Raw genomic sequence first — 55,577 nt, 5'->3', positions numbered from 1 at the left:
TCGACATCCTGCAGGCGCATATCTTCAACAATCTGATCTGGCCGGACTTCACGCGCATTCCTTCGCCGGATGCGCCGGGGGTGCGCTTCGAAGCGCTGGAGACTGGCGAGCGCGTGACGTTGAATGGGCGCACCGTGATGGCATTGCCTGCGCGGCATACGGTGCCGGCAGTGGGTTTTGCCGTGTGCGGGGAGACAGCGTGCCTCGCCTTCAGCGGGGATACGACGACCAATCCCGAGTTCTGGGCGGCGGTTTGCGCGTTGCCCGGATTGCGTCATGTGATCGTCGAGACCGCGTTTCCCGATGCGCAGATCGCGCTGGCGCATGCGGCGCATCACTATTGTCCGAGGCTCATCGCGGATGACGTGCGCGGCGTCGAACTGAAGGCGGAGTTGCTGATTTCGCATCTGAAACCGCCGCACGGCGCGCAGATTCTGGATGAACTGCGCGCCGCGTTGCCGGGGGTTTCGCTGCGTGCGTTGCGTTCGGGCGAGGTGTTGATCTTGTGATGTTCCGCCGATGGCTCATGACTTCAGCGTGAGCCCGCTGCCGCACGGCGTTCGATGGAGAGCACGTTGTCCTTCGGCGCTGTCACGTTCACGGCCGGCAGCAGCTTGCCTCGCACTATCGCTCGCACGGTTCCCGCGACCATCAAACCGATCACCACGTTCGCCAGGACGAAGGCCACCGGTGCGATCCACGCCATCGGTCCGGTGGCGCCGCGTTCGAGCATCCGGATCGCCATCGTCGGCAATGCTGCCGCGCCGAAGCTGAATGCCCAGTACGAAGGCGTGAAGGTGCTTTGACGAATCCACGGGATGAGACGCGCCAGCATCAGCGCCTGATAGAGGCCATAGCCGAGCATCATGTAGGCGAACGTATCCGGCACGCCATGCGTGATCGCGAGATACGACACACCTCCGACGACCGGCGGCGCGAGCTGAATGCCGAGGCTCGGGCGCAGCGCTTCGGGCAGCGGCTCATGCACGGCCGCGCGATGCAGCACGATCGATTCGATAGCGAGCCACGAGAACACCCCCGCGCCGAAGAACAACATGCCGAGTTGCGTGAAGCCGAGACCGGCCGCCGCCGTTGCCGCGACGAAGCTCGGCGCGACCGTCGGCAGATAGATTGCGGGTGTGGTCAGTTCGGGTTTGCGTCCGCCTTGCCAGAATCGCCCTTGCAGATAGACGCCGAGCGCGAGCGAACTCACTACGCCGATCACGAAGAGCGCGATGGCAAGCTCGCGCGAATACGTCTGCACGGCTTGCGCGGCGAGCATCATCGATACCGGGACGAGGGCCGAAAACGAAGACTGCACCGGATGACGCATCTCGGCGATGGCCGCGTCGCGTTCGACGAGCCACTTGCGCCCATAGGCGACGAGAACCGCGAGCCATACGACGAGCGCACTCGCCGTCAGCAGCACGGGAACCGCTTCTGGAATCGTCCATACGCGTGCCGCCGCGCGCCATGCGCCCGCAAGGGCGAGCGCACCGACGCCGATGCCGAAGAACGCCACCGGCATCGGTGCATATTTGTTCGTACCATTACCGTTATCCATTGCCCTTCTCCGTGAATTCCGTCGAAAGCGCGGCTGCGCTCTCGTTGTGTCGTTGGAGAAAGGTTAATGGCGACGGCCTTCCACGCGAATGTCGCAGCGTCTCGTTGCGCTGCTCGCGCGTCTCAAATCATTCGCCGCCGCGCAGCTTCACCGCGATGTCGTGCCAGTCCTGCACCGCGTGTTTCAACTCGCGGCACAGTCTCGGGTCGAGCGCATCGAGACGTGACCACAGGTTATCGAGCGACTTTTCGCGGGCCTCGAAGACGGCCGCCGCCGCGAGCTTGCTCGCACCGGACAGACGCGCTTCGGCATCGACACATTCCATGTACAGATGCGCGAGATGCGGATCGGCGAGTTCGACAGAACGCAGATGAACAGCGGTAAAGCGTGACTTCATGATGTATCCCCGGCTCTCTTCTAGTTATCGACGCGAGTGCTTGCGCCTCACGATTGCGGGAAGTATGAAGGTCCGTCGAATCTCCTGACAAGCCAATTCATCGCCGCTTCGTGCGGTATGAATCGGCAAACGTTTTCGAGTCGGCAGCGCGGTAATATTGCCGTCATGAACCGCTCGACAAGTTCCTCATCCACATCCGCGCAAGGTCCGCACGTCAAGCGTCGCGGCCTCATGCGCGCCGTGTTCGCGTTGCGGCATTCATGGGCCGGCATCGTCGCGACATGGCGCGGGGAAAGCGCGTTTCGCCAGGAAGTGTGCCTCGCGATCGTGCTGCTGCCGATCGCCGCGGTAGTCGTAGTGAGCGCCGCCGAGCGCGTGTTGCTCGCGGGATCGGTACTGCTCGTGCTGCTCGTCGAACTGCTCAACTCGAGCATCGAAGCGGCGATCGATCGCATCTCGCTCGAACGCCACGAACTTTCCGGACGGGCGAAGGATTGCGGCAGCGCGGCCGTCATGATCGCGCTCGTGATCGCCGCGATGACCTGGGGCGTGATCTGCGGCCCGCTCGCGTGGCACTGGATGCGCGGATGGATTTGATGCCGGGGCGGCTTCGCACGGTGCGCCCGCGCGCTGCACAAACGGGTCAGGCCGCCTCCGCCAGTTCCCGCTCGCGCAACGCGATGTCGTAGCGCATCAGCAAGACGCGCATGCCTTCGGACATGCCGTGGTAATGCACGAGAAAGCTCGACGGCATGCGAAAACCCCACGGCGTATTGATCTCGACGAAGCTATAGACGTCGTCGTTGGTCATGCCGGAATGTTCGAGGACCGCGCGGTTGAAGTGATATTGATCCCCGGGGGCCGTCACGACATTCTCTTTGTCTTCGATGTTCTCGATGCCTTCGACGATGCTCGCGAGCAATGTGCTGTTGGTGTGCGTGCGGCGAAAGCCCATCACGCCCGAATTGAAGAACCAGTTGCCGATATCGCGCGCCAGCACGATGTCGCGCCCGTCGCACAGGGGTTCGAGCGGCGTGCTGACATCGTTGACGAGGATATCGGCGTCGAGCCAGAAGACCCACTGGTGATGCGGCAGAGTGTCCAGCAGCAGATACGGCTTGACCCAGTTGCCACGAATGGGCAGACGCGCGCCGAGGTGCGCCGGAACATCACGATGCACGTAAAGGGTATAGCCGTGACGATCGCAATAGGCGCGCATGCGCTCTTCCGCGATGCAGCCATATTGCGCAACGTTCGGCGTATAGAGCGTGCAAATCGCGATGCGCCGGCCCGGATTGAAGACGTCGAGCGCCTGCGTCCGCGGCGGCGGCGCGCCGTGGAACGGCACGAGCGAGCGCGCCTTCGGGTCCTCGCGCGTTGCGTTCAGATGGCTGAGCAAAGCCTCGCGCAGCCTGGGATGCGCGGCCTTGCGCGACAGATCGTTGTGACCCTCGGCGATGCTGAGCGCAAACACCCGCCGGCTTTGCCATACGGGATAGTGTGCTCCCGATGCCGGAAGGACGGCGTGGAACTCGCCCGCTTCGTCTCGGGAGGTCTCGGTCCAGTGGACCCAGTCGAATTCACGCAGCAGTTCGGTTTCGACGGCGGGCAGCTCGGTCCCGAAGCGGCAATGATGCACGACGTTCAGCAACATCGAGCGAACGCGCGCCGTGTTGCGCCAGATTTGCACGTCGGACTGCGGATATTCGCTGTTCTCCAGCCGTGTGAGCCGCCAGTCGGACTCCCCGAGCGCGGCCTCCAGGTTAATCGGCTCGACGATCGCGGCGTTTTCGCTGAGCAACAGCACGATCTCGTCGTCTTGCGCGCGGCACGCTTCGCTGAGCAACGTCTCGTATCTGAAAAGCCACTGCGCGGACGGCGACTCATAGATGTCCGCCGCTTCGACGTAGACGTGGCGATAACCGTGCAGCGCTGCGTAATGCCGATGATTGTCCAGCGCCGCGGGGGAACGACGAAAAAAGAGGCTGATGATGAGCATGAGTCAGAATTTCGAGATGGAATGCATATCGCTGCGAGTCCAAATACTGGGACTCGCAACTATGACGCAAATCTCAAAATAAAAAACTCAGAAATTTCAGAATTAAGCGCCTACCTAATATATCTGACAAATGTCTGAATATGTCCTGCCAGTTCGATCGGGTACTGGAACATCAGCGCATGCCCCGCGTCCGCGACCACATCGAGCGTCGCGCGCGGAATCATCTGTTCGAGATGGTGCGCGTTGGCATCGGCGAGAACATCGTCGTTCGCGCCCGCGATGATCAACGTGCGCACCGGCGAGCGGCGCAACCGATCGGCGGCGGCGGAATCCGCGAACCACTGCGACATCGCCCGATTCTGCTGATCCGCAACCGCATCGGGCACCGGCCGGCCCTTGTAGCCGCGCGGCGCGAACATGTCGCCGACGAAACACTTCGACGCATCCGCGACGGCATCGGCGGGAAAGAGCACGGCCATGATTCTGGGAAACGCGTCCGCGCCGGAACTCGACAGCACCTGCTGCACTTCGGGCGTCAAGGGCACCGCTTCCGGACCCGGCGGCGCGGTCGCGATCAGCGTGAGCGATTCGACCTTCTCGCGCGCATCGAGCGCGAGCTGCTGCGCGATCATGCCGCCCATCGACCAGCCGACCACGTCCACGCGCGCGAGCTTCAGGCCCGCGATGACATCGGCGGCATCGGCGGCCATGTCGAGGATGCCGTAGCCGGGGCCGTAATGCCCCGCCATCGGCGTCGAGCGTCCGACGCCGCGATTGTCGAACACGATGACCTCATGATGCTTCGCGAGCGCGCCGAGAAAATACGCGTTCCATTCGCCGAGCGTCGCGCGATAGCCCGTGATGAGCAGAAGCGGCGTGCCGTGCCCGAAGCGCGCATAGCCGATCGGTCCGTTCCTGCCTTGCACGGTTTTCACCTGCACGGCGGCGTTCCGGTCGGGGCGCGCGCTCTGCAAGCCGCAAAGCTGGCTCGCGCCGAACGAGACATCGTCGGCGAACGCGGGCGATGCGATCGATAACACTGCGACGGCGAAGCACGACGACACGACGCGGGCGAGCGGCATGGGTTTCATCGGCACTCCAGGCGGAATAAAAAAACGCGACGCGCGTCACGACAGCGGGGAATAATAGGCGGCCGATCGTGCGCCTTCAACAAGAGCTTAAGAAAAAGGAGTTCAAGCAAATGAATCGACTTTTCCGCTCGTGCTTTCTTCCCGCCGCCGCACTGATGCTCGCCGCGTGCAGCACGCCCGTCGAATTCTCGGCGAGCGCGAACCCGCCCTCTTGGAACGATGCCGGTCCCGATGCCGATTTCAGCGGCATGGACAATTCGATGTCCGCATGCAAGGCCGCCGCGAAGAAAGCGGGCGCGGGCCGCTGCACGCAGGTGCGCGCCTACGAGGCGTGCATGAAGGACAAGGGCTACATCACCGTGCTCGGCCCGGAGAATCCGCCGAACTGCGGCCAGCCCGAATGGGAGCAGGACGTGCGCAAGTGGCTCAAATGAAGCCGCGTTATTTTCGATTCGCCATGCGCATCAGCACGACATAGAGCAGCGCGCCCGCGGCCGCGCCGATCAGCCAGCCGAGATTGTTCGGCGGCAGGAGCTTGAGCATTTGCGTCGACAGCTCCCAGCCGACCGAGATCGCGCCCGACACGAGGAGCGCCGCGAGCCCGACCTTGTTCCAGCCGCCATCGTAGTAGAAGCGTCCGCCGGGCTGCATCGTGTAGAGGTCGGCGGTCTTCACCTGCTGACGCTTCACGAGGTAGTAATCGGCCATCATCACGCCGTACATCGGCGCGAGCACGGCGCCGAACACGGACACGAAAATCGTGATTGCCTTCGGGCTGTCGACGAAGATCCACGGGCACACGATCACCGCGAGAATCGAGGCGATCAGGCCGCCCTTCTTGAAGTCCACGTGCTTCGGGAAAAGATTGGCGATGTCATACGCGGGCGACACGAAGTTCGCGACGATATTGATGCCCATCGTCGCGATGACGAACGTGATGCTGCCGATCGCCACCCACACCTTGTTCTCGATGCGCGAGACGATCTCGACCGGGTCCATGATCATCGTGCCGAACACCTTCTCGCTGCCCGCCGTGACGATCACCGTGATGATCGCAAACGCGACGAAGTTGAACGGCAAGCCGAGAAAATTGCCGATCTTCATTTGCCGCTCGCTCTTCGCGAAGCGCGAGAAGTCGCCGAAGTTCAGGAGCAGCGCGGCGAAGTAGCTCACGACGAGCAGGGTCGCGTTGATCATCGCGTGTAGTTGCTCGTCGCCCGACAGCACCTTGCCCGACAGCGTGAGATTCAAGCTGCCGAGACCCGCGCGATACAGGATCCAGCCCATCAGCACGAACATCACGACATACACCGCCGGCCCGCAGAAATCGATGAACTTGCGGATGATCTCCATGCCGCGCTGAAAGATGATGAGCTGCAGCAGCCACATGAAAAGAAAGCTCACCCAGCCGAGCATGTCGAGCCGCAGGAAGCTCGTATCGCGCCACGCCACGACCGACGGCACGAACAGAAGCAGCAGCGTCGCGACGGCCTTCGACGCGAAATACGTCTGCACCCCGTACCACACGATGCCGACCACGCCACGGATCAGCGCGGCGAGATTCGCGCCCATCACGCCCATCGACACGCGCGCCATCACGGGAAACGGAATGCCGTGCCTGAGACTCGGCTTGCCGACCCAGTTCATCAGCACGTACACGATGAGAATGCCGATGGTCAGCGCGAGCAGCACCTGCCAGCCGGAGATGCCGAGCAGAAAGAGGCTCGCCGCGAAGGTATAGCCGCCGACGCTGTGCACATCCGACATCCACATCGCGAAGATGCTGTAGCCGTTCCAGGTCCGCTTTGCGCGCGGCACGGGCGCGAGATCGTGGTTGTAGAGGCGTTCGTCGGCGTCGACGATTTCGGCGTCGGCACCGAGCGCGTCGGCGGCGGAGGTTGCGTGGGATGCGGCCATGGTTGTCCTCCTGTGCCTTCGACGGGCGCGTGTTATGAACCTAGGTTAATCCATCCAGAAGCGGAAGGTGAAAGTGCAACGCGCGCTGCGCCGCCGCACATTAAAGTCCGGCCGTGCGGCTGCCGTTATGTGAACCATGAGAAAACGACGCCTTAATTCCCGCGATATGAACGACGCCTTCGCCGCCGCAGCCGAGGCGCTCGCGCTTTTCTGCCGACTGCGCAACGTCGACGCGACCGAGTTGCCCGCGTGCGAAGTGGATATCCTGCTCGATCTCGCGTTCGAGGAAGCCGCGCAACAGGCCGCCGCGCGCAGCGAGGCGCGTCGCCCCGGCTGACCTTCCGCTTCGGACTTCCGCCAGGCGTGTGCGCGCACGGGAGCGATCCTTGCTCGTCGGAAAAGGATGGGCAGCATCGCGCCGCGGAGGTTTCATGTCGAAGATTCTCGGTCCTGTGCTGGGGCCTCAGGTGAGAAGCGTCGCGCGCCATCCGTTCGGCTTCGCGATGCGGACCATGCGGGCTTTCCGTGCGAACCAGGGCCTGCTGCTCGCGGGCGCGGTGGCGTATTACGCGCTGCTCTCGATCGTTCCGTTGCTGATCCTGATCGTGATCGTGCTGTCGAAATTCATTGGTCAGCAGGAACTGCTCGAAACCCTCGCGCATCTGCTCGAATGGCTCGTGCCCGGCCAGGCGCGCGCCGTGGTGCGCGAACTCGCCAACTTCCTCGCGCATCGCGCGGTGCTCGGCTGGCTGCTGCTCGTCACGATGATCTTCTTCAGCTCGCTCGCGTTCACCGTGCTGGAGAACGCGATGTCGGTGATCTTCGTGCATCGCGTCGCGATCCGGCGGCGGCACTTTCTGCTCTCGGCGCTCCTGCCTTACTGCTACATCCTGTTTCTCGGCGTCGGCATGCTGATCGTGACGCTCGTGTCGAACGGCCTTCAGGCGATGGGCAGCAACAGCGTCGATCTGCTAGGCGTCGAGGTGTCGCTCAAGGGCGTGTCGCGGCTCCTGCTCTATCTGCTCGGCGTCGCGGGCGAGATTTTCGTGCTCACGTCGATCTATCTCGTGATGCCGGTCGGCAGGCCGTCGCTGCGGCTCGCGCTGCTCGGCAGCGTGACGGCGGCCGTGCTGTGGGAAATCACGCGCCATGTGCTCGTGTGGTACTTCGCGACGCTCTCGCAGGTGAGCGTCGTGTATGGCTCGCTGACGACGTCGATCGTCGTGCTGTTCAGCCTGGAAGCGCTCGCCACGCTGCTGCTCTTCGGCGCGCAGGTGATCTCCGAATTCGAGCGCTTCGGCACCGAAGGCGATGCGCCGCCGCAGCCTTTCACCACGGGCTGACGCGACTGCGCTAGAGTGAGGCGCCCTCGTCCATCGCGCTGCCGATGTCCAAGTCCGATTTCGATGCTTCATCCGCGAGCGCGTCGCACGGCGCGCGCATCGCGATGCTCACCGTCGTCGCGATGCTCGCCTTCGCCGGCAACTCGCTGTTGTGCCGTCTCGCGCTCAAAGGCACGCAGATCGACGCGGCGAGCTTCACGCTCGTGCGCATCGCGTCGGCGGCGCTCGTGCTGTGGATCATGCTGCGCGCGCGCATCAGCCATGCTAGCGCCGATACGCGTCGCGCCGGGAACTGGGTATCGGCGCTCGCGCTGACCGTCTACGCCGCGCCGTTCTCCTATGCCTACGTGCGGCTCGCGGCAGGCACCGGCGCGCTGCTGCTGTTCGGCGCGGTGCAGGCGACGATGATCGGCTACGGCATCGCGATCGGCGAACGTCTCGCCGCGACGCAATGGCTCGGCCTGCTGCTCGCGCTCGCCGGACTCGTGTGGCTCGTGCTGCCGGGCCTCGCCGCGCCCGATCCGTTTTCGTCGGCGCTGATGATCGCGGCGGGCGTCGGCTGGGGCGTCTACTCGCTGCGCGGACGCGGCAGGTCCGACCCCGTCGCCGAAACGGCCGGCAACTTCATGCGCGCGCTGCCCTTCGCGCTCGCCGTGTCGGCGCTCGCGTGGCCGTTCGCGAGCTTCGACGCCCCGGGCCTCGCCTACGCCGCCGCATCGGGGGCGCTGACCTCGGCGCTCGGCTACGTCATCTGGTACGCGGCGTTGAAAGGGCTGAAGCCCGCGACGGCCGCCACGGTGCAACTGAGCGTGCCCGTGATCGCGGCGGCGGGTGGCGTGCTTTTGCTGGGCGAGCCGCTGACCGCGCGGCTCGCTGCGAGCGCGGTGGCGATACTCGGCGGTATCGCGCTCGTCGTGTCGGCGAAACGGCGCTGACGGAGTGTGGCGCGCGCTCCACATTCGAAATCTCGCCGCGCGCGTATGTGCGCGACCTCACATACGCGCGGGAACTTCCTCTGAAGAATGATGCATGCGCCGTTCATCAAATCGGGGCTGGAATGAAGAATGCTGCATTAGTGGCCGAACTTGCTTCGCCGTCGCGTCGTGCGATGCGGTGAAATCACCGCGCACCGGTCCGTCCGGCCCCGCCAGCGCCCATTTCGCCGAGCATCGAACGCGCTAATCCGCGTCTTCGTTCCCGCGCCTCATCGCCGTCCCTAATTGTGGCGGTATGTGGCGCGAGTTACATTGTTTGGCAAAAATTGGCCCGGCAGTGCAGGCTGAACCGGCATTCGGCTGTCACGTTCGACGTCGCCGCGGCGCGTTCATCGTCCAAATGACGGGACGCGCGGGGCAAGTGCCGGACCGAGCGCGCGCCCTGCGTCCGCGCCGGTCCGCTGTCTGACGAATACGTTCTGGAGAGCGCTGTCATGCCTCAGCACGCAAAGCTACCCGAGGAGAGCATCGCGGATCGTGCAAGTCCCGCGAATGATCCCACTGTCATTCAACCGCCCGAGCCTGCAATCGATTACGACGACGATCCCGGCCCCCTGCGCACGCCGCTGCGCTTCGGGCGACTCGCGCTGTGGATGGCATCGGCAACCGCGCTCGGCATCGGCGTGCTTGGCACCGTCGCGTACGGCATGTGGTTCAACCACGACCAGCGCGTGTACGCCGAAGCGATGGCGAGCGCGCGCCGGACGCTCGGCATCGACCAGCCCGCCATTGCCGCGCAAACGCAGTCAGCGGGGGCCGTCGAGACGCCTCTGACCGGCGCGCTTCCCTATGCGTCGAACGAAGCGCCCGCGCCCATCGACACGGCATCGCTCGCGGACAACGCGCCAGCCGCCGACGCCTCCGACGAAACCACCGTCGCCGATACCGGCGCGGACACGGCCCTCGCGACGGCCGCCGTGTCCGCGCAGGCACAACAAACCGACGCATCTTCCGCCGCGCCCGTACAGAGCGCCGCCGTGCAACGCCGCGGCACGCCATCGGCGACGCAGCGGGCCGCCGTCAATCGCGGCAACGCCGATCCGTACGCGCAGGCGCGCAAGCATCAGCAGCCGCGCGCGAAGCCCGAGGGCGGGCTGTTCGCGCGCATGGGCGCGTTTTTCCATCGAGTGAGCTATCGACACAATGTCCCGAACCGTCAGCGAGAGGAGTATTCACGCCCCTGAGGACACGCTGGCGGGCCGTGTACGGCATGCACTCGTGCGCATGCGCGTGCCCGGCCCCGCGCCGCTCGCGGGCGCCGCATTGCTGTGCCTGCTGATCGGCCTGCTGTTCCTCGCGATGCAGATTCGCGCGATCTTTTCCGCGCAACTGCAGCAGGAGTATGTCGGGCTCGTGCTCGAAGCGGTCGAGCGCGCCGATACCGCGCGTGCCGCCGCGCTGTCCCTGCAGAACGCCCCCGCCGGCGATGCCCAGCGTCAGGCCGCCTATCGCGAGTCGCGCATCGAACTGGCGGCACGGCTCGCGTCGCTGCACGCGCTGGTGTCCGCGAGCCCGATGTCGGCGCCTTCCGTGCCGCTGGCCGTGCTCTCGCCGGCCATCGCGCTCGGCGAGGCGAGCTCCGCGCTCGATTCGACTTACGCCTGGTGGCGCACCGAGCGCGATCGCGCGAGCGCGGACGTGCGCGAGCGCATTCTGAGCGTGTCGCACACGTTGATCGCGCTATCGGCGATCGTTTTCGGCGTGCTCATCACCGCGCTCGGCATGTATGCGAAGCGCAACCGGCAACTGCTCGGCCTGTCGAACGAGTTCGAGCAGGCGTCGCTGCACGATCCGATGACGGGTCTGCCCAATCGCCGCAAGCTCTTCGCGGCGCTGGAGGAAGCGGCGAATGCGCTGGCGAGCGGCGCGCGCGGCTCGGCGCGCATCGCGGTGCTGTATATCGATCTCGATGGTTTCAAGCGCGTCAACGATACGCACGGACACCGCATCGGCGATGAATTCCTGATCGCGGTATCGCGTCGATTTCGTCAGGCGGTGCGCGGCGGCGACCTGGTCGCGCGTATCGGCGGCGATGAGTTCGCGCTGCTCGTGAGCGAGTTTTCGAACGACGGCGAGCTGGCCGTCATCGCGCAACGAATCATCGCGTGCGTCGGCGAGACCGACGCGCAGATGGGGCTGTCGATCGTACGCGCGAGCATCGGGATCGCGAGCTTCCCGGACCGCGTCAACGATTACTGGCGGCTCGTCGCCGCCGCCGACGAAACGATGTACACCGTCAAGCGCAACGGCAAGAACGGCTACGCGTTCTCGCCGTCGCCGTCCGCGTGACGCCGGTTCCTATGCGGCCGCGCGCAGATCTTCTTCGCCGCCGAGCGCGTCGGTCAGCGCCGACAGCATGCGCGCGAGCTCGCCCGTCATCAGGATGAAGTCGGATTCGAAGCGCTCGTCGTCGTTCGCCGCGGTGGGATCGGCGGCTTCCTTGATGACATCGAGCGCGCTTACACGTTTCAACGTGAGCGATGGCGTCAGCACGAAGGAAACGCGGTCGTCCCATGTCATCGCGAGACGCATGCACTGTTTGCCCGCTTCGATATGGCGGCGCATGTCTTCGGTTTCGAGCGCGTGGCCGACATAGCGGACGGTCGCGTTGCCTTCGCCGGTCGAGCGCAGTTCGGTGTCGCGATCGAGCGTGAAGCCAGCGGGACCTTCGCCCGACAGCAGCCACTCGGTCATCGCGGAAACGGGCGAGCGCGCGGTGCGCACGCTGGCGAGCGGCAGATCGGTGACGGACTTCACCAGCAAGCCGATGATGTCGTCGCACACCGTCGCCGACGACGAATCGATCGCGAGCCAGCCGTTCACCGGATCGATCCAGACGCGCGTGTCGCGGCGAATGCTGAATGCACGCGGCAGGAGTTCGTCGGTGATCTGCTCTTTCAGCTCGCGCAACTGCTTCCTGCCCGGTTTGAAGCCCTGCTGCTCTTCGATCTCGGCCGCGCGTTCCTTCACGAACTGCGTGACGACCGACGCGGGCAAGAGCTTCTTCTCCGCGCGATAGACGATGAGCATCTGACGATTCGCCGTGTAGACGAGTTCATCGTCGCCGCGCGGCGAGACCCAGCCGCGCCGCTCGTTCTCGATGCTCGATGCCGCGCTGAACGCGAGCGGCGCGAGCCATTGCTGCATGTGCTGCGGCGTGACGGACCAGTGTGCGGGGAGACGGTGAAGCTGAAGGTTCTTGAACCACATGGCGCGAATTTCGATGTAGTCGGAAAGGGGCGCCATTCTATACGAGTGAGCGTCAATCGTTCGCGCGCCATTTTTGCGGCACGATCCGCCACTGCAGATTCACCCCCGCCGCCGCGAGCAAAATGAGCACCGCGCCGGCCACTTGCAGCCACGCGAGCCTTTGCCCGAACGCGAGCCAGTCGACGACGATCGCCACCACTGGATAGATGAACGACAGCGCGCCCGTGGTCGCGGTCGGCAGCTTCTGGATCGCGCCGTAGAGCAGCACGTACATGAGGCCCGTGTTGACGACGCCGAGCACGACGAGATCGGACCAGCCGCCGATCGACGCGGGCGTCTCTGCGAAGCGCGCGAACGGCGCGAGCATGACGATGCCGAACAGCACATGCAGCATCGCGATCAGATGCGGCGGCGTGCCCTTTAGCCGCTTCGTGACGATCGACGATATCGCGTACAGAAAGGCCGCGCCGAGCGCATACGCGATGCCTTCCAGATATTGCCCCGGCATCGCCAGCACGGCGGGCTCGACGCGCACCACCATCACGAGGCCGATGAAAGCAACGCCGAGCCACGCGATCGTCGATGCCGACACGCGTTCGCGCAGCACGATAACGCCCAGCGCGACGAGCATGAACGGCTGCGTGTTGTAGACGGTCGTCGCCATCGAGATCGACGCGCGCGAATACGCGGCGAACAGCAGAAGCCAGTTGCCGACGATCGCCACGCTGCCGAGCGCGGCAAGCCCGATCATGCGCCACGAGAAATAGCGCTTCTTCAGAAAGCCGAGCGCCGCGCATACCGCTATCAGCGTCGCCGCGCCGAACACGCAGCGGAAAAACACCACGTTCCAGGGCGTCTGTCCCGACGACACGACGAGCCAGCCGATCGTGCCCGACATCAGCATCGCGAGCGACATCTCGATCGCGCCGCGGCGCAGTTCATGCGCGTTCGATGCGCCGGCGAAGCGCGCGTTGATTCTTTCCGTGTTCATCTCGTTCCCGTCATGCAATTCCGATGGTTTCAAGTCTATCGATGCGCTCTGCCCAAAACCATGCCTAAAATTAGGCATCGACATCTTTCGACCTTTAAATCGAAGGCCATCATGGGAAAAAACCTGGGCAGCATGCCGCAGACGGGGATCGACGCCATCGATCGCGAACTCATCGCCGTGCTCGCGAGCGATGGGCGCATCGCGGTGAGCGAACTGGCGAAGCGCGTCGGGCTATCGGCGCCGAGCACCGCCGAGCGCATGCGCCGGCTCGAAACGCAAGGCGTGATTCGCGGCTTCACTGTCGATATCGATCCGCGCGCGCTCGGCTACACGCTGCAGGCGATCGTGCGTGTGCAGCCGCTGCCCGGGCAATTGCATCTCGTCGAGGAAGCGATCCGGCGCATTCCCGAGTTCGTCGAGTGCGACAAAGTGACGGGCGACGACTGCTTCGTGTGCCGCCTCTATCTGCGCTCGATCGAGCATCTCGACGACATCCTCGGGAAAGTGACCGAGCGCGCCGCGACGAGCACGGCCATCGTGAAAGCGACGCCGATCGAAAGACGCCTGCCGCCGCTCGGCTGAATATCGCCCGTTTTTACCTGCGCACGAACGGCGTTACACTTGAGGCGCTTGCCAACGCATCACAGGTTATGCGCGAGAGGAACGAACATGAGTGACTTAGACGCCAACCGCACCTTCCGCGGGCTTCCGCTGACATCCGAGCAGGATGCCGAAATCCGGCACTACATCAAGAAGAAAAAGCAGCGCGGCGAGCCGTGGGATACGCCCGAACTGGAGGCCATGCTGCAGGACATGCTGGAGCCGCCCGCCGACGAGGACAGCGTCATCGACGACGAAACCGACGAGGAAACCCGCTCGGTGGCGGAGCGCGCGTCCGCGTTCATCGATGAAGGCATGGACCCGATCGAGAACAGCGAGGAATGGCACGCCGCGATGGAAGCGGAGGCGATGAAAGGGCCGCGCCGCTGATGCGTTTTGCGCCGCGCAAAAAAATAGCGCCGGTCGATGCCGGCGCCCTAACCGTTTAATTCACGTCCCGCTGCAGGTCAATGCCTGTGCCGCCAGTCGCGCGGCGGATGCGTATCCAGCCAGCGCGCCTTCGGAACGGGAATATGCGGGTGCCGGTGATGCATCACGAGAACCACCGCGACGCATAGCACCAGAACGACTCCCGCCATCAGGCTGATCATCGGCTCGGCCATCGTTACCTCCTCTTTCGGTCCAGGGGCGATGCCTATAGTTTAGGCGCTGTTTTCCCCGGCGAATCACGCGTCGTGCGAAAGCAAAGCAGAAAAGCAGCTTTGCGCCGCGAGTGCATCGGAAGCGTGTCGCGTGCTTGTGTCCTATAGTGCTTTTGCAAGCGAATCGACGACCACACAATCGGGAGACGCAGCATGGCGACATGGAAACCGGATCCGAGCTTCTACCCTTCCCCGCGGCTCGCGGCGAAAGCGCCGCGCGAAACGCTGGCCTACGTCGCGACGTTCGATCCCGAGCGCCAGACGCCCGACAAGATCGCCGTCGTCGATGTCGATCCTGATTCGCCGGACTACACGAAAATCGTCGGCGAAATCGCGATGCCCGATACCGGCGACGAACTGCATCACTTCGGCTGGAACGCGTGCTCGTCGTGCCTGTGCCCGAACGCGCCGCATCCGCACATGGAGCGGCGCTATCTCGTCGTGCCGGGGCTGCGCTCGTCGCGCATTCATATCATCGACACGAAGCCCGATCCGAAGAAGCCCGTCATCGTGAAAACGATCGAGCCCGAAGAGCTCGCGGAAAAGACCGGCTATACGCGGCCGCACACGGTGCACTGCGGGCCGGGCGGCATCTATATCACCGCGCTCGGCAATGCCGAAGGCAAGGCGCCCGGCGGCGTGCTGATGCTCGATCAGCAGAGCTTCGATCCGCTCGGCCGCTGGGAAGTCGATCGCGGTCCGCAGCAACTCGCGTATGACGGATGGTGGCACCTCGGTTACGACACGATGGTCACGAGCGAATGGGGCACGCCCGATACCTTCGAGAACGGCCTCGTGCCCGACCTGCTGCTCGGCGCGAAGTACGGGCGCAAGCTGCATTTCTGGGACTTCACGAAGCGCAAGCACATTCAGGAGATCGACTTCGGCGACGAATATCAGCTCGTGTTCGAGCTGCGCCCGGCGCACGATCCGACCAAGGCATACGGCTTCGTCAACTGCGTGATCAGCCTGAAGGATCTGTCGTCGTCGATCTGGACCTGGTATCGCGACGGAGACAAATGGGCGGTGAAGAAGATCATCGACATTCCCGCCGAACCCGCCGATGCCGACGCGCTGCCGCCGCTGCTCAAGGGCTTCGGCGCGGTGCCGCCGCTCGTCTCGGACATCGATCTGTCGATGGACGACCGCTTTCTCTACGTGTCGTGCTGGGGCACGGGCGACATGCTGCAATACGACGTCTCCGATCCCTTCGCGCCGAAGCTGACGGGCAAGGTGCGCATCGGCGGCGTGGTCGCGCGGGCGACGCATCCGGGCGCCGCGAACGGCGCGTTGAACGGTGGACCGCAGATGGTCGAAGTGAGCCGCGACGGGCGCCGCGTCTACTTCACCAACTCGCTCTACGGCGCGGTGGATGCGCAGTTCTATCCCGAAGGCATCGACGGATGGATGGTGAAGCTCGACGCCGATCCCACCGGCGGCCTCACCGTCGACGAGAAGTTCTTCATCGACTGGCCGAAGGGACATCGGCCGCATCAGATCCGGCTGCAGGGCGGCGATTGCTCGTCGGATTCGTACTGCTATCCCTGAGACGCGACGAGACGCTTCGCATGGACGCCGCGTCGCCCGCGCTCATCGTCACGGCCGCGGGCCTCGGCGCGTTTCACGGCCTGAATCCCGCGATGGGATGGCTCTTCGCGGTCGCGCTCGGTCTCTATGCGCGAAGCCGCCGCGTCGCGCTGGTGTCGCTCGTGCCGATCGCGCTGGGTCACGCGGCATCGGTCGCGCTCGTGCTCGCGGGCGCGCTCACGCTCGGCATGGCGATCGGCCATGACATGCTCGCGCGTGCGTGCGGAGCGCTGCTGATCGGCTGGGGCGTGTGGAGCGCGTGGCGCGGACATCGCGGACGGCCGACCGTGGGTATGCGTACCGGGCTGGCGGGCTTAGCGTTGTGGTCCTTCGTGATGTCGAGCGCGCACGGCGCGGGACTGATGCTCGTGCCGGCGCTTTTGCCGTTGTGTACCGGTCAGGTCGCGAATACGGCGCTCGAAGCCACCGCGCTCGCGCTGACCGTCCATACGGGCGCGATGCTCGCCGTGATCGCCGCGATTTCGATGTTCGCGATGTCCGTGCAGGAACGCGGCGGACTCGGCTTTCTGCGAAGCGGCTGGATCAATGTCGATTGGGTCTGGAGTGCTGCGTTGATTGCGTGCGGTGTGTTTTTGCTCGTCTAGCTTCGAGGTTGCTTTCTGGCATGTCTCGCGCGCCGGGAAAAGCGCATTTTGCATGCGCAATGCTCAATGGCATTCTGCACGCAACGCGCAAAATTCAATCTCGCCGCGAAACCGCTTCGGCGCTCGGCAACTCGACCGTGGTCCATCCTCCGCCCAGCGCTTTCACGAGCGCGACGCTCGCCGCCATGCGCCGCCGTTCGATGCCCACCGCCGTGCGCTGATCCGACGCGGCTTGCTGCACGCGGGCAGCCATCGTCCTGACTCCCGTGAGACTGCTGAACTTCCCCGAGTTAAGAAATAACGCATTCCGCTTTGCAAGCGATAACTTCAGACTACGCCGCTCGTAGGTCTGCTTTCTTTATCGACGATCTTCGCCCCGCTCTGTGCGGGGCCTTTTTTTTAACCGGAACAAGGAAATAAAGAATGGTGATGCCCGTCCATCTATATCTCAAGGACGATCAAGGTCGTGCTTTGCGAGGCTCGAGCACAGTATTCGACCGGGAGGGAAGCATTGAAGTGTTGTCCCTCTCGCATTGCTTTAGCGTCCCGATCGATTCCCAGACCGGAAAGGTGGTTGGACAACGCACTCATACGCCGCTGACAGTGGAGAAGGAAATCGACCCCTCGACTCCGCTGCTTCATCAGATGCTGCGTGACTCGCGTACGTTGCAGTCGGCGGAGCTGGTTTTCTATCGAATAAACGAGGCTGGAAAGGAAGAGCCGTATTACACAGTGAGCCTTGACGGGGTGAAGATCGGCTCCATCATGACGCTCATGCCAAACATGAAGGACAAGAGCTGCGAACTCTTCAATCACATGGAGAGCGTTGAACTGTACTACGACACGATCTCATGGCATTACCACGATGGCAATATAAAGGTGTCCGACGCGCTGACCGCTGCGCGAGAAGAGGCATGACGAGGTGCCGGTCAATTGCATATTCACGCTGAACAATCGGAATACATCGACGCTCATCTGTTCGGGGTATGGGATCGTTGAGGCGTTTTCAGGTCAAAAACAAGGGCGCGACAATCCTGCTGAGGTCGCCTCAAAGGGAATCGGGCCAATTCCGCGCGGCACCTATTACATCGTCGATCGCCAGTCGGGTGGCATGCTCGGACACGTGTTGGACAGTGTCTCTCCGCTCGTTGGCTCTTCAGATCGACGAAAATGGTTCATGCTGTGGAATCCGAGGACGGGAGATATGACGAACATAAACGGCGTCAGGCGCGGTCAGTTTCGTTTGCATCCGGCAGGAAGTCGAGAGTACAGCGAAGGATGCATTACCCTTGTGAATTCGGCCGAGTTTGAATTACTACAGCGCTTTATTCGCGGCTCCGCGCCTTCCCTTGCGGTACCCGGTTCGACGCTGAAAGCCTATGGAACGGTCACAGTGAGATGAAACGAAATAAGCTCTCAGGGTTTGCTCGTGCCTTATCGGTGATGATCGTATCGTTGTTAATCGGCGTTGCAATGACCCGCTTCGTCGTCAGTCAATTCGGAATGATCCCCTCGTGGATGGCGGCATCGACTCGCAATATGCTCGAAGCGCTTCGGGTTTCCGAGCCAATTGGTGTCGAGGACATCATGGACGCAAGCCTTCTCGCGACGCTCGTTGTCTGCTGGATCATTGCTGCATCAGTCATGTTTACCGCAGCTCGTTTCACTCGCGAGACTATTCGGCATTTACCGCTATTTCTGGCTTTCGTGATTGGCACGTACGTGGGTGGATTGCTCGTATCGCATTGGATCAATGATGTGTTGCTTCCGCCGACTAGCATTGGCTGGAACCTCGATCCCGCTGCGGAGCCAGAGGCCTTCTTCGCACCGTATCTCTTATGCCTGCATTCGCTATGCTGGATCGGCGTGCTTGCCATTCTGCTTGGCGCACTCACGTTGATTCATCGACTTCGAACACGTTCTCACCGCAAACCCGCGTCGACAATTGGAAAATAGGCGTGTAGCGGTTCTGCATGCACGATGCGCAATGCCGAATGGCATTTTGCACGCATCGGGCAAAATTCAATCACGCCGCGAAACCGCTTCCGCGCTCGGCAACTCGACCGTGGTCCACCCCCCGCCCAGCGCTTTCACGAGCGCGACGCTCGCCGCCATGCGCCGCCGTTCAATACCCACCGCCGTGCGCTGATCCGACAGCACGATCGCCTGCGTCACCACAACGCTCAAATACGTGATCGCGCCGTTCTCATAGCGGTTGCTCACCTTGCCGAGCGCGCGCTGGGCGGCATCGACCGCATCGCGCTGTGCTTCGCTTTCGCGGCGCAGCACTTCCAGCGCGTTCAGGTTGTCTTCCACTTGCCTGAACGCAATCAGCACCGTCTGCCGATAATCGGCGACGTTCTCGTCGTAGGCGGCGCGCGCCGCATCTCGGGCCGCCGCCCGTCCGCCGAAGTCGAGCACCGTGAACGCGAGCTGGGGACCGAGCGACCAGAAGCGGCTCGGCGCTTCGAGCCACGACGAAAAGCGCGTCGCTTCTAGACCGCCCGTCGCGGCAAGCAAGAGGTTCGGAAAGAAAGCCGCCGTCGCCACGCCGACGCGCGCATTCGCCTCGGCAACGCGCCGTTCCGCCGCCGCGATATCCGGCCGCCGTTCGAGCAGCGCGGACGGCACGCTGAGCGGCAACACCGCGAGCGCCGCCGACGGATGCGGCGAATGCGCTTCGTTGAGCGGCGCGACATCGAGCGTAAACTTCGACGGATTCTCGCCGACGAGAATCGCGATCGCGTTGACGAGGCTCGTGCGTGTAGTCTCCAGATCGATGCGTTGCGCCTGCGTCGCGCGCAGCTGCTCCTCCGCCTGCGCCACGTCCGATTCCGCCGAGACACCGCCCGCGAACCGATCGCGCGTGAGTGCGAGCGCTCTCTCATAGGCTTGCAGCGTGGCGTCCAGCAGCCGCTCTTCTTCGACGGTGCCGCGCAAATCGAAGTAGTTGGTCGCGAGCTCGGCCTGCATCGACAAAATCGCGCTTTGCAGGTCCGCGGCGCTCGCCTGCGCTTCCGCCCGGCCACCTTCGACGGCACGCGAGATGCGTCCCCACAGATCCGGCTCCCAGGAGATTTGCGCGTCGATCAGATAGTCGGGCACGGTCACGCCCGCGCTCGATTTGTACAGCACGTTCGACGACACACGCGACTGGTTGAATGCGGCGTTCGCGGTGATCGTAGGGAAGTAAGCAGAACGCGCCTGCGCAGCCGCGGCGCGTGCCCCGCGATAACGAGCAGCAGCCGCGGCAACGGTCTGGTTCGCAGTCACGACGCGTTCTTCGAGCGCGTTCAATTGCGGATCGCCATAAACCTGCCACCATGGCGCGCGCGGCGTCGCGTCGGCGGGCTGCGCGGGCCTCCAGTCCTGCGATGCCGCAGCGGACGCGGCCTCGGGCAGATCGAGCGGCGTCTGCGACTTGTACGCTGCGGGCACCGGCACGTCGGGCCGGACATAATCCGGGCCCACAGCGCAGCCGGCCGATATGGCGATAGTTAGCCATCCTACGATTCTGACCGATGCGCGCATCATCACGATTCGTTTCCTTCCGCCTTCGCCGCCCCGCCGCGCGCGGCCCCGCTCGCACCCGCGCCCGTGTCCGAGCGGCCGATACGCACCGCCGCACCGTCGATGATCGAATCGGGCGGATTCACGATCACGCGCTCATCGCCATTCAGACCGGAAACGATGGACACGCGCGTGCCGTAGTCCGTGCCGAGCGTGATCGGCAGAAGCTTCACGCGATTGTTCGCATCGACGCTCGCGGCATGCACGCCATTGGGCCGAAACAGCAGTGCATTGCCCGGTAGCGTGAAAGAAGGATTCGCGCTCGTGAGACGAAAGCGCACCTGCGCATAGGCGCCCGCGAGCAACTCGCCGGTCGGGTTCTTCACATCGACTTCGACACGCATCGTGCGCGCGACGGGATCGACCGCGCCCGACGTGCGCACCGTGATGCCATCGAACTTGCGATTGCGTTCCTCGTTGAGCAGCAAATCCGCGGGCAAGCCGACCTTGATCATGCGCGCATACGCCTGCGGAACATCGACGAACACGCGCAACGTCGACGCATCCTGAATATGAAAGAGCTCGCGGCCCGCTGCGCCGCTGCCGGCATCGATCAACTGGCCGACATCGGTATTGCGCGCCGTGACGACGCCATCGAATGGCGCATAGATCTTCTGGAACGACACGAGTTGTTCGAGCCGCGACACGTTCGCCTGCGCCGCATTCAGCGCGGCTTCCTTCGCGAGCATGTCGCCGTTCTTCTCATCGGTTTCCTGACGCGACACCGAGTTGTTCTTCAGCATCTGCGCCCAGCGTTCCGAAGTCGTCTTCGCCAGCAGATAGTTCGCGCGCGCCGTTTGCGCATCGGCGCGGGCCTGACGAAGCTGATCGTTGATCTCGGGCGCATCGATCTCCGCGAGCAACTGGCCTTTCTTCACCTTCGTGCCGATATCGACGGTCCAGCGTTTCAGATAACCGTTGGTGCGCGCGAAGATCGGCGCATCGGAGAACGCGCGGATATCGCCCGCGAGCACGAGATCCTGCGAAGCCTTCATGCGAGCCGGCTTGATGACCTCGACCGTCTGCACGCCATGCTCGTTCGCATCGCGCTCGAGTTCCGCATGCGCCGCGCGCCGCGACCATATGCCTTGCGCGACGAGCACGACGACCACCACGAGCGCGATCACGAGCCATAAGCGCCCGCGTCGCTGATTGCCCGATCTTTGCGAGCCCTGCTCTTTCATCCTTGCTCCACCCACGTATCGATTGCTTATTGATTCGTTCTATTGCGCCGCTTCTCTGGCCGCCGCGTCCGGTCCCTTGCCGCGCGCTTCCATGCGCCGGTAGATCATCGAGAACACGACCGGCACGAAGAACAGTGTCGCGATAGTGCCGACCATCAGACCGCCGATCACCGCGCGCCCGAGCGGCGCATTCTGCTCGCCGCCTTCGCCGAGGCCGATTGCCATCGGCACCATGCCGATCATCATTGCAAGCGCCGTCATCAGCACGGGCCTGAAGCGCGAATAGCCCGCTTCGAGCGCGGAACGCACCGCATCGCCGTGCTCGGCGAGCGCCGATCGCGCGAAGCTCACCACGAGAATGCTATTCGCGGTCGCGATGCCTATACACATGATCGCGCCCGTCAGCGCGGGAATCGACAGCGTCGTGTGCGTGAGGAACAACATCCACACGATGCCCGCGAGCGCGCCCGGCAATGCGGTGATGATGATGAACGGATCGAGCCACGACTGGAAGTTCACGACGATCAGCAGATACACGAGCACGACCGCGAGAATGAGGCCGAACGCGAGACCGGAAAACGATCCGTTCATCGTCTCGACCTGACCGCGCATGTCGATCGACGAGCCCTTGGGCAGCTCGCCGCGCGCTTCGTCGATGATGCGCTGCACGTCGTCGGACACCGCGCCGAGGTCGCGCCGCTCGGTCGTCGCATAGAGATTGATGGTGGTCTGTGCGTTGTAGTGATAGACGACCGCATCGCGCGCGCTGCGCGACAGCGATGCGAGCGCGCCGAGAATATTCGTCTTGCCGCTCGCGGACGTGACCGGAATGTTCGCCACCGATTGCAGCGAGTCCATGTCGTATTGCGGCGCCGTCGTGATGACGTTGTAGCTCACGCCGTTCACGGGATTGAGCCAGAACGTGGGCGTCGTCTGCTGACTGCCCGAAAGCGTGATGAGCAAATTGTTCGCGACATCGCGCTGCGTGAAGCCCGCTTGCAGCGCCTTGGTGCGATCAACTTCGACATTGATCGACGGCAGATCGGACGGCTGCTGGATGCGCGCATCGACGAGTCCCGGCACGCGGCGAATCTTTTCCAGCAAGCGGTTCGCGAGCGCGCGATTGGCCTGCGCATCGCGTCCGGTGATGGCTATGTCGATGGGCGCGGGCACGCCGAAGTTGAGAATCTGGCTGACGATATCCGCGGGCAGAAACGAGAACGTCACGCCGGGGAACTCTTGCGGCAGGCGCTTTCGCAATTCATGGATATAGCCTTCGGTCGGCGCGTGATTTTCGTTCAGGCTGATGAGCACGTCGGCGTCGGCGGAACTGACCGTGCCCGTGTTGCTGTACGAGAGGTTGATGCCCGACACCGGCAAGCCCATGTTGTCGATGATCGAGCGAATCTCGCCGCGTGGAATCAGTTGCCTGATGCGTGCATCGACTCGATCGGTGAGCGCCGCCGTTTCCTCGATACGCGTGCCGGTCTTCGCGCGCAAATGCAGGGCGATCACGCCCGAATCGATCGACGGAAAGAAGTCGCGTCCGAGGAACGGTGCAAGCCCGAGCGAGAGCAGACAGCACAACAGGAAGAGCGCCGCGAAGCGTCCCGGATGCGTGAGGCGCGCTTCGAGAAAACGTCGATAGCGATTGCGCACGGATTCGAAATGGCGCTCGAACGCGAGATGGATGCGCACGAACGGATTGCGCGAGCCCTTCATCGATTCGACATCGCCGCCCATGTGCTCGTGATGGCGCAACAGGTATTTCGCGAGCGTCGGGATCAGCGTGCGCGAGAAGAAGTACGACGCGAGCATCGCGAACACGACGGCCTCGGCCATCGGCACGAAGAGGTAATGCGCTACGCCGGTCAGGAGGAACATCGGGATGAACACGATGCAGATCGAGAGCGTCGATACGAGCGTCGGCACGGCGATCTGCTGTGCGCCATCGAGAATCGCCTGCTCCAGTTCCTTGCCCTCTTCCAGGTTCTGGCTGATGTTTTCGATTGCAACTGTCGCGTCGTCGACGAGAATGCCGACCGCGAGCGCGAGACCGCCGAGCGTCATGATGTTGATGGTCTGCCCGATCACGGACAGCGCGACGATGGACGTCAACATGGACAGCGGTATCGAGATCGCGATGATGAGCGTCGCGCGCCAGCTTCCAAGGAAGAGCAGGACCATCAACGCAGTCAGCCCCGCCGCGATCACCGCTTCACGCAAAACGCCCGACACCGATGCGCGAACGAAGAGCGACTGATCCGCTACCGGTTCGATCCTGAGCGACTCGGGCACCATGCCGCGTAACGTCGGCAACAGGTTCTTCACGCGCGCGACGATATCGAGCGTCGATGCATTGCCGCTCTTATTGATCGTGAGTAAGGATGCGCGCGTGCCGTCCACGCGCACGATATTGGTCTGCGGCTGAAAACCATCGCGCACATGCGCGACGTCCTTGATATAGATCGTGCCGCCCGGACCCGTGCGGATCGGTATGTCGTTGAGCCCTTCGATCGAACCGGGACTCGCGTTCAGGCCGACCGAGTATTCCGTCGAGCCGATCTTCGTCGTGCCCGTGGGCAGAATGAGATTCTGCGCGCTGATCGCGTTGACGACATCGGTCGGCGCGAGGTTCTTCGCCTGCAGCTTGCGCGAGTCGATATCGACCATGATCTGCCGCTGCTTGCCGCCATAAGGCAGCGGCACCGATGCGCCCTGCACGGTCGCGAGTTGCGTCTTCAGGAAGCTGTTGCCGAAGTCGTAGAGCTGCTGCTCGGTGAGTTCCGCCGACGACAACGCGAGCCGCAGAATGGGCACCGTCGATGCATTGAAGCGCAGGATGTTAGGCGGCGTGATGCCCGGCGGCAGCGAGCGCAATTGCGTCTGCGAGAGCGCGGTGATCTCGGCGATCGCTTCATCGACATTCGCGTTCGGCTGAAAGTAGATGCGAATCACCGCGATGCCCGGCAGCGATTCCGACTCGATATGCTCGATGTCGTTCACCGCCACCGACAAGCCACGCTCGTAGTTCAGCGTGATGCGGCGCTCCATCTGATCGGGCGGCAAGCCCGTGTACGACCAGATGACGCTGACTACGGGAATATCGATGTTCGGAAAGATATCGGTCGGTGTGCGCAGGATGACGAGCGGACCGATGATCAGCAAAAGCAGCGACAGGACGATGAACGTGTACGGGCGCTTGAGCGCGAGTCTGACGATCCACATCTAAATTCTGCCTGCCCCGTTTGGTGTTCGTTATTCGAATACTCTTCGACTACTGCGCGAATGCACCCGCTACGATGACACAACAGAAGCTTACAAAACAATTCGCGCAAACGGTTGCGAGGGTTTATGCGGAAGGATTTCTGCAGAAGAATGCGAGGCCGCACCGGAATCGGAGCGCGAACTCCAATTGGTGGGAAGCGGATTGCGCCTCGCGGAACGCGAGGCGCTTAAAGAAACAGGGCTTTTAGACGGTCGCGGGACGCAGGTCGAGCACGCGTTTCGCCTTGCCCGTGGCGGTCGTCGGCAGCTCGCCGGAATCGAGCACGCGCACTTGCGTCGACACACCGACCATCGTCTTGACGCGGCTTTGAAGCTCGCGCGAGAGACCTGCACGCTCGCTATCGTTCAACGTCGCGCAGACTTCGGCGCGCGCTTCGACGGAAACGGACAGCGAATCCATGTGACCCTCGCGCGAAACGCACAGTTGATACTGCCCGCTCAGGCGCGGAATCGCGAGAATCAATTCCTCGATCTGGCTCGGGAACACGTTCACGCCGCGAATGATGAGCATGTCGTCCGAGCGGCCCGTGATCTTCGCGAGACGGCGCATCGAGCGCGCGCTCGGCGGCAGCAACGACGTGAGATCGCGCGTGCGGTAGCGGATCATCGGCATCGCTTCCTTCGTGAGCGACGTGAAAACGAGTTCGCCCGTGCTGCCTTCGGGAAGCACTTCTCCCGTGACCGGATCGATGATCTCGGGATAGAAATGATCTTCCCAGATGGTCGGGCCATCCTTCGTTTCGATGCATTCGCACGCGACGCCCGGACCCATGATTTCCGACAGCCCGTAGATATCGAGCGCCTGAATGCCCGCGCGCGTTTCGATCTCGCTGCGCAAGCCCTGGCTCCACGGCTCTGCGCCGAAGATGCCGATCTTGAGCGACGTGTTGGCCGGGTCCATGCCCTGGCGCGTCATCTCGTCGAGCAGATTCAACATATACGACGGCGTGACGAGAATGATCTTCGGCTCGAAGTCGCGAATCAGTTGCACTTGCTTCTCGGTCTGCCCGCCTGACATGGGCACGACCATGCAGCCCAGACGTTCCGCGCCGTAGTGAATGCCGAGGCCGCCCGTGAAGAGGCCATAGCCGAATGCATTGTGCAGCGTATCGCCCTTGCGCCCGCCCGCGGCGCGAATCGAGCGCGCGGTGACATTGGCCCATGTGTCGATGTCCTTCGCGGTGTAGCCGACCACTGTCGGCTTGCCCGTCGTGCCGCTCGATGCATGCACACGCACGACCTGATCGCGCGGCACCGCGAAGAGCCCGAACGGATAGTTGTCGCGCAAATCGGTTTTCGTCGTGGTCGGAAACCGCGCGAGATCGGACAGCTCGCGCAGGTCATCCGGATGCACGCCTGCCGCATCGAATGCGCGGCGATAGTGCGCCACGTTCTCATAGGCGTGTCGCAACGACCACTTCAGGCGTTCGAGTTGCAGCGCCTGAAGTTCGTCACGGCTCGCGCGCTCGATCGGTTCCAGTTCGCCTTGCTGTGCATTGGATTGGACCACGGTTGTCTCCTGCATGATTGAATGAATGATCGATGAATGACGCGAATGCGCTTTAGTGGAAGCGCTGGCCCGAATAGCGCAGAGCCGAAATGAGCGGCGATGCGCGATAGCGGTCTTCGCCGTAATGCGCTGCGAGATGAAGCAGCACATCGTGAATGCGTGCGATGCCGATGCGCTCGCCCCACGCGAGCGGCCCGAGCGGATAGTTCACGCCCTTCTCCATCGCGAGATCGAGATCGGCGCTCGTGCAGACGCCCTGATTCACCGCGTCTGCCGCTTCGTTGACGAGCATCGCGACGGTGCGCATTACGGCCATGCCGGCGATATCGTTCAACGGCACCACGGCATAGCCAGCCTTTGTCAGCGCGCCGGCTGCGGCGGCGTAAGCATCGTCGTCGCATTGACGCGCACGCGTGATCGCGACGCTCGGCGCACGCGCATAGTCGAGCGCGAGATCGATCAGCACGATGTTGTCGATGCCGAGCGCGTGCGCGCGTTCGGTGGCGGTGCGGCCATCGGAAAGAAAGAGATACGCGTCGTCGATTTGAGCGACGAGGCCGGGCATATCGTTGCGCTTCGCGCTCGCATCCGCGAGGCGGGCTTGCAGATGCTCATACAGCGGCGCGCTTTCACCGAGCACGATGTTCGAAGGCGTGCGCGTATGCGTCTCGATGCGCGCAACAGGCTTCGCGGCATCGGCGTCATAGTCATAGAAGCCACGGCCCGTCTTGCGGCCGAGAAAGCCCGCGTTCACCAGTTCCTGCTGAATCAGCGAAGGCGTAAAGCGCGGATCGTTGAAATACGCGTTGAACACCGATTGCGTCACGGCGAAGTTCACGTCGTGACCGATCAGATCCATCAGTTCGAACGGGCCCATTCTGAAGCCGCCCGAATCGCGCATGACTGCATCGATGGAAGCTGCGTCCGCGCCCTGCTCGTTGAGGACACGAAGAGCTTCGGCATAGAACGGCCGCGCCACGCGATTGACGATGAAGCCCGGCGTCGATTTTGCATGAACCGGCTGCTTGCCCCATGCGGCCGACGTGGCGTACACTGTCCGCGCGACATCATCGGATGTAGCGAGGCCGCGCACGACTTCGACGAGCGCCATCAGCGGCGCGGGATTGAAGAAGTGCATGCCGACCACGCGCGATGGATGCTTCAGGGGCGCAGCGATCGCCGTGATCGAAATGGACGATGTGTTGGTCGCGAGTATGCACTCGGGCGTCACGATGTTTTCGAGCTCGCCGAAGAGCGCGCGCTTGACGTCGAGCCTTTCGGCGACGGCTTCGATGACGAGCGATGCCGTGCGCAAGTCCGCGAGATTCGTAACGATACGCACGCGGTCGACGGCTTCATCGCCTGTTGCCTGATCGAGCTTCTTCTTGTCGATCAGGCGCTGCACGTTCGTCGCGATGCCGATGTGCGCCTTATCGAGCGCTTTCGCGTCGAGGTCGTAAAGCAGCACGGTGTGCCCCGCGAGCGCCGTGACTTGCGCGATGCCCGCGCCCATCGCCCCCGCGCCGATCACGCCCACGATCGCCGATGTCTGGATAGCCTGTGTCATGTATCGCGGCCCTCAAACCCGCTCGATCGCGATTGCGATGCCCTGGCCCACGCCGATGCACATCGTGCACAGCGCATAGCGGCCGTTGCGGCGCTCGAGCTCGTACATCGCGGTCGTGACGAGACGCGCGCCGGATGCGCCGAGCGGATGACCGAGCGCAATGGCGCCGCCGTTCGGGTTCACGCGCGGATCGTCTTCCGCGAGCCCGAGTTGACGCAGCACCGCGATGCCTTGCGATGCGAAGGCTTCATTGAGTTCGATGACGTCGAACTGTTCCAGCGTGAGACCCGTGCGAGCGAGAAGCTTCTTCGTCGCGGGCGCGGGACCGATGCCCATGATGCGCGGCTCGACGCCCGCCGTCGCCATGCCGATGATGCGCGCGCGCGGCGTGAGGCCATTGCGCTTTGCCGCCTCCTCGTTCGCGATGATGAGCGCGCATGCGCCATCGTTCACGCCCGATGCATTGCCCGCCGTCACGCTGCCGTCGGGACGCACGACGCCCTTCAGCTTCGCGAGCGTGTCGAGCGTGGTTTCGCGCGGATGCTCGTCGCGATCGACCGCAATCGTTTCGCCCTTCTTTTGCGGCACATTCACTGCAACGATCTCCTGCGCGAGCGTGCCATCGGCCTGTGCGCGCGCGGCGCGCTGCTGGCTGCGCAGTGCGAAGCGATCCTGCGCATCGCGCGTGATACCGAAATCGACGGCGACGTTCTCCGCGGTCTCGGGCATCGATTCGACGCCGTAACGCTCGCGCATCGCACGATTGATGAAACGCCAGCCGATGGTGGTATCGAAGATATCGGCCGAACGCGAGAAAGCACTCGACGCCTTGCCCATCACGAATGGCGCACGCGTCATGCTCTCGACGCCGCCAGCGAGATAGAGCGAGCCGTCGCCCGCCTTGATCGCGCGTGCAGCACTGCCGACTGCATCCATGCCTGAACCGCACAGGCGGTTGATCGTCGAGCCGGGCACGTCGATGGGCAAGCCCGCCAGCAGGCCGGACATGCGCGCGACGTTGCGGTTGTCCTCGCCTGCCTGATTGGCGCAACCGTAGATCACGTCGTCCACCTGCGTCCAGTTCACCGATGCGTTGCGCTTCATGAGCGCGGTGATGGGCACGGCGCCGAGATCGTCGGCGCGGACGTCTTTGAAAACACCGCCATAGCGGCCGATGGGCGTACGAATCGCATCGCAGATGAAGGCTTCAGTCATGACAAGTCTCGATGTGGAGGATGATCGATCGCCACGAAGCCGCGCAATGGTTACATTGCTAAGGGCTTCGGGCTTGAATTGATTGTTCTGGAAATGCTTCGGCTTCAGGCGCATCGTTGCGATGCGCGTCTTTCATAAGGATCAGGACGGCGTCTCTTTAGCGCTCGTCGAAACTCACCACCACGCGCTCGCTCACCGGATGACATTGGCAAGTCAGCACGAAGCCATCATCGATTTCGTGCTGTTCGAGCGTGTAGTTCTTCTCCATCTTCACTTCGCCTTCGAGCACTCTGGCGCGGCACGTGCAGCACACACCGCCCTTGCACGCATACGGCAACGCGAGGCCCGCTTTCAAGCCCACATCGAGCACGCTCACGCCTTCATACGGCAGCCGCAATTTGCGCTTCTTGCCGTCGATGATCAACTCCAGATCCGCCGCCGGCGTGCTCTCCGTGATCTCGATGGCCGGCACCCCCGCTTGCGGCAACGGCGTGCCGAAACGCTCCACGTGTATCTGCTTCGGTGCGACACCCGAGTCCTTCAACGCCGCTTCAGCTGCATCCATCATTGGGCCGGGGCCGCAGATGAACGCTTCGTCGATTTCCTCCGGCGAAAGCAGCGTCTCCAGAAACGCCTTGCACTTCGCTTCATCCAGCACGCCGTTAAACAACTCCACGTCCTGCAGATCGTCCGAGAGCACGTGATACAGCGAGAACCGATCCATATATCGATTCTTCAGATCCTCGAGCTCTTCGGCGAACATGATCGCGTCGACGCTGCGATTGCCGTACACGAGCGTAAAGCGGCTCGTCGGCTCCGTATCGAGCGTCGTCTTGATGATCGCCAGCACCGGCGTGATGCCCGAGCCGCCCGAGAACGCCACGTAGTGTTTTGCGTGATCCGCGTTCAGGTGCGTGAAGAAGCGCCCGTCGGGCGTCATCACGTCGATCTCGTGGCCGGGCTTCAAGGTATCGAATGCGAAGTTCGAGAAGCGCCCGCCGCGCACGCGCTTGATGCCGATGCGCAATTCGCCGTCGCGATCGTAGTCGGTCACGCCCACGCAGATCGAGTACGAACGGCGCGTCTCCTCGCCATCGATATGCGTCTTGAGCGTCACGAACTGACCCTGCGTGAAGCGAAACGCATCGCGCAGCGCGGGCGGCACCTCGAACGAAACGGTGAACGCGTCGGCGGTTTCGGGGCGGACCTCACGGATGCGCAGCGGATGGAATTGCGGAGTCGCCATGTTTTTCGGCTCGCTATCGTTGATTCGGTTGATTCGGTTGATTCGGTTGATTCGGCTCAGTACGGCTTGAAGTAGTCGAACGGCTCGCGGCAGTCGATGCAGCGATACAGCGCCTTGCACGCCGTCGAGCCGAATTGCGCCAGCTTCTCCGTGTGCGTTGAGCCGCAGCGCGGACAGGCGATCGTCGCTTTCTGGTAAGGCACGAAGCGGATCGGCTTTTCCGTGCTGCTGCATGCGCCCGTCGGCGGTGCGATGCCGTAGCGGCGCAGCTTCTCGCGCGCTTCATCGGTGATCCAGTCGGTCGTCCACGCGGGCGCCAGCACCGTCTCGATGCGATGCGCGCCGAGCTCGGCACGATCGATCGCCTGCGCGATGTCTTCCGCAATCTGCGACATCGCAGGACACCCCGAGTACGTCGGCGTGATCACCACTTCGAGCACGCCATCGTCGCCGTGACGCACATCGCGCAGAATGCCCAGCTCGCGGATCGAGACCACCGGAATCTCCGGATCGGGCACCGCTTCGAGCACGTCCCACGCGCGTTCGATGGTTGCGTTGGCGGTATTCATTTACCAGCTCGCGCCCGGATGTTGCCGCGCGAGACTCTGCATCTCCGCCAGCAGATAACCCATGTGCTCCGAGTGCTCGCCGAGCTTGCCCGTGGTGATGTGTTTCACCTCGGCGGGCGCTTCGAGCGTGGCTTCTTCCAGCGCCGATGCGACCTGCTCGCGCCATGCCGCTTCGAACTCGCTTGCGAGCGGCGCGATGCCCGCATCGGCGACAGCTTGTTCGACCGCATCGGTGGCGAAGAACTCGCGCGTGTAGGGCATCAGATAATCGAGCGCGGCCTGCGCACGACGATGCGACGCCTCCGTGCCGTCGCCGAAACGTACCAGCCAGTCGCGCGCATGATGCAGGTGATAGCTCGTCTCTTTGATCGACTTCGCCGCGATCGCCGCGAGTTGCGCATCGCTCGATGTCTGCAGCGCGCTCCACACTTCCATCATCAGCGCGCAGTACAGGAAGTTGCGCACGATCGTGACCGCGTAATCGCGCTCGGCGCGCGTCGTGCCCGCGAGTGGGCCGAAGTGCGGCAACTCCGCGATCGTGTAGTTGGCGAACTCGCGCTCGCTGCGAAAGTACGCGTAGTCGTCTTCGGTCTTCTTGCTGCCGTTAAGCGCGGCTTCCAGCGACGCCGCGTGCGTGTACAGCAGGCGCGCCTGACCGATCAGATCCAGACTGATGTTCGCCAGCGCGATGTCTTCTTCCAGCGCCGGGCCGTGGCTGCACCATTCGGCGTTGCGCTGCCCGAGGATCAGCGCGTTGTCCGCCAGACGCAGCACGTAGGCGAGATGGTCCTGACTCATAGCTCTGTCGCCCTTACATATGATTGATTTCGTCGGGCAGCACGAAGAACGTCGGATGCCGATAGATCTTGTCGGCCGCGGGCTCGAACAATTCGCCCTTGTCCGCCGGGTCCGATGCGGTGATCGCCGCCGAGGGCACCACCCAGATGCTCACGCCTTCCTGACGGCGCGTGTACACGTCGCGCGCCATGCGCAGCGCCGCACCCGCATCCGGTGCGTGCAGACTGCCGCAATGCTTGTGATCCAGTCCCTGCTTGCTGCGCACGAACACTTCCCAGATCGGCCATTCCTTGTTCATCTTCATCGTCTCCATGCTCATGCAGCTTGTTTGTGGGCGCGGACCTTTTGCTTCTCCGCGTAGGCGAGCGCCGCTTCGCGCACCCAGGTGCCCTCGTCGTGCGCCTTCACGCGTGTGGCGAGGCGCTCCTTGTTGCACGGGCCGTCGCCGTTGACCACGCGCCAGAATTCTTCCCAATCGATCTCGCCGTAGTCATGCGCGTTTCTTTGCGCGTTCCACTTCAGATCGGCGTCGGGCAGCGTCACGCCCAGAATCTTCGCCTGCTCGACGGTTGCATCGACGAACTTCTGACGCAGGTCGTCGTTCGAGATGCGCTTGATGCCCCATGCGAAGGACTGGCCGCTGTGAATCGAATCCTTGTCGCTCGGGCCGAACATCATCAGCACCGGCCACCACCAGCGGTTCACCGCCTGTTGCACGAGGTCCTTCTGCGCCTGCGTGCCCTTCATCATCGCGAGCAGCGCGTCGAAGCCCTGGCGTTGATGGAACGATTCTTCCTTGCAGATGCGGATCATCGCGCGGGCGTACGGCCCATAGGTGCAGCGGCACAGCGGAATCTGATTCATGATCGCCGCGCCATCGACCAGCCAGCCGATCACGCCGACATCGGCCCAGGTGGGCGTCGGGTAGTTGAAGATGCTCGAGTACTTCGCGCGGCCGGCGTGCAGCGCGGCGACGAGCTGATCGCGCGAGACGCCCAGCGTTTCGGCCGCGCTGTAGAGATACAGGCCGTGGCCGCCTTCGTCCTGCACCTTCGCGAGCAGAATCGCCTTGCGCTTGAGGCTCGGCGCGCGGCTGATCCAGTTGCCCTCGGGCTGCATGCCGATGATTTCCGAGTGCGCATGCTGCGAGATCTGCCGCACCAGCGTCTTGCGATAGGCCTCGGGCATCCAGTCCTGCGGCTCGATCTTGCCATCGGCCTGCATCACCGCGTCGAAGCGGGTTTGGTCGGGGGATGAGGCGGATCGGTCCGCGTCAGTGGCCTGCGTGGGGCTCGGGAGGTCGAGCGATTGGGTGTACATGCGGGGCTCCGCCGTCTTTTTTGAGATGCGATGGAGCGAGTATAACTATTAACCGACCGGACGGTTGATTAATTTTGCATGCAACTATTTCGACATAAATAGCATCGCGTTAACCCGAAAACTTAGTCTCACGAGAGGTCCGAACACACGCAAAAAAGCCCAGCCGTATAAACGGACTGGGCAAAACCACCGGTTAGCCGGCGGCGGAGGTTGCTTCACGTTCGCGCATGCCGCGCCGAGAAGCGCATTTCGAATTTCGTATGCAATCGACCAGAACGTGGCATCACAGATGCCGATGGCCGACCGTCTTGAACTGCTTTACTGCCCGAAGAACACACCCTGCGGATCGACGCGCTTGCTCGCCCGGCCCGATCGCGACGCCGCGCCCGTCGACGCTCCATAACCTTCCGCCTGCGCCTGAGCGATGCGCGCATCGGCGACGCGCGTTTCGGCTACCTGAAGTCGTGCCGGGTAAGACGCGTCTTCCGCGATGGGCGAATAACCGGCCTTCTGAAGCTGGACGAGTTCCCCGCGAACCTCGGCGCGACTCACAGGCGCGCTCGATTGTGCGAAGGCTGCAAGCGGTGCGGACAAAACGGCGGCTGCGATGACTGCATTGACCCATGATTTCATGATCGGCTCTCCCTGTTATTCGATGAAGCCCGGCGCGCTGGAAGTCTCGAGACATGCCGAGCGGACGACCGAAGTGTAGGTGCACAGCCGTCGATGATCATTCACTGGTATAAAGAAGCATCTTTACGAAATTCGTAAAGAAACAGCGGGCCAATGTGACGCTGATAATGCGGTGCAAGGTCGACACAGCAGAAGAAGGGACCACACGAACCTGTCATCGCCGACATTGCGCGGACACTTCCACGCAATGCAACAATGCCTCGACGCAATTATTCCTATATCGACAAAGATCATTCAACGGAAACGAGAATGATCTTCGGGAGGCTCGTCTTTACACTCCGTTCACAAGCTGCTTAGCACGAAACCAGCAGCACGATCAGATATCCGAATCGGAGGTAGTCAACATGAAGACGTTCATTTCCGCAGTCGCAGTCGCCGCTGCTCTTGCCGTTCCCGCACTCTCGTTTGCACAACAGGCGGATACGCCGGTCACGCGCGCTCAGGTGCGCGCCGAACTCGTTCAACTCGAAAAGGCCGGCTATAACCCGAACATCAGCGACCCGTCGTATCCGTCGAACATCCAGGCAGCGCAAGCCCGCGTGAGCGCTGAGCAACTCGCCCAGGCGCCGGTCCAATCGAGCGACTATGGCTCGGTCACCAACGGCTCGTCGCAGTCGGGCCGCACGACCGGCACGCAACCGCGTGCGCTCGGCGCCAACTTCGGCCAGTAAGCAGACAGCATCGCCGGCCGATTTCGGTTGGCTATTGCACAAGAGGGCGACATCCGTGCGATGTCGCCCTCTTGCGTTTTGCATGCGAAATGCTTTGTACGCGATGGCATTTTGCATTCGGCATGTTTGATACCGCGCGGCGGCAGCCGATCGTCGCATCGTGTCCGCGACGATTCACACCGACGCGTTCTGCCCTACTCCTGCCCCCCACGCACGGCCTGCGAGCCTTTCCAGTCACATCCGGATAGCTCAGCGGGTTCCACGCATTAAGCCATACGACTGCATCGTAGAAGCTCATGCGAACGTCGTGCCGACAACGAAGTGCGCATGGTGCTCGATGTCCGCATCGCGTCATAAGCGACCTGTTTTCCGCGCCCGCAATACCAGACGGGCCACCGCCCCTTCAGCGGTGATCGATTCTTCCGCCGGTTCTTGGGAAGTACGTTCATCGCTCTCACTTGCGGACCAAGTCCTGAAAAGGCCGTCCATCGCATTCATAAAAGCAAATTCGATCGCGGCCATTCAGCCCGTCGATAACCCACCTCGCAGCGTGGTTCGCGCCACGTATCGACGCCATCGATAAGGTCTATCGATGCGGCTTTATGGACACCGCGCACACGATGTCTATGATCCGCAGGACAGATGCGGCCCGATGCAGGCCGCCTCACCGCAAGCGACATGCCGCGAAGCCCCGACGTGCAAAACGTCCCTTCACACGGCCTCGCAAAACAGAGATACAAGGAGACAGTCTTGAGCTCACCCATCGCCTTGCGCGTCGATCAATTCATCGATACGCGCGCCCTCTCTTCCTTTCAGAAACGCATCCTGTTGTTGTGCTTCCTGATCGTAGCCATCGATGGATTCGATACCGCGTCCATCGGCTTTATCGGGCCGGCCTTGCGCGAGCAATGGCATCTCACTGCCGCATCGCTCGCTCCGCTCTTCGGCGCGGGACTCTTCGGTCTGATGGCGGGCGCGCTTATCTTCGGCCCGCTTGCGGATCGTTTCGGACGCAAGACGGTGCTCGTCGGATCGGTCGGCGTGTTCGGTGCCGCGAGCCTCGTATCGTGTTTTGCGCCGGATCTCGCGTGGCTCATCGCTTTGCGCTTCATCACGGGCCTCGGGCTCGGGGGTGCGATGCCCAATGCGATCACACTGACGTCCGAGTATTGTCCGAGCGAGCGGCGCTCCGGCCTCGTCACGCTGATGTTCTGCGGCTTCACGGTCGGCTCCGCACTCGGCGGTCTCGTCAGCGCGCAGTTGCTCGCGCAGGTGGGATGGCGCGGCATTCTCGCCATCGGCGGCGCCGCGCCGCTGCTGCTCTTGCCCGTTCTCATCGTCGCGTTGCCCGAATCGATGCGCTTTCTGCTCGTCGCGAAGCGTAGGACCGCCGCGCGCAACGACGAACGCATCGAGCATATCGCTCGAAGCATCGATCCTTCGCTGCCCGTCGGTACGCGCTTTCAAGCAGGCGAAGCGCCGATGAAGTCGTCGGTGCGCGCGCTCTTCGCGCCGGACGTGCTCGCGGGCACGCTGCTCTTGTGGGCCACGTTCTTCATGAGCCTGCTGATCGTCTATCTGCTGTCGAGCTGGATGCCCACGCTTCTGTCGAGCAATGGCCTATCGCTGAGGCAGGCGTCGTTCATGAGCGCGACGTTCCAGATCGGCGGCACGGCGGGCGCGATCCTGCTTGGCCGCCTCATGGATCGCCGCGAGCCGCATCGCGTGCTGTCGTCGGCATATCTGGTCGCGGCGGGTTTCATCGTGTTGTGTGCGTTCGCGGGCGGATCGGTGCCGATGATCGTGGTTGCGATCTTTGGCATCGGCGTTTGCGTGAGCGGCGGACAGGTCGGCGGCAATGCGCTCGCCGCAGGCTTCTATCCGACCGGCAGCCGCGCGACGGGTGTCGCGTGGGCGAACGCTGTGGGCCGCAGCGGATCGGTGACGGGATCGCTTCTCGGTGGCGTGATGCTCGGCCAGCAGTTCGACTTTCGCACCATCTTCCTGCTGCTCACGGTGCCGAGCGTGATCGCGGCGATCTCACTCGCCATGCTGGCGCGCGAGCGCCGCCGTCAAAGTTTCGATGCCGCTTCGGCCGCGATGACCGTGGCTGAATGATGCATCAAGCATATTGAATGCAAAGCGCCAGAAGGCAGTTTGCATTCATTGCCCTTCGCCGCGTTCATGCGATTCCAGAAATAACTCGGTCAGCACCGTGCGCAGCCAGCGATGCGCGGCATCGTGATGAAAGCGCTCGTGCCAGTGCTGCTTCACTTGATACGTCGGCACGTTGAAAGGCAGTTCGAACAGGCGGATGCCTGCTTCATCGGCGATCGGTTCCGCGAGTCTGAGGGGCACCGTCGCGAGGAGATCCGTGCGCGCGATGATGTTGGCGAGGCCCAGATAGTTTGGCAGTTCGAGCACGGCGTGACGCTCGACGCCGAGCTGCCGCAACGTGCGGTCGACGACCGAATGCCCCGTGCCCGAAGGCGTCACGACGATATGTCCTTCGGCGAGAAATGCATCGAGCGTGGGCGCATCGGCGGCATTCTGAATGCGCGGATGATGCGCCGCCACCATGCCGACAAAATGCTGCGTGAACAGCTTCTGCTGATAGAAGCCCGCTTCGAGTTGCGGCATGAAGCCGACCGCAAGTTCAGCCTCGCCCGATTCGAGCAACTGTGGCGTCGTGTCGTCGATATGCAGCACGCGAATGCGCACACCCGGCGCAATCGCACGCAGCCGCTTGAGCAACGTCGGCAGGAGCACAATCTGGCTGATGTCGGTCATCGCGATGCGAAACACCTGCTTCGCGGTCTCGGGATCGAAAGACTTGCGATGCTTCGAAAGCGCGTCGAACGAAGCGAGCAGCGTGACCGTGCGTTGATGCAGGTCGCTGGCGAACTGCGTCGGCTCCATCCCGGCCGACGAGCGCACGAAAAGCGGGTCCTGATAATGATCGCGCAGCTTCGCGAGATTGAAGGAGATCGTGGGCTGCGACAGCCCGAGATTCGCCGCGGCCTGCGAAACGCTGCGCGTCGCGTGGATTTCGGCGAACACCTGCAGCAACCTGATGTCGATGTCGGTCATCGGATCATTGTAGTCACGGCCCTTCATGCACGAAAGCGAGAGGAAGGACCATGACGGACCCGGCAGACTAGTTCGCCGGGATCGTGACCACCGGCGACTTGGCCGTGTCCGTGACCTCCGCGAGCGCCATCAGGTTCTGCACGACCGTGAACGCGTATTTCGAATCGAAGTCGCCGCGATCGATCCAGTAGTGCGACTCGTCGTAGAGCACGCTCACATACGCGTCCCGCGGCACCTTCTCGCCCACCTTCACGACGATGGTCGGCCGAGTCTCCCCACCGATCAGCCCGATGCCCGGCTTGGTCGCGCCGCTGCCCACTTGCGCGTCGGGAACCGCGATCTGCGCGCCGAGATCGGTGAGGATGCCAAGCACCGAGCGCGTGACCATCGGAATGCGGTTCTGCTCCGACGATTGACCATAGATGATTTCGTAAGTCTTCATTTTCGGCGAGAGGTGCAGGAGCTTTCTCACGAGCGTTAGATCGTCGACCACTTCCTTGTTCGACCCGCTGCGCGTCGCGCCGAGCGTGATGAACACGCCGCCCTTGTCGGCGCTGTTGCCTTTCGCGCTCTTGTCGGGCTTGCCGCTCTTGCCGGCCTTGTCGTCATCCGTGTTGCGCGTTTCGATGTTGAGCTCGCCCGCCAGTTGCAGCCTGCGCAATGCCTGTAGCAGCAGAAAGAATTCCGGCGATCCGGATGCGTTCGGCCCGCCCAGTGCGTTGCCATTCTGCAAGCCGCTGATCGACTGCGCGGTGATGCGCAGCAGCAAGTCGATCGGGATGCCGCTTTCCGCGAGCGGCATCACGAGCGTCGGCGAAAGCGGCCGGATGTAGGCGCTTGCGTAGGCATCGCCGGTGGTTGGCGTGAACGTGAAAGTCGGATGATTGGAGTACGAGACGCTGCCCGTCGCCTGCGCATAGTTAGGCTGCGCGCCGGAGCCGGCATTGAGCACGACGCCGCCCGTGGTATCGAACGTATACGCGGCGATGATGCTGCTCACGGTGAGAAACGACGGCGCGTCGGCGAAGCGCAAACCGACAATCGCTGCAAGAATTTCTCGCTTTTTTGCATCGCCGAGCGCCCGGGCGTAATCCACCTGATCGGCTTTGAGGCGGATCGGGCCGATGCCCGCGCAGCCTGCTGCGAGAATGGAGACGGAGAGTATGGCAATCGATAGGGCTTTCCTTGGCATGGCTCTGTATGAAGGTGATGAGGAGGATCGTCGGCGTGTAGCCGCGGAACATCCGGGCCACCGCCGCAAATTTCATACCTTTGAGCGCAAATGAACGGCCGAGACCGGCGCGAGCGATCGCATCCGGCGCGTTGCACGCCGGTTTATCGACTACGCCGCAACCCGACGGGCTTCGTCAGGCCGCAAGCACGATCAGCCTACGAGGCGCTCTGGTGCCGCGCTTTCGACTGAGCGTGCGTTTCCTGCGAGGGCCCCTGGGCGATGTGACGGTTCGCTTCCTTGTGCTGCGCGACGAGCTCATCGAGCCGGTCCTGCGCGAAGCGCGGACCGTCGTCGCGTGCGAAAGCAGGTGCGGCAAGCGTGGCTGCCGCAAGGACGATGACTGTGGCGAAAGGCGTTCTTTTCATGATTCACCCCGCGATTGAATGCGGCATGCCCCGATTGCCGCCGCCCGACTAGCATCGCACATCGGGGTAAAAGCTGCGCGGCGTGCGCTCGCGGCGCGTTCGGCCGTTTTTTGCAGGCCGTACGCAAAATGCAGCCGCGCGTGGCGGGCACGCGCGGAATGAAACAATCGACGTGATTCAGTTCGAATGCATCAGCGCACGGCTTTCTCGACATGCAATCAGTGAGCGATCCGGGATTAATTCAGTATTCCGAATGGACCATCAAGTTGGATGCCGACTGGCTCGTGTGCGCGCCACGCCGATCCGCCCGACGAAGATGACGAGGCTAGGCCGACATAGAACGTCTCGTCGCCAGCTAACTCTCGTCAAGCTCGAACTCGACGCTCGGATAATCCTGTAGCCGCCCGCTCACCTCCGCTTCGCGCTCGCTCGTGAAAAGACCGTCGAGATAATCGAACGAGAGCTTGGCGGCGAGCGCCTTCAACGCGAGTTCCGCGCTGCGCTTCGGCTCCGTGGCGATATCGCCCGAATCCATGCAGGCGCAGAACTGTCCATTCCTGGAATCCATCGCGCCGATGTCGATCACCTTGCCATCGACGTTCTGCGCAAGCACGCGCTGCTCCACCGCGAAGAGCCTGAACGGCCGTTCGAAGCTCGCGGGCGGCTCGGAATTGCCTTCCTTCATTTCACGATTGACCATGACGCGGTTCTCCGGTCCGTGTATCGATCGAAACGATGCAGCAAGGGCCGAGCCCGCCGTCTTTGCATTGCAGCATCGACACGCCTTTCTGCGTGCGCCGCGCCGTCCTACATTGAACCATCGGGCACGCAATCAAAGGAGCAGTCACCGTGAACGGAACCATGAGCGGCAAGATCGCGGTCATCACCGGCGCGAGCCGCGGACTCGGACGCAACGCCGCATTGCAACTCGCGCAGCAAGGCTGCGGCGTGATCGGCACTTACAACCGCAATGCGGATGCCGCGCGATCGCTCGTCGACGAAATCGCGAAAGCCGGCGGCAAGGCGGCCGTGCTGGAACTCGACGTCGCCCGCTGCGACACGTTCGCCGCCTTCGGCGACGCGCTCTGCAGAACGCTCGAAGACACCTTCGAGCGCGAGAACTTCGACTTTCTCGTGAATAACGCGGGCATCGGCATTCATGCGCTCTTCGCCGAAACAACGCCCGCGCAATTCGACGAACTCGTCAACATCCAGTTGAAGGGACCGTTCTTTCTGACGCAGACGCTTCTGCCCTACCTCCACGAGGAAGGCGCGATCCTTAACGTGTCGAGCGGGCTCACGCGGTTCGCGTTACCGGGCTTTGCGGCGTATGCCGCGATGAAAGGTGGGATCGAAGTGCTTACGCGCTATCTCGCGAAGGAACTCGGGCCGCACGGCATCACGGTAAACACCATTGCGCCGGGGGCAATCGAGACGGACTTCGGCGGCGGTGTCGTGCGTGACGATCACGACACCAATCAGTTCATCGCGGACAACACGGCGCTCGGGCGCGTCGGCTTGCCGGACGATATCGGCGGTGCGATCGTGGCGATGCTCTCGGATGGCAATCGCTGGATGACGGCGCAGCGCGTTGAAGTGTCCGGGGGAATGTTCATCTGACGCAACCATTGCGCCGCACGTAAAAAAACCCGGACGCACGAGGCGTCCGGGTTTTGCATACAACATGCGTAATGCCTAATGCATCACGCCGTGAAGCGTCGCTTAGAAGCGGTGGATGATGCCCACGCCTGCTGCGAACATGCTGCGCGATGCCGAAGGTGCGCTTTGGAAGCCATCACCGATGGTCGCGTTCGCTGCGGTCTGGCTATTCGTAGACGTGTTCGACGGAACAGCCAGCGTGTTGCCGTTCGCGCGCTGGAATGCTTCCAGTGCGTACAGGCCCGTGCGCTTCGAGAGCGAGTAGTACTGGGACAAGTTGAACTGGTGGTACGACGCTGCGTCGTTGATGCCGTTCGCCTTGCTCGCCCACGTGTAGCTGTAGCCCGCCGCGAAGTCCCATGCCGGCGTCGCCTTCCAGTGCAGCACCGTGCCGGCCGTGTTGAACACGGCTTGGTCGGTGAAGCGCGAGTTCACGCCAGGAATGTACTGAACGTTCGTGTACGTGACCGAGATATCCCACGCGCTGTTGAACTGGTAGCCGCCCGCAACCGCGAAGCGCTGCTGAGCCTGTGCGCGCTGGTAGCCAGCCGTCACCGCCGACACGCCCGGCTGGCCCGAGCCATCGGTCGCTGCCGTGCTGTTGATCGTCGTCGAGTTGCTGCTGTAGACGCCGCCGCCGTTGGCCGCGTTGTTGATGCGCGAGAACGCCACCGCACCACCGATCGGACCTTGCTGATACTGGATCGCAGCCGACCACGTCGAGCCTTGGTACACGCTGTCGGGCACGCCCGCGAACGAGTACGAACCGCTCACCGTCACGCCGTAGAACTTCGGCGACGTGTACACGACCGAGTTGTTCGCACGGTAGATCGTGTCCAAACCGTCCAGATCGCCCGGGTGCGCGCCGAAGTAGCCGGTCAGCCAGTTCGTCGGGCTATACGGAGAAAGCAGCGTGTAGTACGAGGTGTACTGGCGACCCAACGTGAAGGTACCGTAGCCCGGATTCGTCAGACCGACCCAAGCCTGGCGGCCGAACATCGCGTTGGTGAACTGCTGTTGCCCGCTGTTGATGTCGAAGCCCGATTCCAACTGGAAGATGGCCTTGTTGCCGCCGCCCAGGTCTTCCGCGCCCTTCAAGCCGAACCGGCTGCCCGCCCAGATGCCCGACGCCATCTTGACGTTCGAGCGGCCCGGGTTCGTCTTGGCCAGATTCGTCTGGCTGCTTTGGTAGACGATCGAATCGTCGACGATACCGTACAGCGTAACGCTGCTTTGCGCGAATGCCGGCGCGGCGGCTGCAAACGCCGTGGCTGCGACGACTGCGGCCTTGGTCAACGTGAAACCCTTCATTTTTTCTCCTCAAGCGGTGGGCAATGACTTGCGTGCGAGTGCTGGAACCGGTGCCGCGTTCGCGACTTCGTTATGTTTCAACTCGTAACTTTTATCGCTGGCAAGTGTATGGCTTACAGACCGAATGGGAAAGAAAGACGCACTGGGGTGTCGTTTTTTTTCACTGTCTGGTTAACCAGTATTTTCTGGCTTGCAGATATTAGGCAATCGGGCGCGAAACTGACAACAGACTGACAGAAACGTGGCGTGTCGACGGCTAATGCAACAGTTCGATGACGTGTCGGACGGTTAAAAACGATCGTCCGTTCGTGAGAAAGCGACGCGCGGCCCAGTGCGCGAGGCTCGCGAGATTGCTGCGCCGCAAGATTCGGTGATGTCTTTTGAAATGGGAGGAAGGATGGCCGAAGCAGATGGCCCGAGAACCGCTGGCTCGCGTGCGCGCGTTATTCAGGCGACTAGGAGCACCGGTGCGTCGAAACTTTTTTTGAAAGCTACCCGACGATGCCCCGACGTGAAAATGAACATCAGGCGAACGCGGTGCAAGCTTGGTCCGCCCGATCGACGGTCAGTGCTCGATCTTCGAGCGCAGTTCGCGCGCCGTTTCGAGCAACCCTTCATAGCCCGAGCGCGCGTGCGATGGCAGGTCCGGATCGCCAACGAGCGTGCCGAGCGTCTCGATGATGCTGTACAGAATGCCCTTCGCCGCGCCGGCCGCCATCTTGCCCGCGGCGTACGATTCGTCGACGTGCGAAATGGCCGCATCGAAATGCTCGACTTCGGGATGCGCGTCTCCGATACCCGATGCGTCGTCATCGCGCGGCTTGGTCGGGTCGCTGTTCATGATGATGGTCCTCCGTGTGTGGTCTCTGTCTTCTGTATAGCGCCACCGCGGGCGGCGTGCAATCGGCGCAACGCCGCACATCCCGGGATACGGGCTATTCCTGGATCGGCTGGATGAAGTGCACGCGACGCGCATCGCTCGTGCTTCTGCCCGCGCCATGCGGCACGCCGCACTCCGTCAGAAGCGCACGCAGTTCGATGATGACCGGAAACACCTCGTGATTGTGGTCCGCGCCCTGCCGGTCATGCGCCTCCTGTTCGCGCTCGACGATCCACCGATCCTCCTTGAAGATGCGCTCGGTAAACCACACGAGCAGCGGCCAGGCGGCATCGAGCAAACCGGGAATCTTCGGGCGTCGGATCGACAAGAGACCAAACGTGCGGTTCGTGCGCTGCTCGGCGTCGAGCGGCACATAGGCGATCCACAGGTCCATCACCATGGTGTCGTCTTTGGTGCGGATCTTGAGCGTCTGATACGGATAGTCGGTGCGGATCGTCATCACGTCCTTATCGCTATCGTCGGGCTTCGCGCCGCGCTTCTCCCCGAAAACGAGCGCCTCGCCGATCGGCTGCTTGCCCGCCTCGCGCGCGAAGATGTAGTCGACTTCGACCCAGTCGTCGCCGCGCCGTCTGCCGAGCGAACGCGCGCGCATGCTGCCCATCTGTCGCCGATGCAGGAACTGATGGTTCATGTCCATCAGGTTTTCGTGCATGAAGGAATAGTGGCACTTCACCTCGCGGCCGAAGCGGCGCGTCTTGTAGGCGCGATCCGAGGCGGAGCCGAGCTCGGGGAACTTCGCGGCTTCGGCGCGCGCCGGGTCGCCGGTGAACACGAAGACGAGTCCGCCCGCTTCGCGGCACGGATATCCGCGCACGCCGTTGGGCAGGCGCTCGCGGCCGAGATAGGGAATATCGGTGCAGCGGCCGGTGCAGTCGTAGGTCCAGCCGTGATAGCAGCAGCGGATCGATTCGCCATCGACGACGCCCGCCGACAATGGCACTTGCCGATGCGCGCAGCGGTCCTCGAGCGCGAACACCTTGCCCGACGCGGTGCGCACGAGCACGATCGGATCGCCGGCGAAGCGCACGGCGAGCGTATGGCCGGCCTTCACCTCGCGCGACCACGCGAGCGGATACCAATGATCGGGATGAATGTCGACCCGGCGCAGATCGCGCGGCGGCCTCGTCGGGGTATCGACGGAACCGGCTTCCTGCTCGCCCTGCGGTAACGCTGCGTGCATGTACGACGCCTCCGTTGAAAGGAGATCGGATTGAGCGCCGCATCCACACGCGGCGCAATGAACGACCATTCGCAGTCTACACGGCGTCGATCATTTCGGCGCGTGCCGAATAGCCGGGACAATGCCCACGCGCGCACGTCACGTCGCCTGCCCGAGATGCGCGTGCAGATGATCGATGAGCGCGCGCACCTTCGGCGGCAGAAAGCGATTGGGCGGATAAAGCAGCCACACCGGCCCCTGATAGGCGCGCGCCTGCGTTTCCCAATCCGCGAGCACGGCCTCCACGCTGCCCGACGCGAGCGCATCGCGGGCGGCGAACTCCGGCAGAGTCGCGATGCCGAGCCCGCCTTCGGCCGCTTCCAGCCGCGCGCCCGCGTGATTGGCGATATAGCGTCCGCGCACCGCGACGGTCACCGTTTCGCCGCTTCGGGTGAAGCGCCAGCGATTGTCGTCGGCGGTTTCGCCGAGATGGATGCAATCGTGATGCGCCAGCTCGCGCGGATGCAGCGGCACGCCGCGTTCCCGCAGATACTCCGACGCTGCACACAGCAGCCAGCGCACGCGCCCGAGCGGCCGCGCGGCGAGTCCTTGCGGGGGATGATTCGTCGCGCGGATGACGAGATCGACCTCGCTGTCGAGCGGATCGATGTCGTGATCGGTGAAGACGAGTTGCAGATCGACGTCCGGATACGCCGCGAGAAATGCCGGCACGAGCGGATGAATTACGGATTTTGCATACGCTGTGGGCGCTGACAACACGACGCGCCCCTGCGGCTTGCCCGACGACTGCCCCGCCGCATCGACCGCGCCCGATGCGGCCGCCGCCATGTCGCGGCAATGGCGGTACACCTGATAACCGGACTCGGTCACGCGAATCTTGCGGGTCGAACGCTCGAGCAGGCGCGTGGCGAGCGCCTCTTCGAGACGCTTGATCTGGCGGCTCACCGTCGATGGCGTGCTGCCCAGTTGCCGCGCCGCGACCGAAAAATTGCCCGCATCGACGACGCGCGCGAATACGGCCATATCGGGCATCAGGTCGAACAGATCGGCTGGGTTCATTTGTGCATTCGCGACCATAAAGCTGTGCGTCAGAACCGGATTATCGCTTCGTCCGCATCATTCGACAATGACGGCTATTCCTGACGGAGACGCCGCATGACCATCGAATCCCCCGCCCGACGCCTGCTTCCTCTTTCCGACCTGCTGCTCTTCGTCGTTGCGATGGTGTGGGGCAGCAGTTACGGCATCGTCAAAACCGCGCTCGCGTTCTCCCCGGTGCTCGCGCTGCTCGCGTTGCGCTTCGGCATCACGTTCTGCCTGCTCGCGGTGAACCTGCGCCATCTGCGGCACGCGAGCGCGGCGACGTTGCGCGGCGTGCTTGTTCTCGGCCTGCTGCTGCTCTCGATCTTTCTCGCCGAAACATTTGGTGTTTTGCATACGCGCGCCGCGAACGCCGCGTTTCTCATCAGCTTGTGTGTCGTGCTGACGCCGCTCGTCGAATGGGCGCTGCTCAAGCGGCGTCCCGGCGCGGCCGAGTGGCTAGCGGTCGGCGTGTCGTTCGCGGGCGCCTGGCTGCTCGCGGGCGATGGCGCGTTGTCCTTCGATTTCAATTTCGGCGATGGCCTCATCCTCGTGGCCGCCGTGATGCGCGCGCTGTCGGTCTGCGTGACCAAGCGCGTGATGCGCGCGGCGCCTCTGCCCGCGCTCACTGTGACGGCGGTGCAGGCGGGCGTCGTCGCGTCGGGAAGCGCGGCGATCGCCTTGATGTTCGCGCCGTCGCAATGGCAGCCCTTGCCCGCGCTCGCCGGCCACGGCATGTTCTGGGGCTCGGTGCTGTATCTCGTGTTTGCATGCACGCTCTTTGCATTCTTCGCGCAAAACTACGCGATCGGACGAAGCAGTCCGACGCGCGTGTCCCTGTTGATGGGCAGCGAGCCCGCATTCGGCGCGCTCTTCGCGAGCGCATGGCTCGGCGAGCATGTGTCGATGGCGGGCTGGATCGGCGGAGCGATGATCGTCGCGGCATCGCTGATGGCGACCGTGCGCTGGCGCGGCGTGTTCGTGGCGCGTCCGGGCGAAGCGTGAACGCACGGTGAACGCGGACCGCTTTACGCCTGCTTCTCGAACACCACACTGAAGTTATTGGCCGGCATCGCGACCGTCTCCACGAGCGTCAAGCCGGCCTTCTCTCCCAGCGCCGCGACCGCTTCCATGTCGCGCACGCCCCACCGCGGATCTCGTGCGCGCAATTGCTGATCGAAGGCTTCGTTGCTCGGCGCGGTATGCGCGCCGTTGCGCCGATACGGCCCGTACAGATATAGCACGCCTCCAGGAGCCAGGCGCGCGCCCGCGCCGCGAAAGAGCGATTCGGCGGCCTCCCACGGCGCGATGTGGATCATGTTGATGCACACGATGGCCGCCACGTTTCCGATGCCCCAGTCGTCGTTCAGAACGTCGAGCGCGAGCGGCGTGTTCAGGTTCGCGAGTCCCGCGTGCGCGCGCCAGGCGGCGATGGAATCGCGCGCATCGGCATCGGGATCGCTCGGTTGCCAGATGATGTCCGGCAGCGCCGCCGCGCAATGCACGGCGTGCTGTCCAGTGCCGCTCGCGATCTCCAGCACGACGCCGCTGCGTGGCAGCACGCGCGCGAGGACCGATAGAATCGCATCGCGATTGCGTTCGGCGGCGGGCGCGCGGCGGCGCACGGCGTTGTCCCAATGTGCGGTGTCGTCGGACCCGGAAGGTGCCTGATTCATATTCGATGGCACATGCGTGCGCGTAGAGTGAAAGTCGCATCGAGCCTAACGGGACGTGCCAAGAAGCGTCAAGCAGCACGCTCCGCAAGCGAGAAACATCACTGCCATGGCGCGATTCCTGCTGACTCGGCCCGCGGAAAAGCGCGGGCTGCAAGCAAACCTGTGTATGCTCCCGGTTGATCCCGCGTCCGCTTTCGCATTTTGCATGCATGCGTGTTGCATGCCGAATGCCAAATTGAATGCATTCGATGCGCATGCAAAATTCAAGCGCGACACGACATGCGCGCCGAAATGCATCCCGACAGACTCAGGCCCGCGCACGCGGCGCGATCGAAATGGAGTGAATCATGCAGCACGATCAGAACCGGAACGCGGCAAAGCAATCGAACGACGGCCCCGACGACGACATGATCGCGTTCGCGAGCGAAGTGTTCGATGTCGCCCGCCGTGGCGATGCGGCGATGCTCGATGCGCTCCTGAACAAGGGCTTGCCGCCGAATCTGCGCAACGACAAGGGCGACAGCCTCGTGATGCTCGCGAGCTACCATGGCCACGCGAACGCGGTGCGGGTGCTGCTCGAACACCAGGCCGACGCGAACCTGCGCAACGACAATGGCCAGACGCCGATCGCGGGCGCCGCGTTCAAGGGCTTCCAGGACGTGATCGAAACGCTGCTCGAACACGGCGCGGATGTCGAAGGCGCATCGCCCGACGGACGCACGGCATTGATGATCGCGGCGATGTTCAACCGCGTGGAGATCGTCGACTTGCTGATCGCGCGCGGCGCCGATCCGGATGCGCGTGACGCGAGCGGCTTCTCTGCGCGGGACGCCGCCGAGAAGATGGGCGCGCCCGATACGGCGGCACGGCTTGCGAGGTCATCGGATGAGCGGACACGGCCGCCCGAAGCGTGAGGGCAACCGACCGGCACAATGTTCCTTGCATGCAGAATGCAGTCCGCTGAACGAACGACGCCTCGCGCACGTCGAATCGACCTGACAACCACCGATCCAATAACGAACCAGACAAGCAGGTGACCCGGAACCATGGAGCTTTTGCGATGACAGGCGGTATCCCGCATCGGGGTGATGCGTCGCCGATCGACCTTCACGCGCCTGCGCGAGCGTGTCGGGCGGACAGCGCCTTCAATGCCGCCGCAGGTTTTATGCCGCGCGTGGCTGCGTTCATCGTCGCGATTGTGCGCACATTGCGCGCGCTGCGTCTTGCCGCGAGCCTTTCGATCGCCGCCGCGCTCGCGCTCTCGGGATGCGGGCTGATGCCCAAGCAGGTGCCCGCGCCGATCGTCGAGCACTCATATATTCCGGCGCCCGATGAAGCCGGCTCCGGCGAGCCCGAAGAGCCCTTGCCCGCTGTGCAGGCGCCGGAACCGGCGTCCTCCGTCAAGCCCGCGCCCGCGCCGAAGCCGAAGCGCCGCGTCGTGAAGCCCAAGCCGCCCGAACCGGCCGTGGCGCCGCCGCCGGAACCGCCCGAGCCGCCGCCGCCGCCGCAGATCATCTCGACGCGCATCATGCAGCACGATCAGTTGCACGGCCTGCTCGATGCCGAGGTGCAGCGCCCGGACGGCAAGGTCGTCGGCCGCGCGGTGGACATGTATATCGACGGATCTGCGAAGCCGAAGCTCATGATGGTGAATCTCGCGGGCTTCCTCGGTGTCGGCGATCGCAAGGTCAATTTTCCGTGGACGGCCTTCCGCTTCACGCCGAATTCGAAGACCGCGCCGATCACCTTCGTGCCGCCCCCGCCGCCGGCGAAGGGCAAACCAGCCGATCCGGTGCCGAAGCCGCAGCCCGTCGCGGAGGCACCGGCGAATTTCATGCAGCTCGTCGATTCGACGGTGTCGCAGAAGAACGGCTCGCGCATCGGACGCGTGGTGGACGTGCTCGTCGACGCTCAGGCGCAGCCCCAGGCGCTCGTGCTCGATCTTTCCAGCTCGCTCGCGGGCGACAAGCGGCATGTCGCGGCCAACTGGGGCGACCTGCATGTGCTCTCACGCAACAAGCAATGGCAACTGGAGATGGATTTCAACGACGCGCAAATGAAGGCCGCGCCGACCTACTCGCCCGAGCAGCCGATCAAGATCGTGTCGCCCATCGTGCCTGCGCCGGCTTCGTCGGCGAGCGCGGCGTCGGCGCCGGCTTCGTCGGGCGCGGCCGGGGCTGGGGCGACAGGCGCGCCCGGCGCGGCATCGGCGCAGGTACAGGCTTCGGGCGCGCGCCCGGCCAGATAACGGATAACGAGATCGAGAACCGATTCACAACATGGTAATTGCACGCAGTCTGCGCGCGCTCGACTGGCTGAACTTTTTCGTCGCCAACGTGCAGACCGGCTTCGGCCCTTTCATTGCTTCGTACCTCGCGGCCAACAAGTGGACGCAGGGCGAGATCGGCCTGATGCTTTCCGTCGGCACGATCAGCGCGATGGCGAGCCAGTTGCCGGCAGGCGCGCTCGTCGATGCGATGCGCAACAAGAAGTTCGCCGCGCTCTCCGCGATCATCGCGATCATCGTGAGCGCGCTCTTGCTCGCCGCGAGCCCGACGTTCGTCCCCGTCTTCGCCGCCGAAGTGCTGCACGGCTTCGCGAGCTGCATGCTCGTCCCGGCGATGGCGGCGATCTCGCTCGCTCTCGTTTCACGCGCCGATCTCGGCGACCGGCTCGGTCGCAACGCGCGCTGGGCGTCGATCGGTAGCGCGCTTACCGCTGCGTTGATGGGCGCGTTCGGCGAGTACCTGTCGCTGCGCTCGGTGTTTTTCCTGACCGCTGCACTCGCGGTGCCGGCGATTTTCGCGCTGCGCATGATTCACTACGATGCGCCGCCCGTCGTGCCGCGCGCACCGCCCGGCAAGCCCAAGCTCACGCCCGAGGGCGAAGAACGCGAATCCTTGCGCGACTTGCTGAAGGACAGGCGGCTTTTGATTTTCGCGGCGTGCGTGGTGCTGTTTCATCTGTCGAACGCGGCGATGCTCAATCTCGCCGCTGGCGAAGTGACCGCGCACATGGGCGACAATGTTCAACTCGTGATTGCGGCGTGCATCATCGTGCCGCAGTTCATCGTCGCGGCTTTGTCGCCGTGGGTCGGACGACAGGCGCAGAAGTGGGGCCGCAGGCCGGTGCTGATTCTCGGGTTCTGCGCGCTGCCGGTGCGCGCGATTCTGTTTGCGGGGGTTAGCAGCCCGTATCTGCTCGTGCCGGTGCAGATGCTCGATGGCATCAGCGCGGCGGTGTTCGGCGTGATGCTGCCGCTCATCGCGGCGGATGTCGCGGGGGGGCGCGGGCATTACAACCTGACGATCGGTTTTTTTGGACTTGCGGCGGGAGTTGGGGCGACGCTTTCGACGGCTGCGGCCGGGTTTGCTGCTGATCGCTTTGGCACTGCGATGAGCTTCTTTGGACTCGCCGGTGCGGGGGCGCTCGCGGTTTTGATGGTCTGGCTTGCGATGCCGGAGACGCGGACCGCGCATGGGGTGGTTGAGGGGGAGGTTAAGCCTTCGGTTTAGGGGTTGTTTTTTCGACTCGCTGGATCCCGTATTCGCGGTGGTCTATTAGCACTGCCCCTCCCCGGGGCGGGGGTCACTTTCTTTGCTGCTGCAAAGAAAGTAACCAAAGAAAGCAGCTTCTCATCGCCCGCGGTCACACGCACGTTGACCATGCTTGCCAGCCGCGAGTGGCACTCGCCTACGTGTCGTCCTCAAAGGCCTAACCGGGCTTGGCTCGCGCACGGTCTGTCGCCTCGCACCGCTTCACTGACTGGTTCAGCACCAAATAGCTCCGGCCTGCTTCGCGGCCGATGGGCCCACCGGGTTTGCGGGCGCACGCGTACTGCTACGCTTCCATCTCACTGCATTCGTGGCTCGTTGGTTTCCCTAGCATACCCAACGGCAGCGCGCAGCGCTGTGCCGAAACTATCTGGTGCTGAACCCGCGCCCTAACACCACTAGCTTGTCAGACCGTGCGCGAGCCAAGCCCGATTGGGCCTTCGAGGGCGACACTTAGGCGAGTGCCACCGCCGGCTGGCAAGCATGGCCAAACTGCGTGTGACCGCGGGCCTGAACGAGCTGCTTTCTTTGGTTACTTTCTTTGCAGCAGCAAAGAAAGTGACTGCCGCCCCGCACAGGGGCAGTGCTAATAAACCGACACGAATACGGGACCCAGCGAAAGCAAAAACAAAAAAACTCACCCCAACGGCCTCAACCCCTCAAGCAAAGTAGGAATCAACTCACTCACCGTCGGATGAATATGCATAGCCCGCTGCAAAGTCATAAACGGCGCATCCGCATTCATGATATCGATGAACGTATGAATAACCTCATCTCCTTCGATGCCATAAATCGCCGCACCTAAGAACCTTTGCGTCCTGGCATCGACGAGCGCCTTCATAAAACCATCAGTTTCACCGCGCTCTCGTGCGCGCCCCACCCGCGACATCGGCATGGTCGCAATGAGCGCCTCGCGGCCGTCCTTGCGCACCTCTTCCTCGCTCATCCCCACACGCGCGAACGGCGGATCGACGAACACCGCGTAAGCCATGATGCGCGTATCGACGCTTCGCGACTCCCCATCGAGCAGATTCGAAGTGATGATCTCGTAGTCGTTCCACGACGTATGCGTGAACGCGCCGCGCCCGTTGACATCGCCGAGCGCATACACGCCTTCCACTTGCGTGCGCAACTGCCCGTCCACGTCGATCATGCCGTGCCTGTTCACCGCGATACCCGCATGCTCCAGACCGAGATCGTCGGTGTTCGGCGTGCGTCCCGTCGCGAAGAGCAGATGCGACGCGTCGATAGTTTCATCGCCGCAGACGATGCGCATGCCATCCGACGACGGCTCCACGCGCCCGATCTGCGCCCCGAACCGGAACACGACACCTTCGCGCACGAGCACGTCCTGCATCGCGCGCGCAACGTCTTCGTCTTCACGCGTCAGAATGCGCTCGCCGCGCACGAGCAAGGTTACGCGGCTGCCGAAGCGCCGGAACATCTGCCCGAATTCGAGCGCGATATAGCTCGCCCCGACGATCACGAGATGCTCGGGCACTTCGGTCAGTTCGAGAATCGTCGAGTTGGTCAGGTACGGCACTCGTTCGAGCCCATCGACCTTCGGCACCACGGCGCGTGTGCCCGTGTTGATGAAAACGAGATCGGCGTCGATGTCCTGCGTCGAGCCGTCGCTCGCCTCGATGGAAAGCGCGTGCGGCGCCGTGAAGCGTGCATGTCCCCTGAATACCGTGACGTTCTTCGTCCCGCGCAGCCACTTCTCGATGCCCGTGCGCGAGCCTTCGATCACCTCGTCCTTGCGCGCCTTCACACGCGCCATGTCGATGGTGATATCGCCGCCGATCATCACGCCATACTGCGCCGCCGTTCGCGCGACATGCGCGGCGCGCGCGCTCGCCACGTACGTCTTGGTCGGCGTACAGCCGACGTTCACGCAAGTGCCACCGAACAGATGCCGCTCGATCACGGCCGTGCGCTTGCCGCTTTGCGCGAGCCGCACGGCAAGCGGGGAACCACCCTGCCCCGTGCCGATGACCACTGCATCGAAATGCTGTGCCATGCTGGGTTCTCCGTGCGAATGAAGCAGATGACGAATCGCGACGCCGCCATCGAAATGCATCTTACGCGCAAGTCGATGAACAGTCAGACAGCCTGTACGAGGCGTGCCCCGCGCAAACGGGCATGGCGCGTGCTGTCGCTGTTACGAACGTGACGCGCGTCACGGCGCGCGGTCCGCTCAACCATCAGCACACGAAGTCCGAAGGCATTCATGATCGAGACGATCTGGTTTCTCGTCGTCGGCGGCGTGCTCATTTTCATGGGCCTTGCCAGCTCGACGTTCAAGCGACTGCCGATCAGCACCGCGATGTTCTATCTCGCGATCGGTTTCGCGATGGGCCCCGGCGTAGCCAATCTGCTGACGCTCGACCTCGCGGCCGATGCAACCGTTCTCAGGCGCATCACCGAAGTCGCGATGCTCGTGTCGCTATTCGCGATCGGCCTGCGGCTGCGCGTGCCGCCCATCGACCGCCTCTGGATTCTGCCGATCCGGCTCGGCTTCGTCGCGATGGTGCTCACGGTCGCGGTCCTCACGCTCTTTGCCGCGTACGCGCTCGGGCTCAACTGGGGACCGGCGCTGTTGCTCGCCGCGATGCTCGCGCCGACCGACCCCGTGCTCGCCCACGACGTGCAAGTGGAAGCACCCGGCGACATCGACTTGCTGCGCTTCTCGCTGACGGGCGAAGGCGGGCTCAACGACGGCATCGCGCTGCCCTTCGCGCTGCTCGGCATCGCGGTGTGCAATGTCGATGCGACCCCGAACGAGGCGTCGCTCGGGAGCTTCGCGTTGCAGGCGATGTGGGGCATCGCAGGCGCGCTCGTGAGCGGCTGGCTGCTCGGCGCCTTGTCGGTGCGGCTCGTCGCCTATCTGCGCACGCGCCACGGCGAAGCGCTCGGACCGGAAGGTTTCTATGCGCTCGGGCTGATCGCGCTGTCGTACGGCGTCGCCGAGCTGCTGCATACTTATGCGTTTCTCGCGGTCTTTGCGGCCGGCCTCTCGATGCGCCGTGTCGAGCAGAAAGAAAGCGGCGGCAAGTCCGCGCGCCAAGCGGTCGGCAACATCGACGCAGAGGATGTCGGGGCCGCCGCCGCCGATCCGGCGCGCGCGCACGCGTTCATGGCCGAGCGCGTGCACGGCTTCACGATCGAGCTGGAACGCATCGCCGAAGTGGCGGTCATGCTGATGGTCGGCGCCGTGCTCGCGACGATGTGGCGCGACCTGCTCACCTGGAAAGCGGCCGCGCTCATCGTCGCGCTATTCTTCGTGTTGCGGCCCGCGGCAGTCGAGGCATCGCTGATCGGCTCGCATGCGACCGGCGCACAACGGCGGCTCATGAGCTGGTTCGGCATACGCGGCGTCGGCTCGTTTTATTATTTGCTCTATGCGCTCGAGCATGCGCCGCGTGACGTGGCCGCGCCGCTCGTGCCGCTCGTCATCGCGACCATCGTCGCTTCGGTGATCGTGCATGGCATCACCGCCACGCCGCTCATGAACCGCTATCAGCGCGCGCGCCCGGATGAATGAGTTTGCAACTTCTCTCGAGGACCGATCAGGCGTGAAGCATCTGATTTTTTTCTGCGGTCATGCCGGCACAGGCAAGACGACGCTTGCCAGGCAGCTTTTCGCGCCGCTCATGCAGGCGACCGGCGAGCCTTTCTGCCTGCTCGACAAGGACACGCTCTACGGCGCCTACAGCGCGGCGGCGATCGGTGCGCTGACCGGCGACCCGCACGATCGGGACAGCCCGCTTTTCATCGAGCATTTTCGCGATCCCGAGTATCGCTGTCTCATCGATACCGCCGCTGAAAATCTCGCGCTCGGCGTGAGTGTCGCGATCGTCGCGCCGCTCACGCGCGAGGTGCGCAGCGCACGCCTTTTCGATCGCGCATGGCTCGGCATCGATGACGATGTCGCCATTCGCGTCGTCTGGGTGCATGTGGATGAGAGCGTGGCGCGCGAGCGCATCGTCGCGCGGGGCGATCCGAACGATGCGTACAAGCTCGCGCATTGGGAAGAATATCGTCAGCGGCTCTTCGTGCCGGACGCGGCGCTCGCGCAGGCGCTCGTCATGTTCGACAACACCGCTCCGTCCGATCAGGCGCGCGACGCATTGCTCGCACGCCTGATCGCAACTTAGTTAGCTCAGGCAGCGGCCAGTTGCCGCGCCGTCACCACTGCGTTCGCGCCTTCGTACAGCTTGCCGAAGCGGTTGTTCAGGAACGCGTCGAGCGGCACCTGCTCCTGACGCACGAAGCCGCTTTGCGGCAGCACGCCTTCGCGGAAGAGATCGAGTTCCGCGCAGATCGCGCCGGCGGTCGTGATCTGGATCGCGCTCATCGGCGAGCCGCACACGTCCTTCGCGAAGATCTTGCGCGTGAAGACGTCCTGCACGAGCTGCCCGCGACGCATGCCCGTCACCGTGACGAAGATCAGCACGACATCCTGCGCCGTCGATGGCACCGCGCGCTTCAACATCGTCTTGAGACCGTCGCGGTCGGATGACATGCGCAGATCGTCGAGCAGAAACTTCATCAGGTCGCGATGCCCCGGATAGCGCACCGACTTGTAGTCGAGCGACTCGACCTTGCCCGCGAGCGTTTCGCACAGCGTGCCGAGTCCGCCCGACGTATTGAACGCCTCGTACTCGATGCCATCGAGCGAAAAATGTTCGACGCCTTCGAGCGGCTGCACCCATTGCGTGCGACCTTCGCGGATCGCCTCGCATGGCTGGCAATATTCATTAATAAGACCGTCGATGCTCCAGGTGAGGTTGTACTTCAGCGCGTTGGTCGGAAACTCGGGCAGCGCGCCGACGCGCATTTTCACCTCGCGCACGTCGTCGAGACGCTTCGCCAGATCGTGCGCGACGATGCCGATGAACCCCGGTGCGAGACCGCATTGCGGCATGAACGCGA

General features: G+C 63.4%; 57 protein-coding genes (2 of these 57 running past the window's edge). 24 read left to right on the top strand and 33 right to left on the bottom strand.

Translation table 11 applies throughout. The features are described from left to right. Positions 1–509, top strand: the 3' portion of a protein-coding gene (locus IAG25_RS09980) for a 3',5'-cyclic-nucleotide phosphodiesterase (protein WP_187604720.1). It extends 277 nt beyond the left edge of the window; the window shows 509 of its 786 coding nt (coding positions 278–786); its start codon lies off the left edge, out of view; its stop codon occupies positions 507–509. A 23-nt stretch (positions 510–532) separates the two neighbouring features. Here the strand turns inward: IAG25_RS09980 and tehA are convergent, their stop codons facing one another. Further along, positions 533–1,564, bottom strand: coding sequence for a dicarboxylate transporter/tellurite-resistance protein TehA (gene tehA, locus IAG25_RS09975; protein WP_187604719.1), 1,032 nt, complete (start codon positions 1,562–1,564; stop codon positions 533–535). A gap of 127 nt (positions 1,565–1,691) precedes the next feature. After that, positions 1,692–1,961: a hypothetical protein gene (locus IAG25_RS09970; RefSeq protein WP_187604718.1), complete on the bottom strand. Its 270-nt coding sequence runs from the start codon at positions 1,959–1,961 to the stop codon at positions 1,692–1,694. Between the two features lie 165 nt (positions 1,962–2,126). Here IAG25_RS09970 and IAG25_RS09965 point away from each other — a divergent pair, with 165 nt between their 5' ends. Then, complete coding sequence (locus IAG25_RS09965; protein ID WP_187604717.1) at positions 2,127–2,558, top strand: diacylglycerol kinase; 432 nt, start codon at positions 2,127–2,129, stop codon at positions 2,556–2,558. Positions 2,559–2,604: 46 nt separating this feature from the next. Here the strand turns inward: IAG25_RS09965 and IAG25_RS09960 are convergent, their stop codons facing one another. Both IAG25_RS09960 and IAG25_RS09955 read right to left on the bottom strand, forming a co-directional pair. Continuing rightward, positions 2,605–3,960: a galactosyl transferase GMA12/MNN10 domain protein gene (locus IAG25_RS09960; protein WP_187604716.1), complete on the bottom strand. Its 1,356-nt coding sequence runs from the start codon at positions 3,958–3,960 to the stop codon at positions 2,605–2,607. A gap of 110 nt (positions 3,961–4,070) precedes the next feature. Further along, entirely contained in the window at positions 4,071–5,051 is a 981-nt protein-coding gene (locus IAG25_RS09955) for an alpha/beta fold hydrolase (protein ID WP_222946453.1), read from the bottom strand. A 110-nt stretch (positions 5,052–5,161) separates the two neighbouring features. Here IAG25_RS09955 and IAG25_RS09950 point away from each other — a divergent pair, with 110 nt between their 5' ends. Then, complete coding sequence (locus tag IAG25_RS09950; RefSeq protein WP_187604714.1) at positions 5,162–5,485, top strand: hypothetical protein; 324 nt, start codon at positions 5,162–5,164, stop codon at positions 5,483–5,485. Positions 5,486–5,492: 7 nt separating this feature from the next. On the opposite strand, the gene IAG25_RS09945 is transcribed toward IAG25_RS09950, so the two are convergent. Further along, positions 5,493–6,968 carry an NCS1 family nucleobase:cation symporter-1 gene (locus IAG25_RS09945; protein ID WP_035498594.1) on the bottom strand — a complete coding sequence of 492 codons (1,476 nt, stop codon included), beginning with the start codon at positions 6,966–6,968 and terminating at the stop codon, positions 5,493–5,495. 166 nt (positions 6,969–7,134) lie between these two features. Here IAG25_RS09945 and IAG25_RS09940 point away from each other — a divergent pair, with 166 nt between their 5' ends. The 5 genes from IAG25_RS09940 (at position 7,135) to IAG25_RS09920 (ending at position 11,595) form a co-directional block, all read left to right on the top strand. Next, positions 7,135–7,305 carry a hypothetical protein gene (locus tag IAG25_RS09940; RefSeq protein ID WP_187604713.1) on the top strand — a complete coding sequence of 57 codons (171 nt, stop codon included), beginning with the start codon at positions 7,135–7,137 and terminating at the stop codon, positions 7,303–7,305. A gap of 94 nt (positions 7,306–7,399) precedes the next feature. Beyond that, a complete protein-coding gene (locus tag IAG25_RS09935; RefSeq protein ID WP_187604712.1) occupies positions 7,400–8,311 on the top strand; it encodes a YihY/virulence factor BrkB family protein in 912 nt (303 codons plus the stop codon). A 44-nt stretch (positions 8,312–8,355) separates the two neighbouring features. After that, on the top strand, positions 8,356–9,246 hold the full coding sequence (locus IAG25_RS09930; RefSeq protein WP_187604711.1) for a DMT family transporter: 891 nt from the start codon (positions 8,356–8,358) through the stop codon (positions 9,244–9,246). Positions 9,247–9,740: 494 nt separating this feature from the next. Beyond that, positions 9,741–10,490 (top strand): hypothetical protein, encoded by a 750-nt coding sequence (locus tag IAG25_RS09925; protein ID WP_187604710.1) that lies wholly within the window; start codon positions 9,741–9,743, stop codon positions 10,488–10,490. A 40-nt stretch (positions 10,491–10,530) separates the two neighbouring features. After that, entirely contained in the window at positions 10,531–11,595 is a 1,065-nt protein-coding gene (locus tag IAG25_RS09920) for a GGDEF domain-containing protein (protein WP_035498912.1), read from the top strand. A gap of 9 nt (positions 11,596–11,604) precedes the next feature. Here IAG25_RS09920 and IAG25_RS09915 read toward each other — a convergent pair whose 3' ends face one another. After that, positions 11,605–12,516 (bottom strand): recombination-associated protein RdgC, encoded by a 912-nt coding sequence (locus IAG25_RS09915; RefSeq protein ID WP_035498911.1) that lies wholly within the window; start codon positions 12,514–12,516, stop codon positions 11,605–11,607. Positions 12,517–12,568: 52 nt separating this feature from the next. Next, a complete protein-coding gene (locus tag IAG25_RS09910) occupies positions 12,569–13,507 on the bottom strand; it encodes a DMT family transporter (RefSeq protein ID WP_187604709.1) in 939 nt (312 codons plus the stop codon). A gap of 111 nt (positions 13,508–13,618) precedes the next feature. Between IAG25_RS09910 and IAG25_RS09905 the strand changes: the two genes are divergently transcribed. Both IAG25_RS09905 and IAG25_RS09900 read left to right on the top strand, forming a co-directional pair. After that, on the top strand, positions 13,619–14,089 hold the full coding sequence (locus IAG25_RS09905) for an Lrp/AsnC family transcriptional regulator (protein WP_035498592.1): 471 nt from the start codon (positions 13,619–13,621) through the stop codon (positions 14,087–14,089). 87 nt (positions 14,090–14,176) lie between these two features. Then, positions 14,177–14,497: a hypothetical protein gene (locus IAG25_RS09900; RefSeq protein WP_187604708.1), complete on the top strand. Its 321-nt coding sequence runs from the start codon at positions 14,177–14,179 to the stop codon at positions 14,495–14,497. 77 nt (positions 14,498–14,574) lie between these two features. Here the strand turns inward: IAG25_RS09900 and IAG25_RS09895 are convergent, their stop codons facing one another. Next, complete coding sequence (locus IAG25_RS09895; RefSeq protein WP_187604707.1) at positions 14,575–14,730, bottom strand: hypothetical protein; 156 nt, start codon at positions 14,728–14,730, stop codon at positions 14,575–14,577. A 192-nt stretch (positions 14,731–14,922) separates the two neighbouring features. On the opposite strand from IAG25_RS09895, the gene IAG25_RS09890 reads away from it, so the two are divergent. Both IAG25_RS09890 and IAG25_RS09885 read left to right on the top strand, forming a co-directional pair. Continuing rightward, the gene (locus tag IAG25_RS09890; RefSeq protein ID WP_187604706.1) at positions 14,923–16,317 is read left to right on the top strand and encodes a selenium-binding family protein; all 1,395 of its coding nucleotides are present in this window, start codon (positions 14,923–14,925) and stop codon (positions 16,315–16,317) included. 20 nt (positions 16,318–16,337) lie between these two features. Next, positions 16,338–16,961, top strand: a complete 624-nt coding sequence (locus tag IAG25_RS09885) for a hypothetical protein (RefSeq protein WP_187604705.1) — start codon at positions 16,338–16,340, stop codon at positions 16,959–16,961. A gap of 94 nt (positions 16,962–17,055) precedes the next feature. On the opposite strand, the gene IAG25_RS09880 is transcribed toward IAG25_RS09885, so the two are convergent. Next, positions 17,056–17,214: a hypothetical protein gene (locus IAG25_RS09880; protein ID WP_187604704.1), complete on the bottom strand. Its 159-nt coding sequence runs from the start codon at positions 17,212–17,214 to the stop codon at positions 17,056–17,058. A 170-nt stretch (positions 17,215–17,384) separates the two neighbouring features. On the opposite strand from IAG25_RS09880, the gene tssD reads away from it, so the two are divergent. The 3 genes from tssD to IAG25_RS09865 are packed head-to-tail and all read left to right on the top strand — an operon-like array spanning position 17,385 to position 18,917. Then, a complete protein-coding gene (gene tssD / locus IAG25_RS09875; RefSeq protein ID WP_187604703.1) occupies positions 17,385–17,879 on the top strand; it encodes a type VI secretion system tube protein TssD in 495 nt (164 codons plus the stop codon). A 4-nt stretch (positions 17,880–17,883) separates the two neighbouring features. After that, on the top strand, positions 17,884–18,363 hold the full coding sequence (locus IAG25_RS09870; protein ID WP_187604702.1) for a DUF2778 domain-containing protein: 480 nt from the start codon (positions 17,884–17,886) through the stop codon (positions 18,361–18,363). Then, complete coding sequence (locus tag IAG25_RS09865; RefSeq protein WP_187604701.1) at positions 18,360–18,917, top strand: hypothetical protein; 558 nt, start codon at positions 18,360–18,362, stop codon at positions 18,915–18,917. Before IAG25_RS09870 ends, IAG25_RS09865 begins: the two co-directional genes overlap by 4 nt. 66 nt (positions 18,918–18,983) lie before the next feature. Here IAG25_RS09865 and IAG25_RS09860 read toward each other — a convergent pair whose 3' ends face one another. The 12 genes from IAG25_RS09860 to IAG25_RS09805 form a co-directional block, all read right to left on the bottom strand. Then, entirely contained in the window at positions 18,984–20,495 is a 1,512-nt protein-coding gene (locus IAG25_RS09860) for an efflux transporter outer membrane subunit (RefSeq protein ID WP_187605056.1), read from the bottom strand. Continuing rightward, positions 20,495–21,715, bottom strand: coding sequence for an efflux RND transporter periplasmic adaptor subunit (locus IAG25_RS09855; RefSeq protein WP_187604700.1), 1,221 nt, complete (start codon positions 21,713–21,715; stop codon positions 20,495–20,497). The genes IAG25_RS09860 and IAG25_RS09855 overlap by 1 nt, the downstream gene beginning before the upstream one ends. Positions 21,716–21,754: 39 nt before the next feature. Continuing rightward, positions 21,755–24,943: an efflux RND transporter permease subunit gene (locus tag IAG25_RS09850; RefSeq protein ID WP_187604699.1), complete on the bottom strand. Its 3,189-nt coding sequence runs from the start codon at positions 24,941–24,943 to the stop codon at positions 21,755–21,757. 244 nt (positions 24,944–25,187) lie between these two features. Continuing rightward, the gene (paaK, locus tag IAG25_RS09845; RefSeq protein WP_187604698.1) at positions 25,188–26,528 is read right to left on the bottom strand and encodes a phenylacetate--CoA ligase PaaK; all 1,341 of its coding nucleotides are present in this window, start codon (positions 26,526–26,528) and stop codon (positions 25,188–25,190) included. A gap of 37 nt (positions 26,529–26,565) precedes the next feature. Further along, positions 26,566–28,080, bottom strand: coding sequence for a 3-hydroxyacyl-CoA dehydrogenase (locus IAG25_RS09840; protein ID WP_187604697.1), 1,515 nt, complete (start codon positions 28,078–28,080; stop codon positions 26,566–26,568). Positions 28,081–28,092: 12 nt separating this feature from the next. Further along, positions 28,093–29,295, bottom strand: coding sequence for a 3-oxoadipyl-CoA thiolase (gene pcaF / locus IAG25_RS09835; protein ID WP_187604696.1), 1,203 nt, complete (start codon positions 29,293–29,295; stop codon positions 28,093–28,095). A gap of 157 nt (positions 29,296–29,452) precedes the next feature. Then, complete coding sequence (paaE, locus tag IAG25_RS09830) at positions 29,453–30,541, bottom strand: 1,2-phenylacetyl-CoA epoxidase subunit PaaE (protein WP_187604695.1); 1,089 nt, start codon at positions 30,539–30,541, stop codon at positions 29,453–29,455. A gap of 56 nt (positions 30,542–30,597) precedes the next feature. Continuing rightward, complete coding sequence (gene paaD / locus IAG25_RS09825) at positions 30,598–31,110, bottom strand: 1,2-phenylacetyl-CoA epoxidase subunit PaaD (RefSeq protein WP_187604694.1); 513 nt, start codon at positions 31,108–31,110, stop codon at positions 30,598–30,600. Next, a complete protein-coding gene (paaC, locus tag IAG25_RS09820; protein ID WP_187604693.1) occupies positions 31,111–31,908 on the bottom strand; it encodes a 1,2-phenylacetyl-CoA epoxidase subunit PaaC in 798 nt (265 codons plus the stop codon). 13 nt (positions 31,909–31,921) lie between these two features. Further along, positions 31,922–32,206, bottom strand: coding sequence for a 1,2-phenylacetyl-CoA epoxidase subunit PaaB (gene paaB, locus IAG25_RS09815; protein WP_014191517.1), 285 nt, complete (start codon positions 32,204–32,206; stop codon positions 31,922–31,924). Positions 32,207–32,223: 17 nt separating this feature from the next. Then, positions 32,224–33,228: a 1,2-phenylacetyl-CoA epoxidase subunit PaaA gene (gene paaA / locus IAG25_RS09810; RefSeq protein ID WP_187604692.1), complete on the bottom strand. Its 1,005-nt coding sequence runs from the start codon at positions 33,226–33,228 to the stop codon at positions 32,224–32,226. Between the two features lie 318 nt (positions 33,229–33,546). Further along, positions 33,547–33,861, bottom strand: coding sequence for a DUF4148 domain-containing protein (locus IAG25_RS09805; protein WP_187604691.1), 315 nt, complete (start codon positions 33,859–33,861; stop codon positions 33,547–33,549). 404 nt (positions 33,862–34,265) lie between these two features. Here IAG25_RS09805 and IAG25_RS09800 point away from each other — a divergent pair, with 404 nt between their 5' ends. Then, positions 34,266–34,592, top strand: coding sequence for a DUF4148 domain-containing protein (locus IAG25_RS09800; protein WP_187604690.1), 327 nt, complete (start codon positions 34,266–34,268; stop codon positions 34,590–34,592). Positions 34,593–34,943: 351 nt separating this feature from the next. Here the strand turns inward: IAG25_RS09800 and IAG25_RS09795 are convergent, their stop codons facing one another. Further along, the gene (locus IAG25_RS09795; RefSeq protein ID WP_187604689.1) at positions 34,944–35,114 is read right to left on the bottom strand and encodes a hypothetical protein; all 171 of its coding nucleotides are present in this window, start codon (positions 35,112–35,114) and stop codon (positions 34,944–34,946) included. A gap of 228 nt (positions 35,115–35,342) precedes the next feature. Here IAG25_RS09795 and IAG25_RS09790 point away from each other — a divergent pair, with 228 nt between their 5' ends. Continuing rightward, on the top strand, positions 35,343–36,710 hold the full coding sequence (locus IAG25_RS09790; RefSeq protein ID WP_255503620.1) for an MFS transporter: 1,368 nt from the start codon (positions 35,343–35,345) through the stop codon (positions 36,708–36,710). A 45-nt stretch (positions 36,711–36,755) separates the two neighbouring features. Here IAG25_RS09790 and IAG25_RS09785 read toward each other — a convergent pair whose 3' ends face one another. The 4 genes from IAG25_RS09785 to IAG25_RS09770 form a co-directional block, all read right to left on the bottom strand. After that, positions 36,756–37,682: a LysR family transcriptional regulator gene (locus IAG25_RS09785; RefSeq protein ID WP_187604687.1), complete on the bottom strand. Its 927-nt coding sequence runs from the start codon at positions 37,680–37,682 to the stop codon at positions 36,756–36,758. Positions 37,683–37,749: 67 nt separating this feature from the next. Continuing rightward, on the bottom strand, positions 37,750–38,874 hold the full coding sequence (locus IAG25_RS09780) for a hypothetical protein (RefSeq protein WP_187604686.1): 1,125 nt from the start codon (positions 38,872–38,874) through the stop codon (positions 37,750–37,752). A gap of 197 nt (positions 38,875–39,071) precedes the next feature. Beyond that, complete coding sequence (locus tag IAG25_RS09775; RefSeq protein WP_187604685.1) at positions 39,072–39,281, bottom strand: hypothetical protein; 210 nt, start codon at positions 39,279–39,281, stop codon at positions 39,072–39,074. Positions 39,282–39,636: 355 nt separating this feature from the next. Then, positions 39,637–39,981 carry a hypothetical protein gene (locus tag IAG25_RS09770; RefSeq protein WP_187604684.1) on the bottom strand — a complete coding sequence of 115 codons (345 nt, stop codon included), beginning with the start codon at positions 39,979–39,981 and terminating at the stop codon, positions 39,637–39,639. 161 nt (positions 39,982–40,142) lie between these two features. On the opposite strand from IAG25_RS09770, the gene IAG25_RS09765 reads away from it, so the two are divergent. Continuing rightward, the gene (locus IAG25_RS09765; RefSeq protein WP_187605055.1) at positions 40,143–40,901 is read left to right on the top strand and encodes an SDR family NAD(P)-dependent oxidoreductase; all 759 of its coding nucleotides are present in this window, start codon (positions 40,143–40,145) and stop codon (positions 40,899–40,901) included. Positions 40,902–41,003: 102 nt separating this feature from the next. On the opposite strand, the gene IAG25_RS09760 is transcribed toward IAG25_RS09765, so the two are convergent. The 4 genes from IAG25_RS09760 to IAG25_RS09745 all read right to left on the bottom strand — a co-directional run bounded on the left by IAG25_RS09760 (position 41,004) and on the right by IAG25_RS09745 (position 45,391). Continuing rightward, complete coding sequence (locus IAG25_RS09760) at positions 41,004–42,251, bottom strand: porin (protein WP_187604683.1); 1,248 nt, start codon at positions 42,249–42,251, stop codon at positions 41,004–41,006. Between the two features lie 565 nt (positions 42,252–42,816). Beyond that, the gene (locus IAG25_RS09755) at positions 42,817–43,092 is read right to left on the bottom strand and encodes a hypothetical protein (RefSeq protein ID WP_035507855.1); all 276 of its coding nucleotides are present in this window, start codon (positions 43,090–43,092) and stop codon (positions 42,817–42,819) included. Between the two features lie 94 nt (positions 43,093–43,186). Next, positions 43,187–44,332 carry an aromatic ring-hydroxylating oxygenase subunit alpha gene (locus tag IAG25_RS09750; RefSeq protein WP_187604682.1) on the bottom strand — a complete coding sequence of 382 codons (1,146 nt, stop codon included), beginning with the start codon at positions 44,330–44,332 and terminating at the stop codon, positions 43,187–43,189. 138 nt (positions 44,333–44,470) lie between these two features. Continuing rightward, on the bottom strand, positions 44,471–45,391 hold the full coding sequence (locus IAG25_RS09745; protein WP_187604681.1) for a LysR family transcriptional regulator: 921 nt from the start codon (positions 45,389–45,391) through the stop codon (positions 44,471–44,473). Between the two features lie 96 nt (positions 45,392–45,487). Here IAG25_RS09745 and IAG25_RS09740 point away from each other — a divergent pair, with 96 nt between their 5' ends. Next, positions 45,488–46,417: a DMT family transporter gene (locus IAG25_RS09740; RefSeq protein WP_187604680.1), complete on the top strand. Its 930-nt coding sequence runs from the start codon at positions 45,488–45,490 to the stop codon at positions 46,415–46,417. Between the two features lie 23 nt (positions 46,418–46,440). On the opposite strand, the gene IAG25_RS09735 is transcribed toward IAG25_RS09740, so the two are convergent. Then, complete coding sequence (locus tag IAG25_RS09735; RefSeq protein WP_187604679.1) at positions 46,441–47,088, bottom strand: DUF938 domain-containing protein; 648 nt, start codon at positions 47,086–47,088, stop codon at positions 46,441–46,443. 347 nt (positions 47,089–47,435) lie between these two features. On the opposite strand from IAG25_RS09735, the gene IAG25_RS09730 reads away from it, so the two are divergent. The 3 genes from IAG25_RS09730 (at position 47,436) to IAG25_RS09720 (ending at position 50,603) form a co-directional block, all read left to right on the top strand. Beyond that, the gene (locus IAG25_RS09730) at positions 47,436–48,002 is read left to right on the top strand and encodes an ankyrin repeat domain-containing protein (RefSeq protein WP_187604678.1); all 567 of its coding nucleotides are present in this window, start codon (positions 47,436–47,438) and stop codon (positions 48,000–48,002) included. A gap of 146 nt (positions 48,003–48,148) precedes the next feature. Then, positions 48,149–49,336: a hypothetical protein gene (locus IAG25_RS09725; RefSeq protein ID WP_187604677.1), complete on the top strand. Its 1,188-nt coding sequence runs from the start codon at positions 48,149–48,151 to the stop codon at positions 49,334–49,336. A gap of 31 nt (positions 49,337–49,367) precedes the next feature. Then, entirely contained in the window at positions 49,368–50,603 is a 1,236-nt protein-coding gene (locus IAG25_RS09720; protein WP_187604676.1) for an MFS transporter, read from the top strand. 676 nt (positions 50,604–51,279) lie between these two features. Here IAG25_RS09720 and IAG25_RS09715 read toward each other — a convergent pair. Then, positions 51,280–52,662: an FAD-containing oxidoreductase gene (locus tag IAG25_RS09715; protein WP_187604675.1), complete on the bottom strand. Its 1,383-nt coding sequence runs from the start codon at positions 52,660–52,662 to the stop codon at positions 51,280–51,282. Between the two features lie 210 nt (positions 52,663–52,872). Between IAG25_RS09715 and IAG25_RS09710 the strand changes: the two genes are divergently transcribed. Together IAG25_RS09710 and IAG25_RS09705 are read left to right on the top strand one after the other, a co-directional pair. After that, on the top strand, positions 52,873–54,186 hold the full coding sequence (locus tag IAG25_RS09710) for a cation:proton antiporter (RefSeq protein WP_187604674.1): 1,314 nt from the start codon (positions 52,873–52,875) through the stop codon (positions 54,184–54,186). 31 nt (positions 54,187–54,217) lie between these two features. Continuing rightward, entirely contained in the window at positions 54,218–54,799 is a 582-nt protein-coding gene (locus IAG25_RS09705; protein WP_187604673.1) for an AAA family ATPase, read from the top strand. Positions 54,800–54,804: 5 nt separating this feature from the next. On the opposite strand, the gene IAG25_RS09700 is transcribed toward IAG25_RS09705, so the two are convergent. Then, a protein-coding gene (locus IAG25_RS09700; RefSeq protein WP_187604672.1) for a saccharopine dehydrogenase family protein crosses the window boundary here: on the bottom strand, positions 54,805–55,577 show its 3' portion. The gene runs 337 nt beyond the window's last position; the window shows 773 of its 1,110 coding nt (coding positions 338–1,110); the start codon falls outside the window, past its right edge; it ends in the stop codon at positions 54,805–54,807.

This window comes from Caballeronia sp. EK (assembly GCF_014384845.1).
In the GTDB taxonomy this organism is placed as follows: Bacteria; Pseudomonadota; Gammaproteobacteria; order Burkholderiales; family Burkholderiaceae; genus Caballeronia; species Caballeronia jiangsuensis.
This window is presented reverse-complemented; position numbering and strand designations above follow the sequence as displayed.

Bases quoted from the DNA above. Each gene is read 5' to 3' on its own strand.
- IAG25_RS09785 (WP_187604687.1), bottom strand. From the start codon at position 37,682: ATGACCGACATCGACATCAGGTTGCTGCAGGTGTTCGCCGAAATCCAC.
- paaC (WP_187604693.1), bottom strand. From the start codon at position 31,908: ATGAGTCAGGACCATCTCGCCTACGTGCTGCGTCTGGCGGACAACGCG.
- IAG25_RS09715 (WP_187604675.1), bottom strand. From the start codon at position 52,662: ATGGCACAGCATTTCGATGCAGTGGTCATCGGCACGGGGCAGGGTGGT.
- IAG25_RS09950 (WP_187604714.1), top strand. From the start codon at position 5,162: ATGAATCGACTTTTCCGCTCGTGCTTTCTTCCCGCCGCCGCACTGATG.
- IAG25_RS09805 (WP_187604691.1), bottom strand. From the start codon at position 33,861: ATGAAATCATGGGTCAATGCAGTCATCGCAGCCGCCGTTTTGTCCGCA.
- IAG25_RS09770 (WP_187604684.1), bottom strand. From the start codon at position 39,981: ATGGTCAATCGTGAAATGAAGGAAGGCAATTCCGAGCCGCCCGCGAGC.
- IAG25_RS09910 (WP_187604709.1), bottom strand. From the start codon at position 13,507: ATGAACACGGAAAGAATCAACGCGCGCTTCGCCGGCGCATCGAACGCG.
- paaK (WP_187604698.1), bottom strand. From the start codon at position 26,528: ATGCAGGAGACAACCGTGGTCCAATCCAATGCACAGCAAGGCGAACTG.
- IAG25_RS09800 (WP_187604690.1), top strand. From the start codon at position 34,266: ATGAAGACGTTCATTTCCGCAGTCGCAGTCGCCGCTGCTCTTGCCGTT.
- IAG25_RS09855 (WP_187604700.1), bottom strand. From the start codon at position 21,715: ATGAAAGAGCAGGGCTCGCAAAGATCGGGCAATCAGCGACGCGGGCGC.
- IAG25_RS09900 (WP_187604708.1), top strand. From the start codon at position 14,177: ATGAGTGACTTAGACGCCAACCGCACCTTCCGCGGGCTTCCGCTGACA.
- IAG25_RS09760 (WP_187604683.1), bottom strand. From the start codon at position 42,251: ATGAAGGGTTTCACGTTGACCAAGGCCGCAGTCGTCGCAGCCACGGCG.
- IAG25_RS09795 (WP_187604689.1), bottom strand. From the start codon at position 35,114: ATGGCCGCGATCGAATTTGCTTTTATGAATGCGATGGACGGCCTTTTC.
- IAG25_RS09905 (WP_035498592.1), top strand. From the start codon at position 13,619: ATGGGAAAAAACCTGGGCAGCATGCCGCAGACGGGGATCGACGCCATC.
- IAG25_RS09945 (WP_035498594.1), bottom strand. From the start codon at position 6,968: ATGGCCGCATCCCACGCAACCTCCGCCGCCGACGCGCTCGGTGCCGAC.
- paaE (WP_187604695.1), bottom strand. From the start codon at position 30,541: ATGGCGACTCCGCAATTCCATCCGCTGCGCATCCGTGAGGTCCGCCCC.
- IAG25_RS09885 (WP_187604705.1), top strand. From the start codon at position 16,338: ATGGACGCCGCGTCGCCCGCGCTCATCGTCACGGCCGCGGGCCTCGGC.
- IAG25_RS09725 (WP_187604677.1), top strand. From the start codon at position 48,149: ATGACAGGCGGTATCCCGCATCGGGGTGATGCGTCGCCGATCGACCTT.
- IAG25_RS09865 (WP_187604701.1), top strand. From the start codon at position 18,360: ATGAAACGAAATAAGCTCTCAGGGTTTGCTCGTGCCTTATCGGTGATG.
- IAG25_RS09745 (WP_187604681.1), bottom strand. From the start codon at position 45,391: ATGAACCCAGCCGATCTGTTCGACCTGATGCCCGATATGGCCGTATTC.
- IAG25_RS09765 (WP_187605055.1), top strand. From the start codon at position 40,143: ATGAGCGGCAAGATCGCGGTCATCACCGGCGCGAGCCGCGGACTCGGA.
- IAG25_RS09735 (WP_187604679.1), bottom strand. From the start codon at position 47,088: ATGAATCAGGCACCTTCCGGGTCCGACGACACCGCACATTGGGACAAC.
- IAG25_RS09775 (WP_187604685.1), bottom strand. From the start codon at position 39,281: ATGAAAAGAACGCCTTTCGCCACAGTCATCGTCCTTGCGGCAGCCACG.
- paaA (WP_187604692.1), bottom strand. From the start codon at position 33,228: ATGTACACCCAATCGCTCGACCTCCCGAGCCCCACGCAGGCCACTGAC.
- IAG25_RS09740 (WP_187604680.1), top strand. From the start codon at position 45,488: ATGACCATCGAATCCCCCGCCCGACGCCTGCTTCCTCTTTCCGACCTG.
- IAG25_RS09780 (WP_187604686.1), bottom strand. From the start codon at position 38,874: ATGCCAAGGAAAGCCCTATCGATTGCCATACTCTCCGTCTCCATTCTC.
- IAG25_RS09860 (WP_187605056.1), bottom strand. From the start codon at position 20,495: ATGATGCGCGCATCGGTCAGAATCGTAGGATGGCTAACTATCGCCATA.
- IAG25_RS09730 (WP_187604678.1), top strand. From the start codon at position 47,436: ATGCAGCACGATCAGAACCGGAACGCGGCAAAGCAATCGAACGACGGC.
- IAG25_RS09965 (WP_187604717.1), top strand. From the start codon at position 2,127: ATGAACCGCTCGACAAGTTCCTCATCCACATCCGCGCAAGGTCCGCAC.
- IAG25_RS09895 (WP_187604707.1), bottom strand. From the start codon at position 14,730: ATGGCCGAGCCGATGATCAGCCTGATGGCGGGAGTCGTTCTGGTGCTA.
- IAG25_RS09840 (WP_187604697.1), bottom strand. From the start codon at position 28,080: ATGACACAGGCTATCCAGACATCGGCGATCGTGGGCGTGATCGGCGCG.
- IAG25_RS09890 (WP_187604706.1), top strand. From the start codon at position 14,923: ATGGCGACATGGAAACCGGATCCGAGCTTCTACCCTTCCCCGCGGCTC.
- IAG25_RS09940 (WP_187604713.1), top strand. From the start codon at position 7,135: ATGAACGACGCCTTCGCCGCCGCAGCCGAGGCGCTCGCGCTTTTCTGC.
- IAG25_RS09960 (WP_187604716.1), bottom strand. From the start codon at position 3,960: ATGCTCATCATCAGCCTCTTTTTTCGTCGTTCCCCCGCGGCGCTGGAC.
- IAG25_RS09710 (WP_187604674.1), top strand. From the start codon at position 52,873: ATGATCGAGACGATCTGGTTTCTCGTCGTCGGCGGCGTGCTCATTTTC.
- paaD (WP_187604694.1), bottom strand. From the start codon at position 31,110: ATGAATACCGCCAACGCAACCATCGAACGCGCGTGGGACGTGCTCGAA.
- IAG25_RS09955 (WP_222946453.1), bottom strand. From the start codon at position 5,051: ATGAAACCCATGCCGCTCGCCCGCGTCGTGTCGTCGTGCTTCGCCGTC.
- IAG25_RS09720 (WP_187604676.1), top strand. From the start codon at position 49,368: ATGGTAATTGCACGCAGTCTGCGCGCGCTCGACTGGCTGAACTTTTTC.
- IAG25_RS09925 (WP_187604710.1), top strand. From the start codon at position 9,741: ATGCCTCAGCACGCAAAGCTACCCGAGGAGAGCATCGCGGATCGTGCA.
- pcaF (WP_187604696.1), bottom strand. From the start codon at position 29,295: ATGACTGAAGCCTTCATCTGCGATGCGATTCGTACGCCCATCGGCCGC.
- IAG25_RS09920 (WP_035498912.1), top strand. From the start codon at position 10,531: ATGCGCGTGCCCGGCCCCGCGCCGCTCGCGGGCGCCGCATTGCTGTGC.
- IAG25_RS09880 (WP_187604704.1), bottom strand. From the start codon at position 17,214: ATGGCTGCCCGCGTGCAGCAAGCCGCGTCGGATCAGCGCACGGCGGTG.
- IAG25_RS09750 (WP_187604682.1), bottom strand. From the start codon at position 44,332: ATGCACGCAGCGTTACCGCAGGGCGAGCAGGAAGCCGGTTCCGTCGAT.
- IAG25_RS09755 (WP_035507855.1), bottom strand. From the start codon at position 43,092: ATGAACAGCGACCCGACCAAGCCGCGCGATGACGACGCATCGGGTATC.
- tssD (WP_187604703.1), top strand. From the start codon at position 17,385: ATGGTGATGCCCGTCCATCTATATCTCAAGGACGATCAAGGTCGTGCT.
- IAG25_RS09930 (WP_187604711.1), top strand. From the start codon at position 8,356: ATGTCCAAGTCCGATTTCGATGCTTCATCCGCGAGCGCGTCGCACGGC.
- tehA (WP_187604719.1), bottom strand. From the start codon at position 1,564: ATGGATAACGGTAATGGTACGAACAAATATGCACCGATGCCGGTGGCG.
- paaB (WP_014191517.1), bottom strand. From the start codon at position 32,206: ATGAACAAGGAATGGCCGATCTGGGAAGTGTTCGTGCGCAGCAAGCAG.
- IAG25_RS09850 (WP_187604699.1), bottom strand. From the start codon at position 24,943: ATGTGGATCGTCAGACTCGCGCTCAAGCGCCCGTACACGTTCATCGTC.
- IAG25_RS09915 (WP_035498911.1), bottom strand. From the start codon at position 12,516: ATGTGGTTCAAGAACCTTCAGCTTCACCGTCTCCCCGCACACTGGTCC.
- IAG25_RS09935 (WP_187604712.1), top strand. From the start codon at position 7,400: ATGTCGAAGATTCTCGGTCCTGTGCTGGGGCCTCAGGTGAGAAGCGTC.
- IAG25_RS09970 (WP_187604718.1), bottom strand. From the start codon at position 1,961: ATGAAGTCACGCTTTACCGCTGTTCATCTGCGTTCTGTCGAACTCGCC.